Here is a 57,671-nt window from a genome sequence, read left to right on the forward strand (position 1 = left end):
TGAGCGGCTCGGGACCGCAGCAGGCCACGTAGTCGAAGGGGCGCCCCTCTGCGGCGGCCGCGGCCAGGGCCTCCTCCACGAGCGGCGTGCAGAAGCCGGCGCGCCCGTAGGTGCCGTCGTCGGTGGAGCAGGCCGGCTCGCAGCCGAGGGCGGCGCAGAAGCGCTCGCGGGCCACGAGGGCGTCGGCGGTGCCGGCGCCGAGCACGGCGGTCACCTCCACGCCGGCGGCTGCCAGCTCGCAGGCGAGCGGATGCAAAGGCGCGCTTCCCACGCCGCCGGCCACGAGCAGCGCGCGGGAGCAGCCCGCGGGGGGCTGCCAGCCGCGGCCGATGGGGCCGATCAGTTCCACGGATCCGCCGAGGGGAAGCGCCGTCATGCGCTCGGTGCCGAAGCCGAGCACCTGGTACATCATGTCCACGGTGCCCGCCTCTGCGTCGGCGGCGTAGATGCCAAGGGGGCGACGCAGGATGTGATCGTCCATGCCGGGGACGCGGACGTGGACGAACTGCCCCGGCCGCGCGCCGCCCGCGATGGCAGGGGCCTCCACGGTCATGAGCCAGATGTTGCACCCGATCTCCTCATTGACGAGGATGGGCGCCTTCTCGTTGCAAAGGGTGGTCACGTCCGTCCTTTCCCGCCCCGTGGGGCGTTCATCGGTCTTGCGTCTAGGGTAAGCACTCGCCTCCCCCGCCTGCCGTAGTCTGCGCGCAGGCTACTCGGCGACGTGCTGGGGCAGGTCCTGCAAGGCTATCACCTTGAGCCCGGCGTCGCGCACCACCTCCATGCCGGCCACCATGGCCTGGGCGCCGGCCAGCGTGGTCACGTAGGTGACGCCGTGGCGCACAGCGGCCATGCGCAGCTCGTAGCCGTCGCCGCGGGTGGCGGTGCCGAAGGGGGTGTTGATCATGAAGGAGATCTCGCCGGCGGCGATGCGATCCATGATGGAGGACGACCCCTCGTGGATCTTGCCGATCTCCTCGCACTCCACGCCCACGGCGCGCAGGGCGCGGGCGGTGCCCTCGGTGGCGGCGATGCTGAAGCCCAGACGCGCGATGTCGCGGGCGATGGGCACGAGCTCGCGCTTGTCGCGGTCGTTCACCGAGAGGAACGCCGTGCCGCCGGAGGGCAGCGCGTAGCTGATGGCCAGCTGGGTCTTGGTGTAGGCCGCCGGGAAGTTACGGGCGATGCCCATCACCTCGCCGGTGGACTTCATCTCGGGTCCCAGCACCACGTCGGCGCCGGGGAAGCGGCCGAAGGGCATGACCGCCTCCTTCACGCTGAAGTAGTCGAGGCGCCGCTCGTCGTCGGGCAGGCCCAGCTCGGCCAGCTTCTCCCCCGCCATGACGCGGGCCGCCAGCTTGGCAAGCGGCACGCCGGTGGCCTTGGAGACGAAGGGCACCGTGCGGCTCGCGCGCGGGTTGGCCTCGATGACGTAGATGACCGTGTCCTTGATGGCGAACTGGATGTTGATGAGCCCCACCACGCCCAGGCGCAGGGCCAGGCGCCGCGCGATGGAGCGCAGGCGGGCCTGGACGGCCTCGGACAGCGAGAAGGGCGGCGTGCAGCAGGCCGAGTCGCCCGAGTGGATGCCCGCCATCTCGATGTGCTCGAGGATGCCGCCGACGTAGACCTCCTCGCCGTCGCAGAGCGCGTCAAGATCGACCTCCACGGCACCTTCCAGGAAGCGGTCGAGGTAGACGGGATGGTCGGGCGAGATGCGGGCCGCCTCGCCCATGTACTTCTCCAGCTGGGCGCCGTCGTAGACGATGGCCATGCCCCGGCCGCCGAGCACGTAGCTCGGGCGCACGAGCAGCGGGAAGCCTATCTGGTCGGCCACGGCGCAGGCCTCCTCGAAGGTGGAGGCCATGCCGGCGGCCGGGTAGGTGATGCCCATCTCGTCGAGGATGGCCGAGAAGCGGTCGCGGTCCTCGGCCAGGTCGATGGCCTCCGGACTCGTGCCCAGGATGGTCACGCCTGCCGCCTCGAGGGCCCGGGCCAGCTTGAGCGGCGTCTGGCCGCCGAGGGTGACCACCACGCCGTCGGGCTGCTCGACGTCCACGATGTCCATGACGTCCTCGAAGGTGAGCGGCTCGAAGTAGAGCTTGTCGGAGGTGTCGTAGTCGGTGGAGACGGTCTCGGGGTTGCAGTTGACCATGATGGTCTCATAGCCTGCTGCCGCCAGGGCGTAGCTCGCGTGGACGCAGCAGTAGTCGAACTCGATGCCCTGGCCGATGCGGTTGGGGCCGGCGCCCAGGATCATGGCGCGGCGGCGCTCCTTCGGCGCCACTTCTGACTCCACGGCGTCGTAGGTCTTGTAGTGGTAGGCCGTGGAGGAGGGGAACTCGGCCGCGCAGGTGTCGACGGTCTTGAAGGCCGGGCGCACGCCGCACATCTTGCGGCAGGTGCGCACGGTGAGCTCGTCAGAGCCGGTGAGATGCGCGATCTGCGCGTCGGAGAGGCCGTAGCGCTTGGCCACGAGGAACGCGTCGCGGTCGAGCTCGTCCAGGCGCATGCCGGCAAGCGCGCGCTCGACGGCCACCATGTCGGCCATGCGGTGCAGGAAGAACGGGTCGATGCCCGTGGCGGCCTGCACGTCGGCCACCGAGCGGCCGCGCCGCAGGGCCTCGGCCACGAAGAGGATGCGCTCAGCGGTGGGACGTGCCACGAGGTCGTCCAGGTCCGCGTCGGTGGCCTCCCCCTCGATACCGCGGCCGTCGCCGCCCAGGCCGGCGCGGCCGTTCTCGAGCGAGCGCATGGCCTTGCCGAGCGCCTCCTCGAAGGTGCGCCCGATGGCCATGATCTCGCCGACGGCCTTCATGCGGGTGGACAGCGTGTCGTCGGTGCCCTGGAACTTCTCGAACGCGAAGCGCGGCACCTTCACCACGCAGTAGTCGATGGAAGGCTCGAAGCAGGCCGGGGTGGCCTTGGTGATGTCGTTGGTGATCTCGTCGAGGGTGTAGCCCACGGCCAGCTTGGCCGCGGCCTTGGCGATGGGGAACCCGGTGGCCTTGGACGCGAGGGCCGAGGAGCGCGACACGCGCGGGTTCATCTCGATGATGACCATGCGGCCGTTGGCGGGGTTGACGGCAAACTGCACGTTGGAGCCGCCCGTCTCCACGCCGATCTTCTCCAGGATGGCGAGCGATGCCACGCGCATGCGCTGGTACTCCACGTCCGAGAGGGTCTGGGCCGGGGCCACGGTGATGGAGTCGCCGGTGTGCACGCCCATGGGGTCGAAGTTCTCGATGGAGCAGATGATGATGCCGTTGCCCGCGGCGTCGCGCATCACCTCCATCTCGAACTCCTTCCAGCCCTCGATGGACTCCTCCACCAGCACCTCGCCGGCTGGGGAGAGCTCGAGGCCCTGGGACACGATGAGCCGCAGCTCGTCAAGGTCGTGGGCGATGCCGCCGCCGGCGCCGCCCAGAGTGAAGGAGGGTCGCAGCACCACGGGGAACCCGAGGTCGGCCACGATGGCCTCGGCGTCGGCCACCGAGTAGGCGTAGCCCGAGCGCGCCGTCTCCACGCCGAGCTCGGCCATGCACTCGTTGAAGAGCTTGCGGTCCTCGCCGCGCTCGATGGCGGCCAAATCGCAGCCGATCATCTCCACGCCGTAGCGGTCGAGCACGCCGGACTTGGCCAGGTCGACGGCGGTGTTGAGGCCGGTCTGGCCGCCGAGGGTGGGCAGCAGCGCGTCGGGGCGCTCCCGCTTGATCACCTTCTCCACGAACTCGGCGGTGATGGGCTCGACGTAGGTGGCGTCGGCCAGGCCCGGGTCGGTCATGATGGTGGCCGGGTTGGAGTTGACGAGGATGACGCGGTAGCCGTCCTCCTTGAGCACCTTGCAGGCCTGGGCGCCCGAGTAGTCGAACTCGCAGGCCTGGCCGATGACGATGGGGCCCGACCCGATGACCAGGATGGACTTGATGTCTTCACGCTTGGGCATTTAGGCCACGCTCCCTTCCGCGGCGGCGCCGTCCTCGGCGAAGCGCCAGCCGGCCAGGCGGTCCTTCGCGATGTCGATGTCCAGGTAGTCGTCCCGGCCGTCCATGAGGCGCGTGAACGCGGTGAACAGGTAGTGGGCGTCGGTGGGCCCGGGGGACGCCTCGGGGTGGTACTGCACGCTGAAGGCGGGGATGTCCAGACACGCGATGCCCTCGGCGGTGCCGTCGTTGAGGTTGACGTGGGTGAGCTGGATGCGGCCGAAGCGCTCGTTGGCGACGACGGGCGCGCACGCGGCCCGGGCCCAGAAGCGCAGGTCGTCCTCATGGCCTCTGAAGCCGGCCGAGAGCTCGGGCACAAGCTCGCCGAGCGAGGGGAACACGAGGCCGAAGCCGTGGTTCTGCGCGGTGATCTCCACGCGGCCGGTGCGCAGGTTCATAACCGGCTGGTTGCCGCCGCGATGCCCGAACTTGAGCTTCTCGATGGCGGCGCCGCAGGCCTTGGAGATCATCTGGTGGCCCAGGCAGATGCCGAAGACGGGCACGCGCCCGAGCAGCTGCTCCACCTGGCGATAGGTGCCCTCCACGGCCTCCGGGTCGCCCGGGCCGTTGGAGAGGAACACGCCGTCGGGGCTCATGGCCAGCACGTCTTCGGCCGGGGTGTCCCAGGGCACCGCGGTGACGTTGCAGCCCACGCGCACGAGGTTCTCGAGGATGGAGCGCTTGGCGCCGCAGTCGTAGGCCACCACCTTATAGCGGGGCGCGGCGGCGTCGGCCAGGGCGAAGCGCTGACTGGCGGGCAGGTCAGCGACGGTGAAGGAGGCCGGCTCGGCACGCGAGACGGTGGCGGCCAGGTTCACGCCGACGATGGACTGGCTTGCGCGGGCCTTGGCCACGAGGCTCGCCGGGTCGGCGTCGGCGGTGGAGAGCACCGCCCGCTGGGCGCCATGGTCGCGGATGTGGCGCACGAGGGCGCGCGTGTCGATGCCCTCGGCGGCCACGATGCCGTGCTGCTCGAGGAAGGCCGGCAGGCTCATCTCAGAGCGCCAGTTGGACGGCGTGGCGCACAGGTCGCGCACGATGAGGCCGCGCAGGGCGGGGTGCTCGGACTGGCAGTCGTCCAGGTTCACGCCGTAGTTGCCGATCTGCGGGTAGGTCATGGTGATGATCTGGCCGGCGTAGGAGGGGTCGGTGATCACCTCCAGGTAGCCCTCGAGCGACGTGTTGAAGCAGATCTCGCCGAAGACCTCGCCCTCAGCGCCCGCTGCGGTGCCCTCGAACACGGCCCCGTCCTCGAGCGCCAGCACGGCGCGGCCGCGCGCGGGCTTCGTCGTGGACGCCAGCAGCTTATCGGATATCTCGCTCAAGCCTCTTTCCCTTCTCTTCTGGGCGACCGGCTCCTCCCCCGCCCCGCCGCGCGCTTCGCGTTGCGCGCAGGGCTCCCTCGCGCCCGGGTTCCCCGGCCCGAGGCGTGAAAACGCCCCCGTCACGGACGAGGGCGCACTGGTGGTGGGGTTAGGTTGTGTGTCGCGCACCTTGTCGGTCTCTCTGTACCGCCTTAAAGGCTGGAAGACAGTATACGCCGCCTGGGTGCGAATGGGCGCGGGAAGCGGGGAATTCCACGGCCGGCCCCGCGAGCGGCCCCGCGCGGCACCCGCAGGACGGGCCGTGGAGGGGCTGCGCGGGGCTGCGCCCAGAGGAGAGCGGCGAAGTGAGCAGAATCGACGGTTTTGCGACGTTTCAGTCCCTCTTCGAAGGCCTTTGGCGTCGACAACGACACGAACGATCGAATATCGGTATCAAACGCGGAAGATCAGGCTATCGCGCAGCCTCCTCATGTCGCAAAACCGTCGATTCTGCTCACTTTGGGACGCCTTGTTGCGCAACGAAAGCCGGCGCTTCTCCCCTAGCATGGCCCCAGCCGGCTTGGAGGCTGGCTGAGGGAAAAGGAGGAAACCATGGGGTATCAGAAGACAATGGCGACGATGACGGCCTTCGCTCTCGTCGCTGGCCTTGCCATGACAGGCTGCGCGACGACGGACGGCGAGGGTCAGGGGGCGTCTCTCGCTGAGACGGGGGTCTCCCAGGCGGAGCCGACGCAGACGGTTGAGTTCGAGGGAGTACGGTTCTCCATCCCTGAGAGCTATCACGAGGGAGCGGCGCCTTCCGATTCCAAGGAATCAGTACTCTACATTGACGAGGAAAAGAACGACTACCTGATCCTCATGAAAGTGGAGCTTCCAAAGGAGGCGGGCACGATGCGGGGCGAGCAGATAGTGCACAGCCTCAAGTCGGCTGCTGAGGCGTTCCCCAAGTCCCTTCTCGGGGAGGAGGTGGAGAGTTACTGCGCCCACCACGACGACTCGTTTGCCATGCCCATCTTCGCTGTCGACCCCTTTGAGTACGAGGGGGATCATTACGCCATTCGATCCATTGGCGTGAACGGCAGCTTTTTCATCGTCGCCCAGGCAGTGTGCTCCGAGGACAACCCCGAGAGGCTGGATACCATGCTGAGCTCATGCGAGTACGTGGACACGCCAAGCTATGACCTCGTCCATGCCGCCACGGCCCTTGTCTGCGGCGAGGATGCGGCCCGGAGTCTTGGGGCACAAGCCAAGAGCGAGCTGCAGAGCGCCGTACGTCAGCAACAGCAGGAACTCGTCGACGAAGCGAGGGCGAAGGCCACGCCTAGCCAGAAGAGCGCCACGGACAGGGCGAAGCGCTACTTGGAGGTCAGCGCCTTCTCCAAGGAGGGCTTGATAGCGCAGCTTGAGTACGAGGGGTTCTCTCACGCAGACGCCGAGTTCGGCGCCACCTGGGTGGTCGTCAACTGGCCGGAGCAGGCCGACCGTAAGGCTAAGAGCTACCTGGAGATAAAGTCGTTCTCTCGATCGGGACTCATCGAGCAGCTTGAGTACGAGGGCTTTACCCGCGAGGAAGCTGAGCACGGCGCAGATTCCGTGGGGCTGTAAGGAGGCGGGGCCGCGTCGGGATGACGCGGCCCCTCTGTTTTTCGCGCTATCCTGGGAGGCCCTCGATGAGGACGAAGGTGGTGGACTCGCCGAGGCGCAGCTGGTCGCCAGGGGCCACCTCCACGGGGGCGGCCTGCCACTTCCGACGCTCGGCGGCGGGCGGCTCCACCGTCATCTCCTCGCCGGTGAGGCCGCTCACGAGCACCGTGCCGTTGCGCGAGCCGAGGCCCTCGACCCACCAGCGCCCCGCGTTGTCGCACCAGAGGCGCGCGTGCAGGCCCGACACGTCGGGGCCCACCTTGCTCACCGCGCCCTCGCCGAGGGCCAGGGCGCCGATCTGCGTGCCCTCCTCGCTCGGGGCAACCCAGTGGGGCTCTCCCACCACCAGGCTGCCCTCCAGGCGCAGCAGGCCGAGCCAGGGGGCGGTCGCCGCGTCGAAGGCCTCCTGGCGGGGAGCCAGCGCATCGGCGGCGGGCGGCGGCGTCATCAGACCGCTGCCGAACATGGAGAAGGCGAAGCCCTGCGTCTCCGTGGCGGCGCGGCCCACGTCAGCTGTGCACGCGGCGGTGATCATCAGCACGAGCGCCGCCTCCGCCCGCTCGGTCTCCGAGAGCGACTCCTCCTGGCGGATGCGCTCCATCAGATTGCGGTAGACGGTCGCGTCCTGGCCGGCGGCCTCCAGGGCCCGATCCATGGCGCGTCCCTCCTTGCCGAAGACCACGGCCATCACATCAGAGCGCCCCCGCGACGAGCGCCTGGCCGAGCTCAGCCGTGCGGCCAGGCGCAGGGCCCCGGCCGTGTAGTCGCAGAACAGGTGGTCGCCTAGGGATGCGACCGGCGCGTGCACCACGAAGCGGGAGAGCCACGTGCGATCCTCCACGCGGCTCTGGGGGCTGTGCCCATCGGCGAGGGGCCTCCCGGAGAGGATCATGGTGGCCAGCTCCCGATTGCTCACGCCGCCGTGGCGCTTCATGATGTCGAACAGCACCGCGACGGGGGTGCTCGCAGCAGGACTCATCGCATCTCCTCAGGAACGGGATCATCGAACTCGTAGACGGCCTCCGGCTCGGCCGGGGCGCCATCAGCGTGGGCCGCTGGCGCGCCTGCGGTCAGCGCCGATGCGTCAGCGGCAACCAGGGAGCGCGCCTCCGCGGCGGCGGGATCTGCGCCCCAGGGCAGCACGGGGCGCCGGGCGGGCCCCTCCCCCGCCTTCTTCGCCGCCGGGCGCGGCGCGCAGGGCGGGGCCAGGGCATAGTCAGCCGCGAACAGCGGCATCGGCGCCACGACGGCCATGAGCAGCGCGCCGAAGAGGGAGTCGCGCACCTCCGGCGCCGGCCAGCTGCCGAGGGCCACCAGAACCGCCGCCGCAACGCCGACAGCAAGCGATCCGGCGACGGCCCGGATGAGGCCGGCGCCCGACCAGCGCGCCCGACCGCGGGTCAGCAGCCCCGCCAGGCACGGCGCCAGGAGCACTACCGAGGTCGCGGCTCCCGGCAGCGGCCCCGACCACCAGGGGTCGCCGGCCGGCAGGCTCACCGCCATGCCGTCTGTCAGCAGTCCGGCGGACGCCGCCACAGACGCCACCAGGGCCGCGGAGACAGCGCCGATCATACCCCGGGCCACCTTGCGGCCGAGGCCGCGCCGTCTCGGCGAGCCTCCCTCGCCATCGGGGCCGCAGGGCGCGAGGGGCTCGCCACGCAGAGCGCAGCCGATGTTGCCCGCGTAGTTGCGGCAGAAGCGGTCGAGGGCGTCGCGCAGGGCGGCCGCTGACGGCCGCCGCTCCTGGTCAGGCGAGAGGGCTGCTTCCAGCAGCGGCTCCAACTGGGAGTCCACCGAGGTGAGCGCCAGGCGCACCGCGTTGCCTGAGGGCGCGCTCTCCAGGGCCGCCGACGCCTGGCCCACCGCCACGGCCACCTCCGGCTCCTGGCCGAGGATGCCGGCGATGTCCGCCGCCGCCCCATGGGCGCCGCACAAGGGCTCGAAGGCGAACTCCGTCTTGATGCGGTAGGCGGAGCGGTGCCCGCGCTCGGCGCGGCCGGCAAAGCTGAGGTCGTAGGGCGGGTGGCCCTCCAGCAGCCGGTAGAGCACGCTCGCGGCCGCGTAGACGTCCACCGCCGGCGAGTGACGCAGCGCCTCGGCGGCGGCCACGTCCTCGGTGAGCATCTCCGGCGGGGCGTAGTCGGCGGTGGCGCCACGGTGCTCGCCGAGGCGCCCGGTGACGGCGGTGCTGCCTTCGTCGAGCACCGCCGAGGAGCCGAAGTCGATGAGACGCAGCTCGAAGACGCCCTCTTCCACTTGGTCGCATAGCGAGAGGCGCGCGGTCTCCACCATCACGTTGGCGGGCGAGATGTCCCGGTGAGCCAGGCCGCACTTCAGCAGGTCCATGCGGGCGAGCAGGTCGAACAGATCGCGCCCGATGCGGGCGGCGGTGAGGGGGCTCAGGCGCCCGGCATCGTCCACGGCCAGCTGGCGGGCCGCGCGCTCGAGCGTGAGCCCCTCGATCCACTCCATGACCACCACGGGCACGCCATCCGCCAGGCCGCGGCCGTAGAGCCGAGGGAACCCGCGCAGGCCACTCAGCCGCTGGTGCGCGCGGAACTCCTCCTCGAACGTCGCGCGGAGCGCTGCCTCGGCAGCCTCGTCGGCGCCCTCGGGGAGCACCAGGAACTTGAGCGCCAGGCGCTCTCCCCGCGGGTTGGCGGCCCGCAGAACCCGTCCGACGCCGCCGCGGCGCTCGGAGGCCTCGTCGACGAACACGGTGGTGAACCGGCGCAGGTAGCCCTCCCGCGCGCCGTCAGCCAGGTACTCGACCGGCTCGAAGCCCTCGATGCGCACGAGCGACATCGCGGACGCGGGCTCGGCGGGATGGGACACGCCGACGTTGGCCGGCTGCGCCATGAGCAGGGTCGCGTCGCTCACAGGCGTATCTCCGCGGCCGTCTTGCGGTACTGGTCCCAGCTGACGGGATTGCCCGTGCTGGAGCTGTAGGGCAGGTGCGCGCTCCACGCCTGCACGTCGTTGTTGGGATCCTCGTTGCGGACGTTGGCCTCCCACGCCTGGGACAGCTGGGACATCAGGGTCTCGAGCCGGCTGTAGGCCTCGGTCATCTTCACGTAGGCGCCGTACCAGCGGGACTGCGACCAGACCTGCATGCCGTCGCTGCTGTTGCAGACCGCGCGCATGCGGTCCGACACCCGGACGAGCCGCTCGTGGATGGGGTAGATCTCCTCCGCGCAGCCCTGGGCGGCGGCCTTGCGGGCGCCGTAGTCCATCGACCGGCTGAGGCTCTCGTACTGCTTGATGCGCGACCAGACCTTGTCGGAGCAGGCCTGCAGGCCCGCCAGCTCCTCGACGAGCACCTGGTGGATCTGGGCCTCCATGGCCTCGGGAACCGGGCCGCCCTGCTCGGGGGAGAGCACGGGCTCTGGCTCAGGTTTCGGCGCCGGCGCGGGCGCGGGATCGGGAGTCGACCCAGCGGAGCCTTCGGGCGGGGTCGTGGTCGTCGGCATGTCGGCGGAGGCGCCGCCCGAGCCGCTACCGCTCGAGGACGCACCTCCGGAGGAGGGCGTTCCGGACGAGGAACCCCCGCCGGCAGAGGCGCCCCCGGAGGCCGCATTCGCGGCCGAGCCGAGCCCGCCGAGGCTGGCGAGCGGCCCTCCCGATCCGCCGGTGGGAAGGGAAAGCCCCAGGGCACCGCCTGCAGCCAAGGCGCTCGTGCCGGGAAGGGCGGCCCCTGCGTCTGAGCCGCCTGCGGCTGCGGGGGCCATGCCGCCCTCCGTCTGGGCCAGGCTCCCGTCGGCCGATGCCGTGGCCAGCTCGCCGTCGACTGTCCGCTCCGTTCTCCCGAGCGGCCCCCAGGGGACATAGCCGCCTGACGAGCGTCCCTGGCCGGCCATCATCTGCAGAAGCGGGCTCTGCGCTGCAAGGCCGGGAAGCGCCTGGGCATAGGTCAGCACGCCGGCGCCGGCAACGACGAAGGAGAAGGCAAGCACCGCCAGCAGCTTGGGAGTCAGGGAGGCGCGTGCGAAGGCGCGGCCCGCAATCGGCCACGACCGAGAAAGCCTGCTCACGAAATCACCCCATCTTCCCCTGATCGTCGCGGAAGCGCCGCGGTTTCCCTTCTCCTCCGCGCACCCGACGCGCTCGATGGGGAGAGTGTAGCACGAAGCCGCGCCGCCGCGGTGGGCGCGGAGCCGTTCGCCAGCATCGCGGCGTTGGCGGGTCGGCGAGGTCGCGAAGTCTGCGGGTCGTCGCCCCCGACTCCGTGCCCGGCGTACCCGGGGCCCACGGCTTCGCCGGCTAGGGGCTTCGCCGTCGGATGCGCTCCCCCTTCGTCCGGCGGATGCCGTAAGAAGAAAGTTTGACAGCAAATTCCGACGGTTTGTTGCGCAACAAGTCAGGGCGGCGTGCAAAACTGGCCAAAAAAGACGACCTGACGACGAATTCAGGGCGAAGGCGGGCGCGTGGCGCGGAAAGAGCCCGCGGCTGCTGAGCGTGACCTGGGGTTTTGCGTAAGGCACCGCGGGCAGGCGCTCACAGAGGGCCGACCTTCGTCGTCAAGTCGTCTTTTTTGGCCAGTTTGGGCCGACGGTCTGCGCAAGGCGACGAACAGCCGGCGAAGAAGTCGCCTCCGGCGGCGCCGGGCAAGCGTCCCGCCCGCGGCCTCAGAGCCGCGTCCAGGCGGCCCGCACGCAGGTGGACGGGCGGGGGGAGGCTCCCCCCCGCCCTACTCCCCGGCCAGGCGGTAGCTCACGAGGGAGGGGCGGCCCGTCCAGGGGTCGGGCTCGATGAGCGCGTCGAGACCGAACACGTCGCGCAGCAAGGGGGCGGTCATCACCTCGGCGGGGGTGCCGGCGGCACGCACGGTCCCGTCGCGCAGCGCGATCATCCAGTCGGCGAAGCGCGCGGCCAGGTTGAGCTCGTGGATGACGAGCGCGATGGTCTTGCCCTGCTCGCGGTTGAGGGCGCGCAAGAGCTCGAGCACCTCCAGCTGGTGGGCCATGTCCAGGTAGGTGGTGGGCTCGTCGAGCAGGATGAGCCCGGTGTCCTGGGCCAGCGCCATGGCGATCCAGGCGCGCTGGCGCTGGCCGCCGGAGAGCGCGTCGAGGGAGCGGTCGGCGAACGCGTCCAGGTGCGTGAGGTCGAGGGCCCAGTCGATGATGGCGCGGTCGTCGCGGGTGAGCCGCCCGAGCCCGCGCTGGTGCGGATAGCGCCCGTAGGCCACCAGCTCGCCCACGGTGAGGCCGCCGGGGGCCTGGGGCGACTGGGGCAGGAGCGCCATCTGGCGCGCCACCTCGACGGTGGGCAGCTCGGCGATGGCCTGCCCGTTGAGGTAGACCGCCCCGCCGCGCAGGGGGATGGTGCGCGCGAGCGCCTTGAGCAGCGTGGACTTGCCGCAGCCGTTGGGGCCGATGACGGCGGTCACGCGCCCAGCGGGCACGGCCACGTCCATCGGCTCGATGATGACGCGCTCGCCGTAGCCCACCGAGATGTCCTCGCCGCGCAGGGCCGCCTCGGCGAAGCGCTCGCAGGAGCTGTCGCAGCCCTCGCAGAGGGCGGGCTTTGCCTCGGCGCTCGCGGCCGGGGCGGGGCCCGCCGCGCGCTCAGGCGCGCTCGCCTCCGGGCGCCTGCGGCCCCCGGCCGCCCCCTCGCGCTCTGGGGACGCGCCAGACCGCGCGATGCGCTTGTCCATGGCCTTCTCCTTCCTCACGACTTCGCCAGCAGGTACAAGAAGTAGGGCGCGCCGATGACGGCGGCCACGATGCCCACCGGTATCTCGTTGGGCATGAGCAGCGTGCGCGACACGATGTCGGCGGCCAGCATGAGCACGGCCCCCACGAGCACGGTGGCGGGAATGAGCACGCGGAAGTTGGGACCCACCAGGCGGCGGGCCAGGTGCGGGCAGACGAGCCCCACGAAGGTGAGGCCGCCGCCCACCGCGCAGCACAGCCCCGAGCAGCCTACGGCCACGGCGAGCAGGCCGGCGCTTGCGCGGCGCACGTTGACGCCGAGGCCCGTGGCTGCCGCCTCGCCGAGGGCCAGCACGTTCAGGGTGCGCGCCGCGAAGAGCGCGATGGCGACGAGCGCCCCCAGGCCCACGGCCAGCATGGCCACGTTGGGCCAGGTGGCGCCCCAGATGCTGCCGGCCAGCCAGTTCTGGACGAAGGCGTAGTCGCCGTCGCCCATGCGCAGCATGAGCAAAGACGTGACGCTCGAGAGCCCCGTGGCGAGCGCCACGCCGATGAGCAGCAGCCGCTTGGGCGAGGACGCCCCGCGCACCACCGACAGCCGCCAGCCGAGGAGCGCGGTGATGAGCGACCCGGCGAAGGCGAGGGCCGGCAGCGCCACCCCCGCAGGCAGGATCCCGGCGGGCGCGAACACGATGAAGGCGGCCACGAGCAGCCCGGCGCCGGCGTTGATGCCGAGCACGCCAGGATCGGCCATGTCGTTGCGCGACACGCCCTGGAGCAGGCAGCCCGCCACGGCCAGGCCGATGCCCACGAGCATCGAGGTGAGCACCCGCGGCAGCCGCAGCTCCACGAGGGTGTAGGCGAGCGACTGCGGGGCAGTCCCCGTTATGACCTGGCCCAGCTCCTCAAGCGAGATGCTGCGGTAGCCGGCGTTCACGTCAGCCCAGAGCGCCAGGGCCGCCAAGACGGCGAGCACCGCGAGGACGAGGGCCGTGCGGACCCTTCTGCGCGCATCAGCCAAGGCCGGCCTCCTCCCTGCGGGCGCACCAGATGAAGAACGGCACGCCGATGGCGGCGAAGATGAGCCCGATGGGCACCTCGCCCGGTGCCGCGAGCGTGCGGGCGAGCACGTCGGCCACGAGCATGAAGAAGGCCCCGCCCACGATGGAGGCGGGGATGACGGCGCGGTAGTCGGCGCCCACGAAGCGACGCACCACATGGGGCACCATGAGGCCCACGAAGGCCACCGGCCCGGCGAGCGCCACGGCCGCGCCGGCCAGCACCAGCACCGCTGCCAGGCACAGCGTCCGCGAGCGAGCCACCGGCACGCCGAGCCCGAGGGCCGCCTCCTCGCCGAGTGAGAGCACCGCCACGCGCCGCGAGAGCACGCAGGCGGCGGCGAGGGCTGCCAGGATGAAGGGGGCGGTGAGCGCGAGCGACTCGGCGCGAATGCCGGCCACGCCGCCTGCCGTCCAGAACGTGAGGCTGTAGCCGATGTTGAAGAAGATGGCCACGCCCTGGGCGAGCGCCGTGAGGAACAGGCCCACGGCGCAGCCCGCCAGCACCAGGCGCACCGGATCCACGTCACGGCGCCGGAAGCTCACGGCTCCGTAGACCACGGCAAGGGCCAGGGCAGCGCCGACGAAGGAGCAGAGCGCCACGCCCGAGAAGCTCATCCCCGGCAGGAGCGCCAGGCAGAGCGCGAGCGCGAAGGCCGCGCCGGCATTGATGCCGAGGAGCCCCGAGTCGGCCAGGGGGTTACGGGTGACCCCCTGCATGACGGCGCCGGCCACCGCGAAGGCGGCCCCCACCAGCACGCAGCCTAGGGTGCGCGGGCCGCGCAGCTCCAGCACGGCCACGTGCTGCTGATCAGCCAGGTCGGGATTCACGAGCGCGCTGATCACCTGGTCGGGCGGGATGGGGGTGCTTCCCAGGAACAGGGAGAGCCCGGCGGCGAGGGCCACCGCCACGGCTCCCCCCACGAGGAACAGCGATGTGCGCAGGCGCGGCACGGACGAGCGCTCCAGGTGCCTAGGCCGCGCTGCCGCCGTGGGCGCGGAAGAAGTCGGTGAAGATCTCCAGCTGGTTGGTCAGCGTGATGGGGTCGCGATGCATGAAGGCCACCTGCTCATAGGGCATCACGCGGCCGGCCTGCACGGCGGGCAGGTTCTGCCACAGCTGCGAGTCGTCCACGTAGGCGCTGTCGGCGCCGTCGAGCACGCCGTAGCAGATGAAGTCGCCGGCGTACTGCGGCAGAGCCTCCACCGAGATGACCTCGTAGGCCTCATCGCCCTCCACCATCGGGCCCTGGATGGCCGCGGGCGCCTTGAGCCCCCACTTGTCGTAGAGGATCGAGCCGCCGCGCGCGAAGTGGCTGCCCATGACGTAGATCTCCTGGGGCCACACCTCCAGGATGGACACGGTGCGGTCGCCCACGATGCGGACCATCTCATCCTTGACCGCGTCCACCTTGTCGTTGAACTCGGCGATGTAGGCATCCGCAGCCTCCTCGCGGTTCACGAGCGAGGCGAGGTAGCGGAAGAGGTCCTCGTCGGAGCGCGTGCCGTCGGCGACGTAGACGGTGGGCGCGATCTTGGCGTACTTGTCGTAGTCAGCCTCGGTGATGGTGATGATGAGGTCGGGCTGCTTCTCGGCGATCATCTCGAGGGAGGTCTCGGCCGACACGGTGTTGAGCGGCTCGATGCCGTCGCACAGCCCCGCGAGGAAGGGGTTGTTGAGCGCGTAGGGCGAGGCGATGACCGGCTTCACGTCCACGGCCAGAAGCTCGCCGAGGTAGTAGTCGGAGACGATGACCTGGGGATCGGCGGGAATCTCCACCGGGCCCTTGTCGGTGTCGACGGTGCGGGTGGCCGACGCTTGCTTGCCGGATTCCCCGGCGTTGGAGCCAGCCGACGAGGCTGCCCCTCCCCCGCCCGAGGAGCAGCCGGCCAGGGGGACGGTGAGGGCCGCGGTCGCCATCAGCGCCGCGAATGATCGACGGGTCATCGACTTCATGGTGTTCCTTTCGCTCGGGGCATCGCACGCGGCCGGCGGCCAGGTTCTGCGCCTGCCTCGCCCACCTACGGTGCGCCGCCTATATTGTTTACCAAATATAACTTATGGTGTCACAAATTACCCGAAGTTTACTTTTCTTCACGAATCAGCCAAAACCATCGGACGAGCGCTATTGTACGGGTGCTTTCCCGGCCGTCGGGAACCTGTTAATCCCCTGGGGCGGAACCGTAGCGCGCTCGGGGGATGTTCTTGGCCATTTTTGCCGTGGTTTACGCTGACTTTGCGAACCCGGTAACGCAGCAGCGAACTCGCCGCAACGCTGACCTGGGAAAACGTCTGGCCGAATGAAGGGGAATCCAGTTTGAGGGGCTGATGGCTGCGTAAACCAGGGTGTTTTTGGCCAGAAACTCGAGATCCCCGCGTCGAGCGCAGGCCAAGGGCGGCGCAAGCCCCCCCAGAGGGTGCAAAAAAAGGCGGCCCCGCAACAGGGGCCGCCTCCTCAGGCCAGTGAATGGACGCGAGGCGCTACTCGACGATGGCGCCGTCCTCCATGGTGGCGTAGCCGGCCACGTAGGTGTCGGTGGCGCGGCCGGTGAGCTCAGCGCCGATGAAGCCGGAGTTCACCGCCTTGGAGAGGAAGTCGCCCTCCTCGACGACCCACGTAGCGGCGGGGTCGATGATCGTCAGGTCGGCCACGGAACCGGCCGCCAGCTTGACGGGCTCCTCGCGCAGGATGGCGCGCGGCGCCACGGCCATGAGCTCCACCAGGCGGTCGTAGCCGATGACGCCGGCGCCCACCAGGTGGGTGAGCACGAGCGCAAGCGAGGTCTCCAGGCCAGTCATGCCGAAGGGCGCCAGCTCGAACTCGCGGTCCTTCTCCCAGGCGGTGTGGGGCGCATGGTCGGTGACGATGGCGTCCACCGTGCCGTCGGCCACGCCGGCCACGAGCGCCGCGGCGTCCTCGGCGGTGCGCAGCGGCGGGTTCACCTTGAGCGCGGTCTGGTACTCCGGCCCGATGGCGTCCTCGGTGAGGAACATATGGTGCGGCGTCACCTCGCAGGTGACGGGCAGGCCCTCGGCCTTCGCGGCGCGCACCAGGTCAAGCCCGCGGGCGGTGGTGACGTGCTGGATGTGCAACGGGCAGCCGGTGAGACGGGCAAGCGCGATGTCGCGGGCGATCTCGATCTCCTCGCCCTCGGCCGGCCAGCCGAGCATCCCCAGGCGGGTGGAGGCCACCCCCTCGTTCACCTGGCCGTCACCCACGAGCGCGTCGTCCTGGCAGTGCACCATCACGGGCACGTCGAACTGCTTGGCGTAGTCCATGACACGGCGCATCATGCCGGCGTCCTGGATGCCGCGGCCATCGTCGGTGAAGGCCTGGGCGCCGTGGGCGCGCATGTCGCCCATGTCGGCGAGCGTGTCGCCGTCGAGGCCCTTGGAGCAGGCGCCGGCCACGATGACGCGGCACTTCCCCACCGCCGCCGCGCGGGCCTTCACGTACTCGACGCCGAGCGCGTTGTCGATGACCGGCGAGGTGTTGGGCATGGCGCAGACCGCGGTGAAGCCGCCGTGGGCGGCGGCGCGGGTGCCCGACGCGATGTCCTCCTTCTGCTCGAAGCCCGGCTCGCGCAGGTGCACGTGCATGTCCACCAGGCCCGGGACGATGACCTTGCCGGAGAGGTCGCGCTCGACGCCCTTCTCCATGACCAGCTCGTGGCCGATCTCGACGATGCGGCCGTCGCGGATGAGGATGTCGGCCACCTCGTCGAGGCCGACCTGCGGGTCGATGAGGCGGGCGCCTTTAAGCATCAAAGCCATCGTTGGAACCTCCTAGCAGAAGATAGAGAGCGGCCATGCGCACGAGCACGCCGGCGTAGACCTGGTCGAGGATGACGGAGCGCTCGGGATGGTCGGCCATGAAGCTGTCGAGCTCCACGCCGCGGTTGATGGGGCCGGGATGGCAGACGAGCGCGTCGGGCTTCATGAGACGGTCGCGCTCGCGGGTGAGGCCGAAGAGCTGGTTGTACTCGCGCAGCGACGGATAGGGCGCGCCCTCGAGGCGCTCGCGCTGGATGCGCAGCATGTAGACGACGTCCAGCTCGGGCAGGGCCTCGTCGAGGTGGTAGGTCACGTGATCCGCGCCGAGCACATCAGGACGGGCCGGCATGAGGGTGGGGGGTGCGATGACCGTCACCTCGCAGCCCATGATCTTGAGGGCCGGGATGAGCGAGCCGCACACGCGCGAGTGGCCGATGTCGCCCACCACGCCCACGTGCAGCTTGTCGAAGGAGCCCTTCTTCTCCCATATGGAGTACAGGTCGAGCAGGGCCTGGGTGGGATGCTGGTGCTTGCCGTCGCCTGCGTCGATGACCGACACGCCGGAGACGTCGGCGATCTTGCGGGGCACGCCGGCGTGCTTGTCGCGCACGACGATGCAGTCGATCTTGTAGGCGCACAGCGTCTCCACCGTGTCCACGAGGCTCTCGCCCTTCACCGTGGAGGTAGACGATCCGCCGAAGTTCAGCGAGTTGGCCGAGAGGCGCTTCTCGGCTATCTCGAACGACGAGCGCGTGCGGGTGGACGGCTCGTTGAACATGTTGACCACGGTGAAGCCCTTGAGCGTGGGCACCTGCTTGATGCGACGCTCGTTGACCTGCTTGAACTTCTCCGCCGTCTCGAGCATCAGCATGAGGTCGTCTGCGGAATACTCGGTGATGTCAATCAGATGCTTGTGGGAAAACGACATCCCTTACTCACCTCCGGTCTTCTGGATGGGCGCGGCGCCGGCGCGGTCGCCGGGGCCCATGGCCAGGATCTCGACGGCCGAGGTGCCGTCGATGTCCTTCAGGAACAGGCGCACGTTCTCGTCGGAGGACGAGGGGACGTTCTTGCCGACGTAGTCGGCGCGGATGGGCAGCTCGCGGTGGCCGCGGTCCACGAGGACCGCCAGCTGGACGGCGGCCGGGCGGCCGATGTCCATGAGGGCGTCGAGCGCGGCGCGGATGGTGCGGCCCGTGTAGAGGATGTCGTCGACGAGGATGACGGTCTTGCCGTCGATGTCGAACGGAATGTCGGTGGAGTGGACCTCGGGCGCGAAGTGCGTCATGAAGTCATCGCGGTAGAAGCTGATGTCGAGCGCACCGAGCGGGACGGCCACCCCCTCGATCTCCTCGATCCTGCTCGCCAGCATCTTGGCGAGCAGATCGCCGCGCGTGACGATGCCCACCAGGGCGATGTGCGCGGCTCCCTTGTTGGTCTCGAGGATCTGATGCGCCATGCGCGTCAGCGATCGCTCGATCTCATCGGCGTCCATGCAGATGGACTTGACGGTTCCTGCGTCGTTCATACACACTCCCTTCTCAGTCGAAAGTGCGTACAGGCGAAACCGGCCGTACCTCCGGCGCAAGCGCTGGCTCGGGCGGCGCAGGGCAAAAAAAACAAGCCCCGTCCCCTCTGGGCCAAGGCTTCCTCCGTCGTGCCCCTCTCAGGGGGCGGTGGTGCGTGCCTTGTCGGTCTCTCTGTACCGCATTTAAAGGACGCTGCCAGTATGCGCCCCTCCCGCCCGAAGCGCAACCCCCGAAGTTGTGTTTTTGCGGGAGGGGCGCGCCAACGCCCCGCCAAGGGCGCCGAAAGGGCGCGTCCCGGCCGATCATGCTGAAAGGGGGCGCCTGCCGCGTTGCAGCAGACACCCCCTTCGATGGCCCGAAGCGAGGAAGGCGCCCCCCCCTACTCCTCGATGCCGTCGTTGGTGCGGATGAGCTTGCGCTTGATCTTGCCGCCGATGGTCTTGGGGAGCTCGTCGACGTACTCGACGATGCGCGGGTACTTGTAGGGCGCCGTCGTCTTCTTCACGTGGTTCTGAAGCTCGCGGGTGAGCTCGTCGGAGGGCTCGAAGCCCCGGGCGAGCACGATGGTCGCCTTCACCACCTTGCCGCGGATGGGGTCGGGCGCGGCGGTGACGGCGCACTCCACCACGGCGGGGTGCTCGACGAGCGCGCTCTCCACCTCGAAGGGCCCGATGCGGTAACCCGAGCACTTGATCACGTCATCGTTGCGCCCGACGAAGAAGCAGTAGCCGTCCGAGTCGCGCCACGCCATGTCGTGGAGGTTGTAGTACTCCCCGCCCACCGCCTCGGCCGTCTTCTCGGCATCGCCGTAGTAGCCCACGAACAGGCCCGGCGGGTAGGCCTCCTTGAGGCCGGTCACGCAGATGGCGCCTTCCTCGCCGTCGGCCACCTCCGCGCCGTCATCGTCGAGCAGGCGCACGTTGAGCAGGGGCGAAGGCTTGCCCATGGAGCCGGGACGCGGCTCGACCCACGGGAAGGTGGCCAAAAGCACCGGCCCCTCAGTCTGGCCGAAGCCCTCGCGGATCTTCTTGCCCGTCAAGCGCTCCCAGGCCAGGGTCACCTCGGCGTTCAGGGGCTCGCCGGCGGTGGCGAAGTTCTCGACGCTCGACAGGTCGTAGGCGGCCACGTCCTCCTGGAGCATGAAGCGGTACATGGTGGGCGGCGCGCAGAAGGTGGTCAGGCGGTAGTCCTGGATCTTCTGCAGCAGCTTGGTGGGCACGAACTTGTCCATGTCGTAGGCGAAGATGGTGGCGCCGGCTATCCACTGGCCGTAGATCTTGCCCCAGCCGAACTTGGCCCACCCCGAGTCGGTCACCGACATGTGCAGCTTGTCCTCCTGGACCTGCTGCCAGTACTTGGCGGTGATGATGTGGCCGAGCGGATGCGCGAAGTTGTGCTCGACGGCCTTGGGGTTGCCGGTAGTGCCGCTCGTGAAGTACATGAGCATGATGTCCGACGACGTGACGCCCTCCTCGCCCGTCGGGCGCGCGAACTCCTCGGACTTGCCGGCGATGAGGTCGTCGAAGTCCACCCAGCCCTCGCGCGAGCCGTCCACGATGAACTTCTCGAGGAGCGAGGGGCACTCCGGCAGGGCGGCCTCCACCTGCGTGCAGACGTACTCGTCGTTCACGGCCACGATGGCCTTCACGTCGGCGCTGTTGACCCGGTAGGCCACGTCCTTCTTCGTCAGCTGCAGCGTCGCGGGGATGATGACGGCGCCCAGCTTGCAGAGGGCCACGGCGCACACCCAGTACTCCCAGCGCCGCCGCAGGATGCACATGACCACGTCACCCTTGCCGATGCCCATCCCGCGAAAGGCGTTGGCCGCCTGGTTGGAGAGGCGCATGAGGTCGCCGAAGGTGAACGTCCGCTCCTCGCCGGCGTCATTGCACCAGACGAGCGCGCGCTTCTCAGGCTCTACGCGCGCCCACTCGTCCACGACGTCGAAGCCGAAGTTGAAGTCGGCGGGGACGTCGATGCGGAAGTTCTCGGCGAAGTCCTCGTAGGAGTCGAAGTCGATGCGCGGGCAGTACCTCTTCAGCACGTGGTTCATGGTGTGGTTCCTCGGTTCTTGGCTCTGGTGTTCCCTACTCGGCGATGATGGTGATGAACTTGGCCGGCACCTCACCGCCGCAGCGCTGGCCATGGGGTATCTCGGGGTTGAAGTAGACGCTGTCCCACTGGGCAAGCTCGATGTCCTGGTCGCCGATGGTGACGACGACGGTGCCCTCGATGACGAAGTTGAACTCCTGGCCGTGGTGGGTCACGAGCTCGGCCGGCTCATCGGAGGGATCGAGCACCACGAGCAGCGGCTGCATGATCTTGTCGCGGTAGCGCCAGGCCATGTCGTCATAGCGGTAGCCCGGGAAGCGGTCGACCTCCTTGCCCTCGCCGCGGCGCACCACGTGGAAGGTGTCGAGCTTGGCAGCCGTGCCCGTGAGCAGCTCGGTCAGGTCCACGCCGAACTTGCGCGCCATGTGGTAGAGCGCCGAGATGGGCACGTCCTCGCCGGTCTCCTCCCAGGCGCGGTAGGTGCCCGGGCTCACGGCCAGCTCGGCGGCCATCTCCTCGACGCTCACGTCGCAGGCCTCGCGCAGGCCCTCCATGCGCAGGCCGATGTCGGCCAGGCTGCGCTCCCTGTCCTCTCCCATGCTAGGCCTCCATTCCCAAGTCGACGGCCTGCTTGTTCTTCTCGATGAGGGCGGCCTTGCGCGGCGGCACGCACTTCTCGATGGCCGCGTCGAGGGTCGCGCGGCTGCAGAAGCCGGTGACGGCGAAGAGCTTGCCCAGAAGCACGATGTTGGCCAGGCCCTTGAGGCCGGCCTCCTCGGCGAGCTTGGTGGCGGGGATGCCGTAGGTCTCCACGCCCTCGCGCACGCGCATATCGGCGATCATTGAGGTGTCGGCCACGATGACGCCGCCAGGGCGCACCGCGTCGACGAACTTGTCGTAGGAGGGCTGGTTGAGGGCCACGAGCACGTCAGGCGCGGTGACGAGCGGGCTGCCGATGGGCTCGTCGGACAGCGTCACCGAGCAGTTGGCGGTGCCGCCGCGCATCTCGGGCCCGTAGGAGGGCAGCCACGATACCTCGCGGTCGTCGATGAGGCCCGCGTAGGCGGCCACCTTGCCGGCGAACAGCACGCCCTGGCCGCCGAAGCCGGCCAGCACGATTCGAAGCTCTGCGCTCATCGGGCGCCTCCTTCCTCGCCGGTGGCGGGGTTGACCAGCGGACACGCGGCCGCGCGGGCAGCCGCCGCCTCGGCGGCGCTGGCGTAGCCGTCGGCCACCACGTCTTTGTACACGCCCAGCGGATAGTAGGGCAGCATGTTCTCGCGCATCCAGGCGAAGGACTCCTGCGGGGTGAGGCCCCAGTTGGTCGGGCAGGTGGAGACCACCTCGACGAGCGAGTAGCCCCGCCCGTTGATCTGGGTCTCGAAGGCCTTCTTGATGGCCTTCTTGGCCTTGCGCACGTTCTTGGGGCTGTCCACGCACACGCGCTCCAGGTACGCCACGCCGTCAAGGGAGCTCAGCAGCTCGGAGACGCGGATGGGGTAGCCTGCCGTGGCCACGTCGCGGCCGTACGGCGAGGTCTGGGTCACCTGGTTGGGCAGCGACGTGGGGGCCATCTGGCCGCCGGTCATGCCGTAGATGGCGTTGTTGATGAAGATGACCGTGATGTTCTCGCCGCGGGTGGCCGCGTGGATGGTCTCGGCCATGCCGATGGAGGCCAAGTCGCCGTCGCCCTGGTAGGCGAACACGACGTTGTCCGGATGCACGCGCTTCACGGCGGTGGCCACCGCCGGGGCGCGGCCGTGGGCGGCCTCGATCATGTCGCAGCCGAAGAAGTCGTAGGCCATGACCGAGCAGCCGACCGGGGCCACGCCCACGGCGTCGCCCTCCACGTCCAGCTCGTCCAGGCACTCGGCCACCAGGCGCTCCACGATGCCGTGGGTGCAGCCGGGGCAGTAGTTCGTCACCACGGGAAGAAGCGCGTGGGGGCGCTCGAAGACCACCGTGGCCTCAGCGTTGTCCGCCATTCCTACTCACCGATCCTCTCGTTGATCTCCAGGATGCGCGCGAGGACCTCCTCGGGCGTGGGCACCATGCCGCCGGCGCGGCCGAGGAGGTCCACGGGCGCGCGGCCCTCCACCACCAGGCGCACGTCCTCCACCATCTGACCCATGTTCATCTCCACGTCCAGGTAGGCCCGGGCCGTGCCGAGCGTGGCGGCCAGCGCATCCACCGGGAAGGGCCACAGCGTCACCGGGCGGAACAGGCCCGCCTTGACGCCCTGCTCGCGGGCGGCGTTGACGGCCGAGCGGGCCACGCGGGCCGAGGCGCCGAAGGCGACCACCACGATGTCGGCGTCGTCGCACTGATAGGTCTCGGAGCGCTGCTCGGCGGCCTTGATCTGCTCGTAGCGCTCGTAGCGCTCGAAGTTGAGGCGCTCAAGGTCCTCGGCGGTGAGGTAGAGCGAGTTGGCCACGTTGTGGGGGCGCTGGTGCTTATGGCCGGTGGTGGCCCAGGGCTTGGCCGGCAGGTCGGCCGGGTCCACCGGGTCGGGCAGCACCACGGGCTCCATCATCTGGCCGAGCAGGCCGTCGCCGAGGATCATGACCGGCGTGCGGTAGCGGTCGGCCACGTCGAAGGCGTCGAAGGCCACGTCCGCCATCTCCTGCACCGTGGAGGGCGCGTAGACGACGACGTGGAAGTCGCCGTGGCCGGTGGCGCGGGTGGCCTGCCAGTAGTCGGACTGCGAGGGCTGGATGGAGCCGAGGCCCGGGCCGCCGCGCTGGATGTTGATGATGACGCCGGGCAGGTCTGCGCCGGCCATATACGAGATGCCCTCGCCCTTGAGCGACACGCCCGGGCTCGACGAGGACGTCATGACGCGCGCGCCGGCGGCCGAGGCGCCGTAGACCATGTTGATGGCGGCCACCTCGCTCTCGGCCTGGAGGTAGGTTCCGCCCACCTTCGGCATCTGCTTGGACATGTAGGCGGCCAGCTCGGTCTGCGGGGTGATGGGGTACCCGAAGAAGAAGCGGCAGCCGGCGCGCAGCGCGCTCTCAGCCAGGGCCTCGTTGCCCTTCATCAGCACTTTCTCTGCCATGGTTCCCTACCTTTCCACCGTGATGGCCACGTCGGGGCACATGAGGGCGCACGAGCAGCAGCCCGTGCAGCGCGCCTCGTCGACGCAGCGGGCCGGATGGTAGCCCTTCGGGGTGATCCGATCCGGGTCGAGCTCGATGATGTGGACCGGGCAGGCGTCTGCGCACAGGCCGCAGCCCTTGCAGAAGCCGTCGTCCACGATGATCCTTGCCATGGGCGTCCTCTCTTCCTCCTCGCCCGCGTGCGCGGGCTCTCCTGACTGTTCGTGAAAGGCCGCGCGGGGCGGCCGGTGCTAGCTCTCGGTTTCCCAGGGGGTTCGTACCACGACCTCCACAGGATAGACGAAGGCGCCCGGGACCTGGGCGCTCAGCTCGTCAAGCTCCTGCCGAGCGAGCCGTTTGGGGGCGGTAGCGAACGCGAGGGGAAGCCCCGCGGCGCGAGCCGCCTCGCCGGCTGCCGGCAGCGCACGTGCCACCACCGCCGCGTCGGTGTCGGCCTTGAGGTGGGCGTTGGCGACGAGGGCCGTGGCTCGCAGGCGCGCCTTGGCCTCCACCTCGCCGAGGACCGCGAGCGCCTCGGCGGCGCCGGGCGTGAGGCTGCGGTAGGGGTTCACCACGTACCAGAGGGCGTGAGGCCCCGCCGCGATGGCCGCGGAGAAGCGCCCGAGGGCCGTGGCGCCCGCGTCATCCCCACCGACGTCGATGATGAGGCGGAAGGGGCGCGCCCCTGGCTCCCCCGCCCGGGCGTAGGCCTCGGCGATGGCGGCAGCCACCCCGCCGGTGAGCGAGGGCACGTCCAGGCTCGTGCCGGCCTCGGAGAACACGGGCGCCACGAGGCGCGCGCCGGCGGCCTCGAGCGCGCCGCGGTACTCACTTGAGCGGAAGTAAGGGTTCACCACGTCCAGATCGGCGAGCACCACCTCGTAGCCCGCCTGTGCGGCGTCTATCGCCAGGTTGAGCGCGAGGTTGGTCTTGCCCACGCCGTAGTGCCCGCCGATGACGGTGACCGGCGCGAGGGAGGCCAGGACGGCCGCGCGCCCGCGGGCACCGGCGTCGCCTTCCGATGCGGCGGGGGCCTGCTCCTCCCCCATCGCTACACCAGCCCCTCCGGCGTGGCATCGGCGGCCTCGTCGGCCTGGCGAATGGCCACGCGGCGGATCTTCCCGTTCACGGTGCGGGGCAGCTCGTCGACGTACTCGACGATGCGGGGGTACTTGTAGGGCGCCGTCTGGTTCTTCACCCAGCGCTGGAGCTCGCGCGTGAGCTCGTCGGAGGGGCTGAAGCCCTCGGCCAGCACCACGGTGGCCTTCACGGCCGCGCCGCGCAGCGGGTCGGGCACGCCGGTGACGGCCACCTCGCGCACGGCGTCGTGCTCGAGCATGACCGACTCGATCTCGAACGGGCCGATGCGGTAGCCGCTCGACTTGATGACGTCGTCGTTGCGGCCGACGTACCAGAAGTAGCCGTCCTCGTCGCACCAGGCGGTGTCGCCGGTGTGGTACCAGCCATCGTGCATGGCCTCGGCGGTCTTCGCGGAGTCGCGGTAGTACTCCATCATGATGCCGGCCGGATGCGGGTCGATGCGGATGCAGATCTCGCCGGTCTCGCCGGTGTTGCAGCGGGTGCCGTCCTCGCGCTGGATCTCCACGTCGTAGAGGGGCACGGGCTTGCCCATGGAGCCGGCGCGCGGGGTGGAGCCCGTAAGGTTGCCGATGGTGAGCGGCGTCTCGGTCTGGCCGAAGCCCTCGTAGATGGTAAGGCCGGTGTGCTCCTTCCAGAAGTCGAACAGATCGGGGTTGAGCGCCTCGCCGGCGGTGGTGGAGTACGCGAGGCTCGACAGGTCGAAGGCGTCTACGTCGGCGAGCATCATGAGGCGGTACATGGTGGGCGGGCAGCACAGCGACGTCACCTGGTAGCGTCCGACGAGCGAGAGGATCTCGCCCGCGTCGAAGCGGTCGAAGTCGTAGGTGAGCACCGCGGCCTCCATGAGCCACTGGCCGTAGAACTTGCCCCAGACCGCCTTGCCCCAGCCGGTGTCGGCGATGGTGAAATGCAGGCCCTCTGGGTCGACGTTGTGCCAGTGCTTGGCCGTGATGAGGTGCGCGAGCGCGTAGCGCGAGTCGTGGAGCACCATCTTGGGGTTGCCCGACGTGCCGCTCGAGAAGTACATGAGCATGGGGTCGCCCACGCGCGTCGCGCGGCGCTCGAAGGCGGCCGGCGCCTCGCGCACGCCGGTGTTGAAGTCGTGCCAACCGGCGCGCTCCACGCCCACGGCGCAGACGCCCTCGGGGCCGGAGAGCTCCGCGCCCACCGGCTCGTCGCCCGCGCGCATAAGCGCGCCGGACTCGTCGCGCGGCGTGAGGCCGGCGCCGGCGGGGTTCACCAAGACGAGCGTCTCCACGCTCGGGCACTCGCCCGCCACGGCGTCCACCACATCCGCGATGTCGCCGGCGCTCGTGCAGATGACGGCCTTGACGTCCGCCCCGTTGAGGCGGTAGGTGAGGTCGTGCTCCTTGAGCATGAAGGTGGCCGGCACCATGACAGCGCCGAGCTTCGCCAGCGCGAGCGCCGTGAACCAGAACTGGTAGTGGCGGCGCAGGATGACCATCACGTAGTCGCCCTGGCCGATGCCGAGGCCCGCCAGGAAGCTGGCCGTCTTGTCCGACCAGGTCTTCATGTCGGCGAAGGTGAAGACATGCTCCTCGCCCTCGGGGTTGCACCACACCATCGCGGTGCGCTCGGGCTCGTTCGCCGCGATGTCGTCCACCACGTCGTAGGCGAAGTTGAAGTCGTCGGGGGCCACGATGTCGAACGCGGTCAGGAGCCCTTCGGCGTCGTAGGCCTCGTTCACGTAGCGGAGGTTGATGTTTCTCATGGCTTGTCTCGTCCTTGCAGCTGAGGGGCGCGCGCTCAGGCGCCGCGCCGGGCGGAAGTTATCGGGAGGGTGCGGCGCTCGCCGGCACGCCTGGAGTCAGGCCGCGGGGCCTGGCCGGGCGCCGGGGCGCCTAGATAATCTTCTCGTCGTGGGGCTTGAGGACAACCGCGAGGAACACGCAGGGCTCGCCGCCGATGGCGATCATGCCATGGCCGCGCCCGGAGTCGTACATGAGGAAGTCGCCCGCCTCGAGCTCCTCTACGTGGTCCTCGTAGGCGAAGCGCATGCGGCCGGAGATGATGAAGTCGAGCTCCTGGCCCTTGTGGCGGGACAGGTGGATGGGCACGTCCTGCTCCTCGGGCAGGTAGGGCGCCGTGACCAGGAAGGGCTCGGCCAGCTTGTGGCGGAAGTGCGGCGCCTTGTGCAGGTACTCGAAGCCCGCGCGACGCTTGATGGACAGGCCGTCGGCCGCACGGGTGAGCGAGTAGCCCGTCAGGTGCGGGTTCTCGCCGGTGAGCAGCTCGATGACGTCGACGCCGAACTTGTCGGCGCACTTGTACAGGAAGGTGAAGGACAGATCCTCCTCGCCCGACTCCTGCGCGGCGTACTCGGCCGTCGAGCGGCCGGTGGCGTCCGCCATCTCCTGCAGGGTGAGGTCGAGGTCCTCACGCAGCGCCCGGATGCGCGCGGCCACCTCTTTGATGTTCGGCTCCATGAAGCGACCTCCTTATCCGGTCTCGTGGTTAGCGTATCGGACTATTGTAGCGAAGCGGTATCGGCCTTCGTTTCGAAAGCGTTAAATCATCGGGGGCGCGCTATAGATTCTCCCGGCCACGCGTCCCCGCCTCGGGCGATTACCCCCGTCGAAGGCGATTCCCGGGTTTCTGGCCAAAAACGCTGCGTTTTACGCAGATGGAGGGCCCCGGGGGCGGGATTGCTCGTGGGGGGATGCGGGGTTTTCCCTGGTCAGCGCCGAGCGGCTGCGAGGAGCGCGGTACGGGCGCGAAGGATTCTGCGTAAACTGCAGGGAATTTGGCCAGAAATCCGGAAATTCCGGGCGAGAGGGCAGGCTGGATGCGGAGGGAGCCGGCTTTCTGCGCTGGGGAGGCGCTGGGGCGGGAGGGTTGCCTTTCGGGCATGCGGAGCCCCTGGGGGCCGGCGGCGCTGGGCGCTCGCACGGCAGCGCACTGACGCCGAGCTTCGGCAGGGGCCCGTCCCTACGGCTCCCGGTATCCATCCGCCAGCGTCTTGGCGCCGAAGTTCGTCGGGATCTGTCTGACTTCGATGCCCACTAGGCCAGGGGCCTGACGCTGAAGCGGCTGCGCCGCCCGTATGGCCAGCCGCTCCTCATCCCCCGCGCAAGCGCAGGCCCCCGCCTTCCGCGCCACCCGCCGTCCCAGCTGCTCCCTCGGCCCCTGCGCGCGCCGAAGTTCGGATCAAGGCGCTGGCGGGCGGGCCAGGGCCGGGAGGGCGCCAGCGTTCGGCTCTGAGACGCCGGCGGGCATCGGGGGCCGGGCGGGCCCCTGCCGAAGCTCGGCGCCAGTGCGCTGCCGAGCACGCCGAAGCTCGGCGCCAAGACGCGAGCAAGCTCGCGCTGAGGCCGGGGGGCGTCAGCGTTCGGCGCCAAGAGGCTAGCGGGTGGGCCCCGGCTTCGGACGGGCGGGCCCCTGCCGAAGCTCGGCGCCGAGACGCGAGCAGGCTCGCGCCGGAGTCGTGGGCAGCCAGCATTCGCGCCGAGGCGCTGGCGGCGGGCATCGGAGCCGGGCGGGCGCCTGCCGAAGCTCAGCGCCAGTGCGCTGTCTCGCACGCCGAAGTTTGGGCCAAGGCGCGAGCAGGCGTGCCAGGGCCGGGGAGGGCGCCGGCGTTCGGCTCCGAGAAACGGGCGGGCATCGGGGGCGTGGCGCGCATCTGCTGCTGCGCGCGCCGATCGAGCCCCCGGCTCGTGGGGCCCAGGCGCAGCGGGATCGCAAGCGCGCCGGGCGCAGCCCTAGGATCGGCGGCGCAGGAGCGCGAGGAAGTGGGCGTCAGGGCCGCCCGGCTCGAGGGCCACCGAGAAGAAGGGCAGCTCCACGCCCAGGTCGGGACGGGCGAAGGGGATGATCTCGAAGCCGGCCCCCTGCTCGCTCGCGAGGAAGGCCTCCACCACGGCGGCGTTCTCCTCGGTCGTGACGGTGCAGGTGGCGTACGCGAGCACACCGCCCGGGGCCACGTGGGCCGCCGCCGAATCGAGCAGGCGCGCGCCGAGCGCCGCCTGCTCGGCGATGGTGTCAGGACGCAGGCGCCAGCGGATGTCGGCATGGCGGCGCAGGGTGCCGAGTCCCGTGCAGGGGGCGTCCACGAACACGCGGTCGAACAGGCGCTCGCCCACGAGCGCGCCCAAGTCGCAGCCGTCGCCGGTGAGCGCGTCTTCCACCTCGATGTCGAACTGGGCCGCGCGCTCGCGGAGGAGCTTCGTCTTGAAGGCGTGGGCGTCCACGGTCACATAACCCGACACCTGGTGCCCGAAGCGGCGCTGCGCGCAGGACTGGTCGAGGATGGTCTTGGTGGCGCGTCCGGCGCCTATCTCAAGGAACGACGCCGGCTCTTCCTCGCCCACCACGAGGCTGGCCACGGCCTGGGAGGTGGCATCTGAGACGAGCAGCAGCCCCTGGGAGAGCATACGGCGCACGCGCCCGTCAAGGAGCGCCAGGCCCGACGCCAGGCAGTAGCAGCCCTCCACGCGGCGGCCGGCCACTTCCACCGGCTCAGGCTGGCCATGGGCGGCCGCCAGGATGGAGACCACCTCCTCATCGGTCGCCTTGGCGGCGTTCACGGCCACGTACACCGGCGCGGGCTCGTTGGAGGCCGTCATGAGGTCATGGGCGCCCTGCGGCCCGAGATCCTTGATGAGACGCTCGGCAAGCCAGGCGGGGAATCCATGGAGCCGCGCATAGGCGCGCAGGTCGGTGCGCGGGTCGCCGAAGGGGAAGCTCTCCTTGGCGCGCACGACGCGGCGCAGCACGGCGTTGGCCAGGCCGCCGGCGCGCGGGGCGACGGACTTGACGAGCTCGACGCCCTGGTCGACCGCCGCATGGGGGCTCTTCTGGAGGAAGATGATCTCGTAGGCCGAGAGCGCCAGCGCGTCGCGCACCGCAGGGCTCGCGTCGTCAGGCGAGTCCATGCAGCCGTCGATCACGTCGTCAAGCGTGCCGCGGGTGCTCGTCACCCCGAGCACGAGACGCGTGGCGAAGGCGCGCTCCTCGCGGGCGATCTTGGAGGTGTCGATGGTCGAGGCGATGACGTCTTGGGCGAAGGCGTGGCGCTCGCGCAGCTGGTGGATGGCCTCGAGCGCGAGTCCGCGCGCCTCGGTGGCGCGCCCACGCCGCGGCGGGGCCTGGCGGCGGTCGGCATCGCGAGGCCCGCGGCGTTCGCGGTCGCCCCCGGCGCGAGGCCCGCGGTCGTCTCGCCGGGGACGGTCGCCCTCGGGGCGGAAGCCGCGGTCGTCGTCAGAGCGCGGGGGCCGGCTGTCGCGGCGGTCGTCCCGGAACCGATCGCCCTCGGGGCGGGGAGCACGCTCGTCGCGACGCGCGCGCTCGTCGGCGGCTTGCGGGCCGCGAGCAGGGGCATCCCGACGCTCGCGGCTGTCGGGCGCATGGCGGTCGCCCTCGGGGCGGGGGCCATGCGCCCGATCACGCCCGCGACCGAAGCCGGGCTTGCCCTGGGGGCGACCTCCGCGATCATCCCCAGGACGGCCCGACCGCTGGCCGTCGAAGCCGCGGGGGCCCTCGGAGCGCGAGCCGCGCCCGCGCTCACCCTGCCCGTCCTGAGAGCCGCGGCCCCGGTCGTCCCGGAACCGGCGGTCTCCCCCGCCTCGCCCTTCGTCGCGCCTCGGGCGGCGATCATCGCGCTGCCCACGGGAGCCCTGCGCCCGCTGGCCGCCACGCGCGTCTTGTCCGCCCTGGGAGCGCGGGCCCCGTCGCTCGCCCTGTTGTCCGCGGCGGTCGTCTCGGCCCTCTCGCGGGGATCGGTCGTCGCGTCGGCGCCCCTCGGGGGCGCGGCGGTCGTCATGCACAGGACCACGTTCCTTTCTCGTCCCGCAGCGCGGGGCAGCCAGCCGCGAACGCGCGGCCGTCCATGGGCTTCTTTCCATCGGGCTTGAGCCCGGTCACCTCGAGCGCGCCGTCAGCGCAGGCGAGCACGAGGCGCTTGGCCGCCACGAGGGCATCCCCCGGCGCGGCCTGCGCGGCAGGCTCCGCAGCGGGACTGCCTGCAGGCAGGGGCGCGCAGGACAGCACCGTCACGGGGCGGCCGGCGATGACGCAGCGGCTGGGATGGGCCTCGCCAGACGCGCGGACGCGCCGGGCGTTCTGCTCAACGGTCGCGTTCGGGTCGAGGTCGAGCTCGCCCTTCGCCACCTTCTCCGCGTAGGTGACGGCCGTCTCGTCCTGGGGCGTCCAGGGCAGTGCGCGGCCTGAGGCCAGCTCGTCGAGCGCCTCGACGAGCGCCTCGCCGCCCGCCTCGGCCAGCTCGGCGGTCAGCGTCGCGGCGTCCTTGCCCGCCACGGGCACGGCGCGGCAGATGCAGTAGGCGCCCGTGTCAAGGCCCTCCTCCATCTCCATGACGCACACGCCCGCCTCCTCGTCGCCGGCGAGGATGGCGCGTTCGATGGGCGCCGCGCCGCGCCAGCGCGGCAGGAGCGAGCCGTGCACGTTGAGGCAGCCGAATGGCGGCACGTCGAGGATCTCCTTGGGGAGGATGGCCCCGTAGGCGGCCACGCACACCACGTCGGGCGCAAGCGCGGCTAGCTCGGCTGCAGCCTCCGGCGTGCGCAGGGTGCGCGGCGTGAGCACGGGGATGCCCCGCGCGGCGGCCTCCTCCTTCACCGGCGAGGGCACGAGGGCCTTGCCACGACCGCGCACGGCATCGGGGCGCGTGTAGACGGCCACCACCTCGTGCGCGGCGGCCACGCGCGCAAGCACCCGGGCGGCGAAGTCCGGCGTGCCCATGAAGACGACGCGCACCCTAGCCCACCTCGACGGAGGTGTCGCCCGGGCGCGCGCCGGCAGCACGGGCCTCCTCGTAGGCGGCGAGCGCCTCGATGCGAGTCACCGGGTCGCAGCTCTCGAAGAGCGTGCGGCCCTCCAGGTGGTCGATCTCGTGCTGGAGGCAGCGGCCGAGCAGGCCGTCGCCCTCGATCTCCCACAGCTCGCCGTCCAGGTCGTAGTAGCGCACGCGCGCCCATGGCTGGCGGGAGATGGGCACGGTGACGCCCGGACAGGACAGGCAGCCCTCGCCGCCCGTCTCCGGCTCGCCGCGCAGCTCGACGATCTCCGGGTTCACGAGCACGATGGGCTCCTGCTCGCCCTCGCCGTCCCAGTCGACGTCGATGACCACGAGCCGCTGGGCCACGCCCACCTGGGGCGCCGCGATGCCGCAGCCGTTGTTCTTGTACATGGCATGCGCCATCTGCTTGGCGAGACGCTTGAGCGACTTGTCGCCCACCTCGCAGGGCTCGCAGACCTGCGAGAGAATGGGGTCGGGCGAGGTGACAATCTTAAGCATGGAGCGTGTCTGCCTTTCTGACGTGCGGGGACGCGCCCTCTGGGCGCCGTTTTCGTTGTAGGCCATTGTGCGGCTCGCCCGCCTTGGTGTCCAGCGCGGGCGCGGAAACGCCACATTCCCCCGGCTTGCGGCGTCCCGCGCGGGGCAGGACGGCCCCCGAGGCAAGGCCGCTGCCACTTTTTCGCCGGAAAATGGCACGAATCGGCGGTTTGGTACGGTCGGTTCCTCCTCATACGCGGAATTTGTTAGCCCGAGAAAACCGTGACCTGGGAAAACCCCAGCAAAGCCTTGGCCCGATGGTGGCAAGCGCCCGTTTCGCGCGCGACCAACCGTACCAAACCGCCGATTCGTGCCATCAGGTCGGGAAAACCTGGCAGCGGCGAAGGACGGGGGGCGAAGCCGGCCTCCCTGACGCGCAAAGGGGCCGGCGGGCACTCAAGCTAGCCGCGAGCCGGGATACGGGCGAAGGCGGGAGCTGAGCTGCGCGTCGGCGTGCGGCAAGGCGGCCCTAGGCCGGCGAGAGGGGCTTGTGGGCCAGGCGCCGCTGGTTGAGGTCGCCCTGCATGCCCACGACGCTCTGGAAGAGCGAGTCGTAGTCCTCGGGCGAGAACTGCGTCGGGTCAACGAGGAGGGCCTTCAGCGACGCGATGGCCTCCTCCGCGTCGCCGAGCGAGAGCTCCTCGGCCAGGTAGGCCGCCACCTCGCCCGCGTCCGCGCCCTCGGGGACGGCCGCGGCGGTGAGCGTGCCCGCGGCCCCCGGCACGGAGGCGGTGGCATTGGTGATGAGCGTGCCGGCCGTGGCGTGCGGGTCGCCCGCCAGGGTGTCGAGCAGCGACTGGGCGATGGCCCCGTGCGCCGCGCGGCGCCACTGGACCTGGGCGAGCGCGTCGGCATGCGTCAGCGCCAGGAGCGGGTGCTGCGCGAGCACCGAGAGGAACTCCCGCTCGAAGCGCAGGCGACTGCGCTCGGCCTGGGTGAGGCGCCCCCGCGCAGGGGCCGGCTCCGGCAGGGGGGCGGCGCCGGGGACGGGGGCCTCCCCCGCCGGGGCCTCGCCGTCGCGACGAGCCGGCGGCGCCAGCGCGGCCAGGGCCTCAAGCACGTCCTCCTCGCGCGCGCGGCAGCGACCCGCTATCTGCACCGCATAGTCCTTGGCCAGAAGCGACTCCTTGATGGGCGCGAGCACCGAGAGCGCATCAGCCAGGGCGCGGGTGCGCCCCTCGGCCGTGGACAGGTCGTAGCGCGCCAGGCGACGGTCGATGCCGTACTTGAGCAGCGGCTGGGCCCGCTCGATGAGCTCGCTGAGCGCCGCGGCGCCGCGGGCGGCCACGAACTCGGCCGGATCGAGGTTGTCGGGCAGCGTCACCGCGCAGAGCTCCACCTTCGAGCGGCCCGCCTCCGGCGTCATGGAGTCGTCGATGAACCCGAGCGCGCGGTCGGCGGCGCGCTGGCCCGCCTCGTCGCCGTCGAAGAGGTAGACGATGCGGTGCTGGGCGTGGCGCGAGAGCAGCCGGATATGGCGCAGGGTGAGCGCCGTGCCAAGCGTGGCCACGGCGTTGCCTATGCCGGCCTCGTGCAAGGCGATGACGTCGGTGTAGCCCTCCACCACGATGGCCGTGCCCGTGGAGGCCATGGCCGCCTTGGCGTGGTCGAGCCCGTAGAGCACCTGGGACTTGTGGAAGACGGGCGTCTCCTGGGAGTTGAGGTACTTCGGCTCGCCCTGGCCGATCACGCGCCCGCCGAAGGCGATGCACTCGCCCTGGGCGTCGTTGATGGGAAACATCACGCGGTCGTAGAAGCGGTCGCGCAGGCGCCCCTCGCGGCTGCGCGAGGCCACGTTGGCCTCCACCAGCTCATCGTCGCGGAAGCCGCGCGCCTTGAGGTGGCGCGTGAGGGCGCCCCGGCCGGGCGCGAAGCCGAGGTTCCACTCCTTGGGCACCTTGCCTCCCAGCCCGCGGCCGGCCAGGTACTCGCGGGCTTTGGCGGCCCCGGCGTCGGGGCTGCGCATGAGCTGGGTGTGGTAGAACTCGGCGGTGGCGGCGCAGATGTCCTTGATCCGCGCCTTCTTGGAAGCCGGCGCGGAGGGCCGCCCGCCCGTCTCCTGGATGTCGATGTGGGCGCGCTCGGCCAGCTTGCGCACGGCCTCGGGAAAGGAGAGGTCCTCGGTCTTCATGACGAAGGCGAACACGTCGCCGCCCTCGTTGCAGCCGAAGCAGTGCCACAGCTGCACCGACGGGTCGATCTTGAACGAGGGCGTCTTCTCCTGGTGCAGCGGACAGCAGCACCAGAAGTCGCGGCCCTTCTGCTTGACGGGCACGCGCTCGCCGATGACCGCCACGAGGTCGCTCGCCTCGCGCACGCGCTGGATGTCTTCGTCGCTGATGGAGCCCACGGTGCGCCGTGCCGCCTTCCTCTTGATGACGGGGCTGCCCGCATCACGTCGCCGGCAGCCCACCCGATTGGGCCAGTATAGCGCATGCCCGTCTGACCCCGGGCCTTAGGAGGCGGCGAATACGCGGACATATGGGCGGGAAAAGCCCCGGCGCTCTCACCGGTCAGGCGAGAGCGCCGGGGCCGCGCCTCTGCAGGGGAAATGCGCTAGCGGCTGCGGAAGGGCCGGCGCTTGCGTGCCGCAAGAACCAGCACGGCGAGCGAGCCCGCAGCGGCGCAGGAGGCCACCAGGACAATCGCGTTGTCGCCCGTCTGGGCGAGCGCGATCAGCTGCGGGATGAGGGCATCGTCGGAGCGGTCGTCACCCGATCCGTCCTCAGCGCCTGTGCCGTCGGCTCCGCCCTGCGAGCCATCGCCCCCGGCTACTCCGGCCCGCGTGCCGAGGCCCGCCTACACCTCACGGGGGTTCATGAGCTCCTCGTCGAGCCCCACGCCGCGCACGGCCTCGCTCGGCTCGATCGCGTAGTTCGGCTGGGTGATGACCGGGTCGGGCATCGCGGCGATGCGCTCGACCACCCGCGGTCCTGCGGACAGATCGTCGTACAGGCCGAAGCCGAGCGCGTGCTGCGGGCAGGCCTCGACGCAGACAGGCGCACGGCCCTGCGCGATGCGCGCAGAGCAGCCGTCGCACTTCTCGACGCGCCCGCTCGCCTCATCGAAGCGCGGCGCATGGTAGGGGCAGGCGACCGCGCAGAGCTGGCATCCGGTGCAGGCCTCGTGGTCGATGGTCACGAACCCCCGCGCGTCCTTCAACACGGCGCCGGCCGTGCAGATGCGCAGGCACACGGGATTCGCGCAGTGGCTGCACGACAGCGAGACGTAGAACGCGGTCACGTCCTGCTCCCAGGCGCCCTCCTCGTTGAGGCGCCACGCGCCCGCCGCGTACTCGTGCACAGTGCGGAACATGATGCCCGGCCCCAGGTCATGGTAGTCCTTGCAGGCGATTACGCACGTACGGCATCCCGTGCACCTCTTCTGGTCGAACGAGAACCCGAACTGGCTTTCCGGCGCATTGATGCTCATCGGCCCTCCCCCTTCCCAGGCGCCGCGTCGTCGCGCGACGCCTGGAGCTTCGCGCGGCGCGCACGCTCGTCATCGCGCAGGAGGCGCAGGCGCACAAGGCACGAGTTGTGCGCGTTTCCGCAGGACCAGGCCGTGGGGATGTCAGAGGTCAGGGTGTTGGCGCACCCGCCCCAGTCGAGCTTGTCGCCTGCCATGTCCGCATCATGCCAGGCCCCCTGCGGCAGGCTCACGACCCCTGGCATGACGCGCGGCGTGACGCGCACGCGGCACACGAGGGCCCCCCGCTCGTTCTCGAGCACGACCTGGTCTTCGGAGGCCACGCCATAGCGCTGCGCGTCGATCGGGTTAATCGACAGGCGCCGCGGCACCGCCTCCTCGATCTCGCGGACGTTGGCGAAGCTCGAGTTGGCGCTCTGGCGGCCATGGTAGCTCACCAGCTGCAGCATCCCGCGCTCGCAGGCGGCCTCGGCGCCCTCGCGCGCGGGCAAGTAGGCGGGAATCGGGCTTAGGGGCGCTGAGATGCCGGCCTGCGCGCGCTCGCGCGCGAGCGCGGCGACGCGCGTCGAGTAGATCTCGATGAGCCCCGAGGGCGTTGGGAGCGGGTTCCTTGCGGGGTCGGCGCGAAAGTCCGCGAAGGCGACCTGCGAGCAGGCGTCGGCGCGGCGCAGCACGCCGCGCGCCCCCAGTTCCTCGTGCGCCCCTGCCTCACCTGCAAGCTCGCCCTGCTCCCAGCGGCGCTCGTCAACCTCGCAAGCCGTGGATCCCTCGGCGCAGAACGCCTCCTCCACGCCTAAGCGCCGAGCCAGCTCGCGCGCCACGTCCCAGGCGCCGCGTCGCTCGAAGGCGGGGTGGTCCCACGACTCGCAGTCGATGACCGCGCAGACGCCGTCGGAGTTGCCCGAGGCCACAAGCGCCGCCTGCTCGGACTGGGCAAGGTCGGGAAGGAGGATGTCGGCATAGCGCGCCGAGTCGGTCATCGCCACGTCGACGCCGAGGATGAACTCGCACAGCCCCTCGTCGGCGAGGATGCGATGCGTGCGGTTGATGTCCGCGTGCTGGTTGGTGAGGGCGTTGCCGCCGTGGTTGATGATGAGCTTGACCGGCGCCCGCAGGCGCTCGGCACCCCGCACCCCGGCGCTCTCCGCCGTCAGGGCCTCGCCCTGCTCGACGGCGCGCGACCAGGTAAACGCCGGTATCGAGACGCCCACGGGGTTGTCGCCCACGGACTCGTCGGGGATGGCGGGGCGCCGCAGCCGCTCGCGCGTGCCGCTGTTGGTGCCCGGCAGGCCGAGGTTGCCCGTGAGCATGGCGAGCAGGCACACGGCCCGCGCCGACTGCTCGCCGTGCTCCGTCCGCTGAGGCCCCCAGCCCTGCGTGACGAACGCGCGGCGGGCGCCCGCCAGCTCGCGCGCGAACGAGACGATGCGCGCCGAGGGGCAGCCGGTGATGCGCGCGGCCCAGGCGGGGGTCTTCTCGACGCCGTCGGGGCCGTCTCCCATGACGTAGGCGCGGTATCCCTCGGATTCAGGCACGCCCGCGGGCATCGTCTCGGCGTCATAGCCGATGCAGCAGGCGTGCACGAACGCCTCATCGACGAGGCCCTCGGTGATGAGGACGTGCGCCACCCCCGCGACGAAGGCCGCGTCCGTGCCGGGGCGCACGGGCAGCCACTCGTCGACGGCCCGGCTCATGAGGTCGGTATGGCAGGGGTCGACGGACACCACCTTGAGGGGCAGTCCCAGCGCCGCGCGCGCCTCGCGCATCTGCTCGAGGCGCCAGGCGCCGCTCGCGCCGCCCATCCGGGTGAGGGAGGGGTTGGCGCCGAACACGACGAGCAAATCGGCGTTGGCCACCTCGTCGAGCGTCGAGCCGCTGTAGTACCCGTCATCACCGTAGAGCGCCTCATGCGCCGCCTGGAGCTGGGCGCAGCTGTAGTCGCCGTATATGCCCAAATGGCCGCCATAGCAGTTCATCAGGCGCTCGAAGGGAGACCCCGACGCCGTCCAGCGAGCCGTGGCGTAGGGAACGAGCACCGCCTCGTTGCCCCAGCGCGCGACCACCCCGCGGATGCGCTCGGCCACCTCGTCGAGCGCCTCGTCCCAGCTTATCGGCTCGAAGCGCCCGAGGCCGCGTGGGCCGACGCGGCGCAGGGGGGCGTTCAGGCGCTCGGGGCTGTCGAGCCAGTAGCGCAGCGCCCGGCCGCGCAGGCAGGGACGCATCTGATCGCCCTCCTCGACCGCGCCGTCGCCTTCCGCCCATTGGATGCGGCCGTCGGCCACCTGCAGGCTCAGCACGCAGCGTGACCCGCAGTTGACCGAGCAGGTCTGGCGCGCCGGCGTCGTCGCAGGCCAATCGCCGGGCGCCCCCGCATGGCGCGTCATGAGGGGGATCCTGAGCAGGCGAGCAGCTCGTCCTCGGCGATGAGGAGGCGCTTGAGCATCTGGAGGACCTGACGCTCGCCGAGGCGGCTCCCGCAGAGCGACACCAGGCTCGCGTAGATGTCCTCGCTCGCATCCTGCACGCACAGGACGCCCTTCGCCGTCAGCTGGAAGAGCACCCCGCGCGCATCGTGCTCGTCGGGCACGCGTACGAGCAGCCCCTGCTCCTCAAGCCGCACCGAGGCGGTGGAGACATAGGAGCGGCCCGTCCTCAGGAAGGCCACGACGTCTCGCGCGCGCAGCGTCTTGACCCCGAGACGGCGCTTGGGATAGAGCTCGAGGAGGAAGCGGAAGTCAGTGAGCGACAGCCCCGTCGCGTTCTTGGCCGCTGCGGCGGCCACCGCCGATATGATGGAGAACGAGGAGAGGTAGCAGCGCGGATCGAGCCTCTCGCCCACCGCGCAGGCGCCGCCCTCCGGGAGGCAGAAGCCGCCTGGAAGGGACAGCGGCGCGCGCAGGATGACGGCGAGCACGTCGCGCTCCTGGTCGGAAAGCGGCTCAAGGCAGCGCGACACGTAGTCGCCCACAAGGGCGAAGAGCCCCTCGGCGCAGGCGCGCCCGCTCGCGGTGAGGCAAAGCGCCCCGTCGGCACGCGCCTCGACGAGCACGCGCTCTGTGAGCGCCTCGGCGGCCGCGCGCACGTCGTCAGGCTTCATGACGAGCGCGTGGGCCACCTGGCAGACGCCGAGCGGGGAGACGCCGGGAAGCGAGAGCTGGAGCAGGACGCGCACGTGGGGCAGCGGCAGGTCCTTGGGCAGCGTCCGCGTCAAGCCGCGGGAGGCCTTCGAGACCACGGCGCACCACAGCGTGACGATGTGAGCTTTCGAGGAATCCAACCGACCTTCCCTTCCGCGGGTCGGCGGCGCCCATCGGGCGCCGCCGTAGCATGCGGCCATTATAAGACAGGAAGGCGGGCAGGCGGGGCGCAACCCCTCGCCGCGTCAGCTGCGCGGGCGCTCCAAGAGCGCCACCAGGGCGAGCGCGACGTCAGCGAGCAGGGCGTAGTAGCCCGCCTGCGCGTCATGCACGCCCGAGCAGAAGCGCCGCGCCCAGGGCGAGAGGACGTCCTCGGCGAACGCGGCGGCGGCGTCGAGCAGGGCCGGGTCGTCGTCTCCGCGGCGGACGAGCTCGCTGCAGTAGAGCAGCTCGATGCCCACGTGGTCGGCGTACTGGTTGTTGTCCCCCGCCACGGAAAGCCCGATCTCCCTCAGGCGCTCCTGCATGCGGAAGGCCGGCTCCCCGAATCCGGACATCACCCCCTCGCCCACATGGAAGGTCTCCCACGGCGCCACCGCCGGCTCGGGCGGACCGACGAAGAGCCGGGCGTACTCCACCGACACCGCGCGCACGCGCTCGTCACGCGGGCGGCCCTCCCCTCCCTGCGCCCACTCGGCGCAGGCGGCGAGGGCGGAGGCGAGCGCCTCGTTCCCGAAGGCGGGGAAGGCCGCCCAGAAGGCCGGGTCGAGTCCCGCATCCGACGTCTGGCCCATCGGCTTGAGGAACGAGTTCCCCACGAAGGCCAGCGCCTCGGCAAGCTCGCGGCCGGATCCTCGCATGCGCTCCATGAAGGCCTCCTAGCGCTTCTCACCGTCCGGCCGCACGAGCAGGCCGACGAGCACCATGAAGCCGAGGATCACGAGCGAGATGACGCCGATCACCACGAGCACCTCGATCGGCGTAGGGGCGTAGGAGCTCAGCACGGCGAACGAGGCGGTGCCCGTCGCGTCCGCGGCCGCGCTTGAGCCCGAGATGATGCCGGGCGCGCCCATCACGTTGAGCGTGATGAAGGCCGTGAACAGCAGCCAGACGCGCTTGCAGAACACGCCGACGATGATGAGGACGCAGGCCAGGTTCAGCATCACGGGGTTAGAGCGGTTGCGCGCGAACACGAGGATGCAGAAGGGCACCACGAGTCCGCCGATGATCTCGAACCAGAAGAAGGGGGCAGTCGCACCGGCCATGAGCTCGCCCAGGATGACCGTCGCCCCCTCGGCGCCGGGATAGGCCATGGTCAGAAGCTCGCAGAAGATGAAGAACGCATCGACGGCGACGCAGGTGCACAGAAGCCCGGCCAGCGATGCCAGAAGCTCGCGCGAGGTGTCGTAGATGCCGGCCCTCTTGAGGATGCCGAGCACCACGAGGAGCAGCGCGAGGCCCGAGTCCATGGCCGAGGCTACGAAGATCGGGGCGAGGATGGCCGAGTACCATCCCTCCTTGGCCATCTCGAGGCCGAAGATCCAGGCGGTCACCGAGTGGACGAGGATGGCGCAAGGAAGCGCGAAGCGTGACACGATGGAGACGGCGTGCTGGTTCTTCTTCGTCATGAACACGAGGTAGAGCACGTTGATGATGAGGTAGCAGGTGATGACGCAGACGTCCCACAGAAGCGGCGAGGTGGGGTTGGGGCCGGTGAGGATGCGCCATACCCGCTGGATGCCGCCCAGGTCGATGAGGACGAACATGCCCGCCGCGCAGATGCACACCGTGGAGAGGATGATGGCGGGCAGCGCCACCGCCTTGAAGCGCGCGATGTGGAATACCGACGCCGAGGAGGCCACGATCAGGCCGCCGGCGGACAGGCCGACGAAGAACATGAAGTTGGTGATGTAGAGGCCCCAGGAGGTCCCGTTGTTCATCCCCGTCACCGTGAGGCCGAGCGCGAGCTGGTAGACCCAGCACCCCACGCCCACGGCCACCAGGATGGCCAGGACGGCCGTCAGGGCCTTGTTTCTCTTGAGCAGTTCCATGGAAGCCCTCCTAGTCGAAGTAGTGAACGGACGGACGCGTGCCCTGCTCCTCCAGGAGCGTCCACGCCTTGCGGTTCAGGATGGTCTGGGAGATCTCGCTGTCGGGATCGTCGAGGTCGCCGAAGATGCGGGCGTGGGCCGGGCAGCACACGACGCACATGGGCTCCTCGCCCAGATCGGTGCGCTCCTTGCACAGCGTGCACTTCTCCGCGACGCCCTTGTGCCGCTCGGGAACCGCCGCGTCGCCATAGCTCGCGCCGGTGACGCGGACGGGCTCCCGCCAGTTGAAGTTGCGGGCGTTGTAGGGGCAGGCGGCCATGCACATGCGGCAGCCGATGCACTTGTCGTAGTCGATCTCCACGCGGCCCTTATCGTCGCGATAGGTGGCGCCGGTGGGGCACACGCGCTGGCACGCGGCGTTCTGGCAGTGCTGGCAGGCGACGGGCAGGTACGTGCGCGTGACGTTGGGGTAGGTGCCCTCGGCGCCGTCCACCACGTCGCAGTTCTGGGTCAGCACGCGGTTCCACAGCATGCCCTCGGGAACGTTGTTCTGCATCTTGCACGACAGCGCGCAGGTATGGCAGCCGACGCAGCGGTCGAGGTTGATGGCGATGGCGAGTCTGGTCATGTCGTCCTCCTTAGGCCTTCTCGATCTCAACGAGCGTGTCCGAGAACGGGATGACCGGCCCGCACATGAGGTCGTAGCCGCGCTTTATCATCGTGTTGTTCGTGACGCTCTGCAGGTTGCCCTCGACGGTGTAGTCGGCGGTGGCCGCCTCATAGATCCTCACCGAGCCGGGGCGGATGGCGCTGTTGGCCGCGGCATGCACCTTGAAGCTGCCGCGATCGTTGTAGACGCGCACGACATCGCCCGTCGCCAGGCCGCGGCTCTCCATGTCGGCGGGGTTCAGCATGACGAGCGGCTCGTACATGAGCTGGAGCCAGTCGGAGTCGTAGAACTGGTTGTGGATGCGGAAGCGGGTGCGGGTGTTGGTGAGCTGGAGGGGAAACTGCGCGCGCAGCGCCTCGTCGGCGATCTCCTCGCAGGGCTCCCACTGGGGCAGCTCCTGGCCGAAGGGCACCATGGCGTCGTAGTACACCTCCATGCGGCCCGAGACGGTGGGGAACACCTTGTCGGGCACGACCTCGCGGATGACCTCGCGGTCGGGCACGGGCCAGACAGCGCCATTGTCGGCGATGTCCTCGACCGTGAGCGAGGACACCCACTCCTCCTCGGAGGTGGCGAGGATGGCCTCGCAGCGCTCGACGGAGCTTGCCGGGATGCCGCCCTCGATGCCGAGGCGCTGGGCGAGCTCGCGCTGGATCCACAGGTCGGTGCGGGCTTCGAAGAGCGGGTCGATGATCTTCTCCTGGATGACGATCTGGCTGTAGCCGGCCTTCACGTTGCCGAAGGGCTCGTCGTACTCGAAGCGCGAGGTGCACGGGAGAATGTAGTCAGACCACTTCGCGCCCTCGGTGAAGTAGGGATCCATGGTCACGATGAAGTCCAGGGTGTCGGCCCACGCGCAGGTCTCGTTCATGTTGGCCAGGTGCTGGGCCACGATGTCGCCGCAGAAGATGGCGGCGTGGCAGTTGTTCTCCTTGAACGGCATGTCGTAGATGCTCACCTCAGAGGCGGCCGTCTTCCAGTCCTCGGGGAGCTCCCACGCGCCGAGCGGCGCCGCATAGCTGTTGTAGGACTGCCCCACGTACACGCCGATGCCCGCGCCCGGCTTGGCGACGTTGCCCGTGACGGCCGCCAGGACGGCGGCGGCATGGCCGGCGATGTCGGCGTTGGTCATCTTGTCGTTGCCGCCCCACCCGAGCGCGAGCGATGAGGGGCCCTCGGCGTACTCCTCGGCGAGCGCCGCGATGCGCTCGGCCGGGATGCCCGTCACCTCGGCGGCCCATTCCAGGGTGTAGGGGCGCTGCGTGTCCTGCAGCAGGTCCCAGGCCGTCACGGCGCGCCGTCCGTTGACCTCCACCGTGCCCGAGAGCGCCGGGCTCGCGCACTGCGTGTGGGCGGCGGCCGCGCCCGTCGCGGGATCGATCACGAAGAAGGGGTTCTGCTCGCCCGTCTCGGGCTCCTCGGCGTCGGCGGCCTCCTCGTGGTCGCGGATGAGCAGCCCGCTTTCGGCGTCGACGAGGAAGGGAAGGCTCGTGTGCTGCGCCATGAACTCGGCGTCGACGAGGTTTTCGTCGATGATATGCGTCGTCATGCCCAGGAAGAGCGCCGCATCGGTGCCCGGCTCGATGGGAATCCACTCGTCGGACTTGCTCGCCGTGGTGGAGTAGTGCGGGTCGACCGTCACCATGTGGGCGCCGGCCTCCTTCGCGTCGAAGAACGTGAAGCAGTTCGGCAGGCTCGACTCGCAGTAGTTCGAGCCGACGGTCAGCACGAGCTTCGAGCGCTGCCAGTCGCGTGCCTCGGGGGCGCACATGGCGTAGCCCGAGCCGAATCCCATGGCGGGGTCGAGGCCGTTGCCGGTACCCACGTCGATGCCGTCGAAGCCGCCCGTTTGCGCGCCGAGCATGGGCGCGAGGAAGCCGAAGTCGGCCTCAGCGGTCGCCACCACCATGATGGAGTCGCGCCCGTAGGCCGCCTGCGTCTCCTTGATGTGGGCAGCGATCTCGTCGAGCGCCTGATCCCAGCTGATGGGCTCGAACTGGCCGGAGCCTCGCTCGCCGGCACGCTTGAGCGGGGACTGCACGCGGCCCTTGCCGTAGACGTGCGCCACCTCGGAGATGCCCTTGAGGCAGATCGTGCGGAAGTCGAGGTTGCCGACCCCGTTGGGCTCCACCTTGACCATGCGCCCGTCGCGCACGGTGCAGGCCAGCGAGCACATGCCGCCGCAGTGGCTCTGATGGTAGGTGCGCGCCACGTGCTCGGCGGGTGCGGCGCCGGCCGGCGCCAGCCAGCCGCTCGTCGTCGTCATGCCTGCCACGCCGGCCAGGCCCAGAGACGCAGCCGCGGCGCCGCTCGCCTTCAGGAACCCGCGACGGCTCACCGTGGCCGACGAAGTTGAAGATTCGGTCATCTCTCCTCCTTGCTCTCACCTTCTCGAGGTTTCCGAACTAGGCGAAAGTATAGGAAGCGCGACGGGTAATTTCCAGGAAACAACTTCTCCCTGATAGGCTTCTGATCAGGAGATATTCAATTTTTTCCGAGAACTTCAGTGAACAAAGGCCACCCGTGGGCGAAAGCGGCAGACCTGCCGCCGGAAGCGGTGACCTCCCCTATTTCCTCTTGGGGTAGTCCAGGCGGCGGGCCAGGACGAAGAGCACGGCGGCCGCCGCGAGCAAAAGCGCGATGGTGGCGCCTCGCCCGACGGAGAGGTCCTGGTAGCCGATGGCCAGGACGAGCACGCCGAAGACGCCCATGAGCGCGCAGAGGGCGGCAAGCCAGCGCAGGTAGCGGGGGCTATTCCCCATCGTCACCACGTTCCTTCCTCGTCTCACGCACCACGTCGACGGCGTGGGCGTGCCGGATGCGATCGGCGGGGGGACGCCACGCGGGGTCATCGAGTGCCCGAAAGGCGCGGGCGGCCGCCGAGCGGTCTGACACCCGGATGGCGTTGACGTGCCCGTCCTCGAACTCGCGCGCCCAGGCGCTCTTCGGCGGCATCCATGCCACCGCGAGCGCCTCGAGCGCGGTGCCCGCCACCAGGGTGAGCCCGTTGATGGCAGCCACGTCCCCCGGCATGGCGCCGAGCCCGACCGCCGTGGCCGCCACCCCGCCTATGAGGTAGCCGGCCAAGGCGTAGCCGAGGGCCCGCCAGGGGCCCGCGTCGGCGTAGGTGAGCCCCAGGCCCACGGCCACGGCGGCGACGAGCTCGAGGGAGGGCAAGAGCACGCCGCCCAGGGGCAAGAGTCCCGCCAGCCCCACGGCCAGGGACAGCGCCAGCACGATGAGCAGCGGGGCGCCCAACCGGGCCAGCCGCGCGGCGAAGCCCAGGGCCGCCGGCGCATCCAGGCAGCGGGTGCGCACGAGGCGCCCGTGGGGAGCGCGCAGCGACCCGCGCGGGGCCGGGCGGCCAAGACCGGCCAGCTCCCCCACCTTGACGAAGGCGAGCCCCAGCGCCGCGGCCACGACGATGAGGCCGGCTATCACCATGTTGACGGTCACGGGCACCTCCCACGCTCCTTCTGAATTTTCCGTAGCTAATCTTAGCGCGCCGCCCGCACGAGCGAGGGAAAGTACGCCGATTGTTACAATAGGCGCAAACCTGCCGAGCGCGAAAGCGAGCCGCCATGAGCCTGTCACCCGAGCACGCGTCCATCCCCTACCGCGCCCTCGACCCCGCCGTCGAGGCGGCCATACGCGCCGACCGGGCGGCCGGGCGAGCCCACCCCCTGCGCTTCGACGACGCGCGCGTCACGCGGCGCGAGACCAATCCCCACGACGAGGCCACCCTCACCCGCCCCGCCTTCGCGCGCGACATCGAGAAGATCCTCAACATCCCCGCCTACAACCGCTACGCGGACAAGACGCAGGTGTTCTCGTTCGTCCAGAACGACGACATCTCGCGCCGCGGGCTCCACGTGCAGCTCGTGAGCCGCATCGCGCGGGGCATCGGCAGCCTGCTCGGGCTCAACTGCGAGCTCATCGAGGCCATCGCGCTCGGGCATGACGTGGGCCACACGCCCTTCGGACATGCCGGCGAGCGCTTCCTCTCGCGCTGCTACCATGCGCGCACGGGGCGCTACTTCAACCACAACGTGCAGTCGGTGCGCGTGCTCGACGCGCTCTACCGCCGCAACGTGTCGCTCCAGACCCTCGACGGCGTGCTCTGCCACAACGGGGAGTTCGCCCAGCAGGAGCTGCGCCTGGGAGACGTGGCGGACTTCGCGCGTCTTGATGAGCTGGTGGAGGCGTGCAACGCCGACGAGCGGGCCATCGGCGAGCTGCGTCCCTCCACGCTTGAGGGCTGCGTCGTGCGCGTGAGCGACATGATCGCCTACCTGGGCAAGGACCGTCAGGACGCGCTTGCCATGGGCGTGCTCGACTCCCTCGACGTCTTCGAGAGCGACTACATTGGCGCGGACAACGCGCGCATCATCAACAACCTCACCGTGGACATCGTCAACAACAGCTACGGCACCGACCGCATCGCGCTGTCGCCGGAGGCCTTCGCCGACCTCAAGCGTGCCAAGCGCCAGAACTACGAGGAGATCTACCTCAAGGAGGGCATGGTCGACGACGCGGAGAACGTAGCGGAGGAGATGTTCGCGGAGCTCTACGACCGGCTGCTCGACGACGTGCGCGCCGGCGACGAGTCCTCGCCGGTGTTTCGCCACCACATCGCGCGCCTGAGCGCGCTCTCGCGCACCCTCGACCCGGCGGCCTACCTGGCCGAGGGCCCCGACCAGGTGGTGGTCGACTACCTGGCGTCCATGACCGACAGCTACTTCATGGCCCTCTATGACCACCTCTTCCCCACCTCGGGCAAGGCCATCATGCCGCGCGACTACTGCTTCGACCTGGCGTAGCGCCCGGGCGGGGCAGCAGGGCCCGCGGCGCCGTCCGGGCGCAGGGGAACCCGGCGCGACGCCTTCCTAGAGCAGCCCCTCGGGCTCGAACCCCTCGTCTACCTGGTGGCAGGCGGGATCGTCGGCGGCGGTGGTGGCCAGCTGGTCGCAGCGCTCGTTCTCCGGATGGCCGGCATGCCCCTTCACCCACACGAAGCGCACGTCATGGGGCTCCTTGGCCGCCAGGAGGCGCTTCCACAGGTCCGTGTTCTTGACGGGCTCCTTCTTCGCGTTCTTCCAGCCGCGCTTGAGCCAGCCGTCCACCCAGCGCTGGTTGAACGCGTTCACCACGTACTGGGAGTCGGAGTAGAGCGTCACCGCGCAGGGACGTTTGAGCGCCTCGAGCGCCGTGATGGCGCCGAGCAGCTCCATGCGGTTGTTGGTGGTGCGCGAAAAGCCGCCCGACAGCTCCAGCTCGCGAACCTCGCCGCTTGCCAGGCGGCAGCGCAGCACCGCGCCGTAGCCGCCGGGGCCGGGGTTGCCGCGGGCGGCGCCGTCGGTGTAGATGTCCACGTTCATGGGGCCTCCTTCAGGCGGTCGGTTCAGTCGGGCGGGGGGGCGCGGCAACGAGCCGGGCTAAGCCTAGCAGCCGGGCGGCGGCAGCTCGCGCTCGACGCGCTCGCCCAAGTCGATCAGCTCCTGGCGGCTGTGCACGCCGCACTTGGCGTAGATGCGCCGCATGTGGGTGTCCACCGTGTTCTTCGAGATGAACAGCTCGGCGGCCATGCGCTCGCTCGTGCGCCCGCGCAGGGCGAGCGGCAGAAGCTCCGCCTCGCGCTTGGAGAGCCCGGCGTCGGCCGCGATGGCGCGGCACGCCTCCTCGAAGCGGTCGGTGCGCTCCACCGCCACCGAGAGCGCGCGCAGGTCGCGGTCGGTGAACAGGAACAGGTAGGCGTAGAGCACGGCGATGCCCGCCAGCGCCACCACGGCGAAGGACGCCACGCGCCCCAGCGGCAGGGCGCCGAGGGCGACGCCCGTCCCCAGGCCCGCTATCTCGCCGGCGAACAGCGCCGCGAAGCCCCGGGCGAACGAGAGGGCCGCGTCATGGCCCGAGATGCGCCCCATGGCCAGGAACAGCGAGATGAGCACGGCGAACATGCCCAGGTAACCGGCGAGCACCACCGATTCCCCGGGGACGGAGAAGCTCCCGAGCAGGGGCACGAAGAGAAAGCCGCTCATCATGAGGAGCACGGCCAGGCGGTAGGCGCCGTCAAGCGGCCCGGCGTCCGCGCCGCCGGCGGTGGGCAGCACGGCGCGCACGCCCGCGAGCGGGGTGCCGCCGTAGAGCTGGAGCGCGGCCAGGCAGTAGAGCACGAACAGGAACAGCGTGAGGCCGAGGGCCGTCACGTCATCGCCCGCGCGCGACGCGAAGGCCTCCACCGCGCCGGCGGCCACGCCGTAGAGTGCCGTGCCGCCGAGGATGCGCCCGGAGAGCTGCGCGGCCTCCTCGGCGACGCGGCGCGCGGGCTCGGAGGCGGGAGGCTCCTCCCCCGCCGGCGCGAGGACGCGCAGGGCGGCGCCGCTGCCGAGCGGCAGGGCGAAGAGCACGAGGTAGAGCCCCTCGATGGGCAGGGCGGCGAAGATGAGGCACACCACGGCGCCGAGGGCCGAGCCGATGAACACCTCGGGGACGGACCGCTCGATGGGAACGGCGCCGAGGGCCCGGCCCCACGCACCGAGGAGAAGCGCCGTGGGCACGCCCAGGCACAGGCCCTCGAGCCCCACGAGGACCGGCCAGGGGGCGACCCCCGCCCAGCCGAGCGCGGCCAGCGCGACGCCCGCGACGGCGAGCGGCGCCGCCCGAAGCCCGATGAGCGCGTCGCTCGCCCGGGAGAGGGCCCGGCGGCACCGTCCGGCACCCGCCAGCACGAAGGCGGCGATCATGCACACGAGCACGGCCACGAGCCCCGCCCGCCCGGCGGCTGCGGGCGCCGGGCCGAGCGGCAGGCCCAGGTAGAGCAGCGCGAAGAGGAAGCCCTGGTTGCACGCGAAGCCCAGGATCGACGCGCGAGCCTGGCGCACGCGTCCCTCAGACGTGGTCACGGGGCACCCCCCTCCCAGAGAAAGCGCCGCGAGCCTGAAGGGGGCTGCGGCGCGGCGATCAGCTGCACGCTCGGCGGCCGAGAGGCATCCGAGCAGGGCCATTGTACTAAATGAGCGAAGGCGCCGGCCCCTCGCGGGCGGCGCCTTCGGCGAATCTCTATGGAAGCGGGTGCGGCGCCTTCGCGCGCAGGACTAGTCCTCCTCGACGGTGACGACCTTCTTCACCACGCGCTTCTTCTTGGGAGCATCCTCCACCGCGCCCTCGGCGATCTTGGCGGTGGGCTTGGCGGGGGCGTCCTCCACGACCTCCTCGACCACCTCAGCGTCCTCGTCCTTGCCCGCGCCCATGCCGTCGCGCAGGCTCTTGACGGACTTGCCGAGCGCGCTGCCGAGCTTGGGAAGGTTCTTGGGGCCGAAGATGAGCAGGACGACGACGAGGATGATGACGAGCTCGGGAACGCCAAGGCCGAGGATCTTCATAGCGGGTACTCCTTCTTTTCGGTGAATGCGGCGCCGGGGGCTCTGCCGGCCGGTGCCGTGTTTATCGACGCCGCCCACTATGCCCCAGCCTCCTGCGGCGCGCTATCACGCAGAACGGTGATTCTGTCACGCCTAACCCGGTTTTTCCTGTCACGCAAAGGCGTGACAGAGCGCATCTTTCCTGGTCAGAGGCGCATGTGCGTGCAGAGGCGCAAAAAAGGGGCGCTCGGCACCAGCCGAGACGCCCCCTTTGGCGGATAGCCCGTCCCAGAGCCTAGAGCATGGCCTGGATGGCGATGAACAGCGGCGAGAAGGTGAGCGCCACGATGGTCATCAGGTTGATGAGAATGTTCATGGACGGACCGGAGGTGTCCTTGAACGGGTCGCCCACGGTATCGCCCACGACAGCAGCCTTGTGGGCCTCCGAGCCCTTGCCGCCGTGGTGGCCCTGCTCGATGTACTTCTTCGCGTTGTCCCAAGCGCCGCCGGCGTTGGACATGAAGATGGCCATGAGCATGCCGGTAGCCACGGCGCCGGCGAGGAAGCCGCCGAGCATGGCCGGGTTGAAGCAGCCGATGGCCACGGGGACGATGATGGCCAGGACGCCCGGCGTCATCATCTCCTTGAGGGCCGAGGAGGTGGAGATGGCCACGCACTTGTCGTACTCGGGCTCGGCCTCGTACTCCATGATGCCCTTGATCTCGCGGAACTGGCGACGCACCTCCTCCACCATGGCGTGGGCCGCGCGGGACACCGCGCCCATGGTGAGGGCGGCGAACATGAACGGCATCATGGCGCCGATGAAGATGCCGGCCACGATCATCGGATCGGTCAGCGTCAGCTCGAAGTTGGGGATGGAGTGGTGCATCGTGGCCTGGAAGGACACGAACAGCGAGATGGCGGACAGGCCCGCGGACGCGATGGCGAAGCCCTTCGCGATGGCCGCGGTGGTGTTGCCCACCGCGTCGAGCGCATCGGTGCGGTCGCGCACCTCCTCGGGCAGGCCGGCCATCTCGGCGATGCCGCCGGCATTGTCGGCCACAGGACCGTAGGCGTCGACGCCGATGGTGATGGCGGTGTTGGAGAGCATGCCGGTGGCGGCCAGGCCGACGCCGAACAGGCCCACGGCGATGCCGCCCTCGAGCGAGGCGTTCGGGAATGCCATGTTGCCGAACGTGAACGCGCCGATGATGGCGAGAGCGACCAGCACGATGGGGGCGATGGTGGAGAGCATGCCGGTGCCGATGCCCTCGATGATGACCGTCGCGGCGCCGGTCTCGGCGGCCTCGGCGATCTTGTGGACGGGCTTGTGGTGGTCAGAGCAGAAGTACTCGGTGATCTTGCCGATGGCGAGGCCCGCCACCAGGCCGCAGATGACGGAGCCGAACAGGAAGATGGGCTGCGCCTCGGCGGACTGCGACTGCCAGACGGAGAACAGCACGAAGATCACGATGATCTCGATGGCGGCGGCCAGGTAGGTGCCGCGGTTGAGGGCCTTGTGCAGGTCCGCGCCCTCCTTGGTGCGGACGGCGAACAGGCCGATGATGGAGGTGATGATGCCGCAGGCCGCGATGACCACGGGGGTCACGATGGCCCACACGAAGTCGCCGGTGCCGAAGTAGCCGCCAAGCGCGCCGAAGGTGACGGCAAGGATAGTGGGGGCCAGGATGGAGCCGGTGTAGGACTCGAACAGGTCGGCGCCCATGCCGGCCACGTCGCCCACGTTGTCGCCCACGTTGTCGGCGATGGTGGCGGGGTTGCGGGGGTCGTCCTCGGGGATGCCGGCCTCGACCTTGCCCACGAGGTCCGCGCCCACGTCAGCGGCTTTGGTGTAGATGCCGCCGCCCACGCGGGCGAACAGGGCCACGGCAGAGGCGCCGGTGGCGAAGCCCTCGACCATGCCGATGTTCTCGTGCATGAGCACCGGGTCGAGCACGTTCACGCCGAACACGAGGAAGATGAGCCACAGCGACAGGCCCATGAGGGCGAACGACGCCACGCACAGGCCCATGGTGAGGCCCGACTTGAAGCTCACGTTGAGGGCCTTGGCCACGGACTCCTCGGCCGCGTAGGCGGTGCGGGTGTTGGCGCGGGTGGCCACGTGCATGCCGACGTAGCCCGCCGCGGCGGACATGACGCCGCCGGTGACGAAGGCGAGCGCGGTGATGGGGCTGAGCGCGATGGCCATCACGACGGCCACGACCACCATGAAGATGATGAGCAGCTTGTACTCGCTCATGAGGAACGCCTTGGCGCCCTGCTGGATCTTGATGGAGATGTTGTTCATCTTGTCCGGGCCGGGGTTCTGTCGGAGAACCCAGTTGCCCAGATAGGCTGCCACCAGCACGCCGATGAGGGCGCAGATGGGGGCAAGCCAGGCTACTTGTGTAGTCACGGACCTTCCTCCTTGGGTAAGTGCTGTTGTCTCGGGTACGACGATACGGTCTTCGGGCCTGGCATTCTCGGCCGGAAAACCGTAACTACGGCATTTTAGGCGACTTGGAGGAATTGTGAAGGGGGCGCGCCCGCCTTTTCCGGGCTAACGCGCCCCCAGCCCAGCAGACGGCGCCGGCGACGGCGCGCCTAGAGGTTGTCCCGCACCCACTGGATGTTGGCGGTGATGGTGGCCACGAGCTCGTCGGCGTCGGCGAACACGCGCATGGGACGCAGCCACTCGACGAACTCCACGGTCATGGGCTGGCCGTAGACGTCCTGGTCGAAGTCGAGCAGGTGGGCCTCGACGGTGGCCGTGGAGGCGTCGGCGAAGGTGGCGGCCACGCCCACGTTGACGGCGGCGCGGTAGCGCTGGCCGCCGACCACGGCCCAGCAGGCGTACACCCCGTCGCCCACGGCCCGCAGCCCATCGGGCACGCGGAGGTTGGCCGTGCGGATGCCGAACGCCCGGCCCTCGCCGCGGCCAGGCTCTACCGTGCCGGCAAGCGCGTAGGGCCGCCCGAGCAGCTCGGCGGCCTCGGCCACGCGACCCGCGCCCAGAAGCCCCCGGATGCGGGTGGCCGTCACCGGCGCGCCGTCATCGGCCAGAAGCTCGTGGCCCACCGCGCGCATGCCGCGGGGCGCGCCCCAGGCAGCCAGGTCGGCCACGGTGCCCGCTCCCCGCGCGCCGAAGCGGAAGTCGGCGCCCACGTGCAGCTCGGCGGGGACGGCCGGCCCCAGGAACCGGTCGAGGAACGCCTCGGGGGCGAGCGCGGCGAACTCAGGCGTGAAGGGCAGGATCACCACGGCGTCAACGGGCAGGGCGGCCAGCGCCTCGATGCGCGCCTCGTTGGCCATGAGCTTGCGCAGCTCATCGGGGCGGAACAGCTCGTCGGGATCCACGTCGAAGGTGATGACCGCCGAGACGCCCCCGCGCGAGCGGGCCGCGTCGGCAGCCGCGCCTATGATGAAGCGGTGCCCCTCATGCACGCCGTCGAACACGCCGAAGGCGCACGAGGCGCCCGTCAGGGCCGCGCGCGCGGCCGCCCCCGATCCCTTCCTATATATCTGAGCCACGGATCACTCCCGTCGAGAAGACGCACCGCGGCCGGTAGCGGCCGCGCTCCTGCTCATAGGCGTAGACGGCGGCCAGGCGGTTGGCAGACACGAGCGAGATGAGCTCGCCGTCGCGCGGCGGCTCGCAGCTCTCGCGCACCCCCGCCGTGCAGGCGCAGAACTCGGCATCGGCCGCGCACGAGCGCCGCTCGCAGAGCGCGAGCGCATCGGCCGGCAGCGGGTTGCCGTTGGCGAGCAAGGCTGCGGCCGGGCCCTCAGCATAGGCGAAGCGCAGGCCGAGCAGGCGCACGGGGTCGAGCGCGGCGCGCGGGCCCACCTCCTCGAGCGCCTCGAGCGTCACGCACTCGTCGAGCGCAAGCCGGCCGGCCGCCAGGCGGCGCAGGGCGCCCACGTGGGCCGGGCAGTCCACCGCCACGCCGATGTCGCGCGCGAGCGAGCGGACGTAGGTGCCCTTCGACACGTGGAACACGATGTCCCACGAGGGAGGCGCCATGCCGTCGGCCCCGTTTACAGCCAGAAGCTGCGCGTCGTAGACCTCGATGTCGCGCGGCTCCAGGTTGATGATGCGCCCCTTGCGCGCCTCGTCGCACGCCTTGCGCCCGCCCACCTTGATGGCCGAGTACACCGGCGGCAGCTGCTTGTGGCGCCCCACGAGGGAGGCGACGAAGACCGAGGCGAAGAAGGGGTCGAGCAGCTCATCGGGCACCGGTGCGGTGCGCGTGACCTCGCCGTCCGCGTCGTCGGTGTCGGTGGCGGCGCCGAAGACGACGCGCACCTCGTAGCGCTTGTCGTGCCCCGCCAGGTAGGCGTCGAGGCGGGTGGCGGGCCCCACGCACACGGCGAGCACGCCCGAGGCGAGCGGGTCAAGGGTGCCGGCGTGCCCCACGCGCCGCTCGCCGAACACGCGGCGGCAGCGGTTCACCACGTCATGCGAGGTCATGCCCGCGGGCTTGTCCACCCCCACGACGAGCGACAGGCCCGACTCGCCGCGCCTCACAAGACCTCCCCATCGGCGGCGGCCAGCGCCGCCAGGCGCCCGCGCAGCAGCGCGACGGCGTCATCGAGGGGGCCGTCCAAGGTGAAGCCGGCGGCAGCACGGTGCCCGCCGCCTCCCAGCTCGCAGGCAAGCGCGGCCACGTCGGCATCGCCCTTGGCGCGCAGGCTGCCGCGCACCTGGCCGTCCTGCTCGCGCAGCATGCAGGCGATCGCGACGCCCTCGATGGCGCGCAGCACGTCGATGAGCGGCTCAGCGTCCGGCCGGGAGGCGCCGCAGGCGGCGAAGTCGGCCGCCGAGAGCCAGCTCAGGGCCGTGCGGCCATCGGCGGAGAGCTCCAGGTGCGCGATGGCCACGGCCTCCAGCAGCACCGACGCGAGCCGGCGGTTCTGGTACACCTCGCGCGCGATGGCGCCCGGCGCAGCCCCGGCGGCCACCATCTGGGCCGCCGCCTCGAAGGCCGCGGCATCGGCGTTCTGGTACTGGAAGCGCCCCGTATCGGTCATGAGACCGGTGTAGGCGCAGGTGGCGATGGCCTTGTCGTAGTCGACGCCGAGATGGCCTACGAGCCGCCAGACGAGCAGGGCCGTGGCCGCGGCATCCGGGTCGGTGTAGCTCAGGTGGCTCATGGCCTTGGGCACGGCGTGATGGTCCACGGTGATGGTGAGCGGCGCGACGCGGCGCACGGCGTCGGCGGCGCCCAGGCGCTCGGGCGTGGGCACGTCCACCGCCACGAAGCACTCCACGTAGTCCCCAAACGACGAGGCGGGCACGAGGCGATCGGCCCCGGGCAAAAAGGCGAGCGTGCCCTCGAGCGGCTCGTCGGTCGCCAGCAGGCAGAAGACGCGCTTGCCGAGCGCGCGCAGGGCGCAGGCGAGCGCGAGCTGAGATCCCACGCAGTCGCCATCGGGGCTCACATGCCCGCAGATGGCCACCGAGGAGCATCCCATGAGGGCCTCGGCGATGCCCTCGAGGGTGGTGTTGGTCTGAGGGGTGACGGTCACGGCGCTAGATCTCCTCGCCCTCGTCCGCCGCCGTCTCGGCCGTCGCGCGACGCGCCTTCTCCTCGGCGAGGTACTTGCCCACGGTCTCCGCGGCATCCACCGACCCGTCGCGGTAGAAGCGCAGCTCAGGCGCTACGCGCCAGGACAGCTTCCTGGCCATGAGCGAGCGGATGCGCCCGCGGGCGCCCTCGAGGGCAGCGGCCGCGTCCGCATAGCGCTCGGGCTCGCAGGTGTAGTAGACGTTGCAGGCGCTGCGATCGTAGCTCACCTCGCAGCCGGTGACGGTGACCAGGGTAAGACGCGGGTCGGACACCTCGAACAGCAGGATAGACGCGATGACCTCGCGCGCCTGCTCGTTGACCTTGCGGTTGGACGCTCCCTGCTTCATCGGGGCTCTCCTTCCTCTTGCTGACGCCTCAAGTATAGGCGCGGGCGCCGCCCCCGAGGGAGCGGCGCCCAATTGACCGTCGAATCGTCACCGAGGCGACTACTCGGTGCGCTCGACCTCCTTGACCTGGTAGCCCTCGATGGTGTCGCCCACCTTGAGGTCCTGGAACTTCTCGATGCCGATGCCGCACTCATAGCCCTGCTTCACGGACTTCACGTCATCCTTGAAGCGGCGCAGCGACGCCATGGAGCCCTCGAAGATGACCGTGCCGTCGCGGACGATGCGCACCTTGTCGTCTCGGTTGATCTCGCCCTCGACGATGTAGCAGCCGGCGATGGTGCCCACCTTCGGCACCTTGAAGGTCTCGCGAACCTCGGCGATGCCGGTGTCCACCTCCACGATATCGGGCGAGAGCAGGCCCACGCGGGCTGCGTTGATGTCCTCGATGGCCTGGTAGATGACGCGGTACAGGCGGATGTCCACCTTCTCCTTCTCGGCCTGGGCCCGCGACTTGCCGGTGGGGCGCACGTTGAAGCCGATGATGATGGCGTCGGAGGCGGCGGCCAGGGTGACGTCGGTCTCGGTGATGCCGCCCACGGCCGAGTGCACGATGTTGATGCGCACCTCGGACTGGTCCATCTTGCTGAAGGCGTCGCGCAGGGCCTCGATGGAGCCCTGGACGTCGGCCTTGACGATGAGGTTGAGGTCGGTCTGCTTGCCGGCCTCGATGCGGTTGAACAGATCGTCGAGGCTCATGTGGCTCTTGGTCTCCTGCTCGGCCAGGCGGGCGCGCAGCGCGCGCTCCTCGGCGAGCTTGCGTGCGTCGCGCTCGTCCTCGAACACGCGGAACTCGTCGCCGGCGGTGGGCACGGAGTTGAGGCCGAGGATCTCCACCGGGTCGGCGGGGCGCGCCTCGTCGACGTGGGCGCCGAGCGGGTTCACGAGCGCGCGGACGCGGCCGTAGGACGTGCCGGCCACCACCACATCGCCGGTGCGCAGGGTGCCGCGCTGGACGAGCACCGTGGCCACCGGGCCGCGGCCCTTGTCGAGGTTGGCCTCGATGACGAAGCCGGAGGCGTCGGCGTCGGGGTTGGCCTTGAGCTCGAGCACGTCGGCCTGGAGCAGGATGGTCTCGAGCAGGTCGTCGATGTGGAGCTTCTGCTTGGCCGACACCTCGACGAACATGTTGGTGCCGCCCCACTCCTCGGGGATGACCTGGTACTCGGTGAGCTCCTGGCGCACGCGGTCGGGGTTGGCGCCGGGCTTGTCGATCTTGTTGACGGCCACCACGATGGGCACGTTGGCCGCCTTGGCGTGGTTGATGGCCTCCACCGTCTGCGGCATGACGCCGTCGTCGGCGGCCACTACGAGCACGATGACGTCGGTGACCTGGGCGCCGCGGGCGCGCATGGCGGTGAACGCCTCGTGGCCCGGGGTGTCGATGAAGGTGATCTGGCGGCCGTCGATGTTCACGACCGACGCGCCGATGTGCTGGGTGATGCCGCCGGCCTCGGAGGCCACCACGCCGGTATGGCGGATGGCGTCGAGCAGCGAGGTCTTGCCGTGGTCGACGTGACCCATAACGGTGACCACCGGCGGGCGCGGCTTGAGGTCGGCCTCGGAGTCGTTGTACACCACGGCGTACTCCTCCTCCGGCGAGACGACGCGCACCTTGCGGCCCATGTCGTCGGCGATGAGCTCGACCATGTCGTCGGCCATGGACTGGGTGAGGGTGAGCACCTGGCCTAGCAGGAACAGGCGCTTGATGACGTCGTTGGGCTGCACGCCCAGAAGCTCGGCGAACTTGGCCACCGTCGCGCCCTGGGGGATCTCCACCACCGAATCGTCCAGGACCAGCGACGGGTCGAGGCCGCGCTCGATGGCCTCGATCTCGGCGCGCTCGCGGGCCTCGGCCTCGCGCTTCTCCTTGCGCTTCTTGCGACGGCCCTCGCCCTCCTGGGTGGTGGCGGCGGCCACCGCGGCACGGGCCTCGGCGAGCACCTTGTCGCGCTGGAGCTTCTCGGCCTGCACGGCCATCTGGGCGTAGCGGTCCTCGCCGCCCGCCGCGGCCTGCGCCTCGAGCTCGGGAACGATCTGCACGGCGCCCTTCTTGCCCTTCTTGCCGCGGGCGCCGTCCTTCTTGGCGCCGCGGGCGGCGGGAGCAGCGGCCTTCTGGGCCTCGATGCGCTGCTTCTCAGCCTCGATCTGCGAGAGCAGCGAGTCAAAGGAGGTCTTCTTGGCCCCGAGCACCGGCGCGGGCTTGGGAGCGGCCTTGGCCTTCTCGCCGCCCTTGCGGGAGTGGCTCTCGCGCAGGGCGCGCTCGACGGCCTGCTTCTTGGCCACCTCGGCGGCCGCCTTCTCGGCGCGGGCGCGGGCGCGGGCCTCGGCCTTCTCGCGCTCGACCCGCTCCTTCTCGGACTCGATCTGGCGCTCGAGGCTCTCGAAGGCCGACGTGACGGGGGCCTTCTTGGGCTGCGCGGGCGCCTCGCCCTCCTCGGCGTCATGGGCGCCCTCGGCGCGGCGGGCGCGGGCGGCCTCGCGCTCGGCGAGCTCCTTCTCCACGGCGGCGCGGCGGGCG

Annotated in this window: 46 protein-coding genes (2 of these 46 only partly in view); 2 read left to right on the top strand and 44 right to left on the bottom strand. The window is 70.4% G+C overall.

The features are described from left to right. From AC6I0Y_RS05525 to carA, 3 genes are all read right to left on the bottom strand, one after another. Window positions 1–622, bottom strand: the 5' portion of a protein-coding gene (locus AC6I0Y_RS05525; RefSeq protein ID WP_497730009.1) for a dihydroorotate dehydrogenase electron transfer subunit. 176 nt of this gene lie to the left of the window's left edge; 622 of the gene's 798 nt are visible here — the first part of the coding sequence; the start codon lies at window positions 620–622; the stop codon falls past the left edge of the window. 90 nt (window positions 623–712) lie between these two features. Further along, window positions 713–3,946, bottom strand: a complete 3,234-nt coding sequence (gene carB, locus AC6I0Y_RS05530) for a carbamoyl-phosphate synthase large subunit (RefSeq protein ID WP_160707426.1) — start codon at window positions 3,944–3,946, stop codon at window positions 713–715. Then, entirely contained in the window at window positions 3,947–5,308 is a 1,362-nt protein-coding gene (carA, locus tag AC6I0Y_RS05535) for a glutamine-hydrolyzing carbamoyl-phosphate synthase small subunit (RefSeq protein WP_497730011.1), read from the bottom strand. It abuts the gene before it with no gap. A gap of 591 nt (window positions 5,309–5,899) precedes the next feature. Between carA and AC6I0Y_RS05540 the strand changes: the two genes are divergently transcribed. Beyond that, window positions 5,900–6,913: an Ltp family lipoprotein gene (locus AC6I0Y_RS05540; protein WP_160707430.1), complete on the top strand. Its 1,014-nt coding sequence runs from the start codon at window positions 5,900–5,902 to the stop codon at window positions 6,911–6,913. A gap of 46 nt (window positions 6,914–6,959) precedes the next feature. On the opposite strand, the gene AC6I0Y_RS05545 is transcribed toward AC6I0Y_RS05540, so the two are convergent. The 32 genes from AC6I0Y_RS05545 to AC6I0Y_RS05700 form a co-directional block, all read right to left on the bottom strand. After that, a complete protein-coding gene (locus AC6I0Y_RS05545) occupies window positions 6,960–7,931 on the bottom strand; it encodes an FHA domain-containing protein (protein ID WP_497730013.1) in 972 nt (323 codons plus the stop codon). Continuing rightward, entirely contained in the window at window positions 7,928–9,832 is a 1,905-nt protein-coding gene (locus AC6I0Y_RS05550; protein WP_497730015.1) for a protein kinase domain-containing protein, read from the bottom strand. The genes AC6I0Y_RS05545 and AC6I0Y_RS05550 overlap by 4 nt, the downstream gene beginning before the upstream one ends. Continuing rightward, window positions 9,829–10,983, bottom strand: a complete 1,155-nt coding sequence (locus tag AC6I0Y_RS05555) for a hypothetical protein (RefSeq protein ID WP_497730016.1) — start codon at window positions 10,981–10,983, stop codon at window positions 9,829–9,831. Before AC6I0Y_RS05555 ends, AC6I0Y_RS05550 begins: the two co-directional genes overlap by 4 nt. A 656-nt stretch (window positions 10,984–11,639) precedes the next feature. Further along, window positions 11,640–12,605, bottom strand: a complete 966-nt coding sequence (locus AC6I0Y_RS05560; protein WP_497730017.1) for an ABC transporter ATP-binding protein — start codon at window positions 12,603–12,605, stop codon at window positions 11,640–11,642. 14 nt (window positions 12,606–12,619) lie between these two features. After that, on the bottom strand, window positions 12,620–13,624 hold the full coding sequence (locus AC6I0Y_RS05565) for a FecCD family ABC transporter permease (protein ID WP_160707438.1): 1,005 nt from the start codon (window positions 13,622–13,624) through the stop codon (window positions 12,620–12,622). After that, a complete protein-coding gene (locus tag AC6I0Y_RS05570) occupies window positions 13,617–14,615 on the bottom strand; it encodes a FecCD family ABC transporter permease (protein ID WP_497730019.1) in 999 nt (332 codons plus the stop codon). The genes AC6I0Y_RS05565 and AC6I0Y_RS05570 overlap by 8 nt, the downstream gene beginning before the upstream one ends. A gap of 19 nt (window positions 14,616–14,634) precedes the next feature. After that, window positions 14,635–15,618 (bottom strand): ABC transporter substrate-binding protein, encoded by a 984-nt coding sequence (locus AC6I0Y_RS05575; RefSeq protein WP_497730021.1) that lies wholly within the window; start codon window positions 15,616–15,618, stop codon window positions 14,635–14,637. Window positions 15,619–16,143: 525 nt separating this feature from the next. After that, on the bottom strand, window positions 16,144–17,436 hold the full coding sequence (locus AC6I0Y_RS05580) for a dihydroorotase (protein ID WP_497730023.1): 1,293 nt from the start codon (window positions 17,434–17,436) through the stop codon (window positions 16,144–16,146). Beyond that, the gene (locus tag AC6I0Y_RS05585) at window positions 17,420–18,364 is read right to left on the bottom strand and encodes an aspartate carbamoyltransferase catalytic subunit (protein WP_160707444.1); all 945 of its coding nucleotides are present in this window, start codon (window positions 18,362–18,364) and stop codon (window positions 17,420–17,422) included. The genes AC6I0Y_RS05580 and AC6I0Y_RS05585 overlap by 17 nt, the downstream gene beginning before the upstream one ends. A gap of 3 nt (window positions 18,365–18,367) precedes the next feature. Continuing rightward, entirely contained in the window at window positions 18,368–18,964 is a 597-nt protein-coding gene (gene pyrR, locus AC6I0Y_RS05590; protein ID WP_160707446.1) for a bifunctional pyr operon transcriptional regulator/uracil phosphoribosyltransferase PyrR, read from the bottom strand. Between the two features lie 380 nt (window positions 18,965–19,344). Beyond that, the gene (locus AC6I0Y_RS05595; protein ID WP_497730024.1) at window positions 19,345–21,018 is read right to left on the bottom strand and encodes an AMP-binding protein; all 1,674 of its coding nucleotides are present in this window, start codon (window positions 21,016–21,018) and stop codon (window positions 19,345–19,347) included. Window positions 21,019–21,052: 34 nt separating this feature from the next. Further along, entirely contained in the window at window positions 21,053–21,616 is a 564-nt protein-coding gene (locus tag AC6I0Y_RS05600) for a helix-turn-helix domain-containing protein (protein WP_160707450.1), read from the bottom strand. A gap of 1 nt (window position 21,617) precedes the next feature. Further along, window positions 21,618–22,154 (bottom strand): 2-oxoacid:ferredoxin oxidoreductase subunit gamma family protein, encoded by a 537-nt coding sequence (locus AC6I0Y_RS05605; protein ID WP_160707452.1) that lies wholly within the window; start codon window positions 22,152–22,154, stop codon window positions 21,618–21,620. Then, window positions 22,151–23,002: a thiamine pyrophosphate-dependent enzyme gene (locus AC6I0Y_RS05610; protein WP_160707454.1), complete on the bottom strand. Its 852-nt coding sequence runs from the start codon at window positions 23,000–23,002 to the stop codon at window positions 22,151–22,153. Before AC6I0Y_RS05610 ends, AC6I0Y_RS05605 begins: the two co-directional genes overlap by 4 nt. A 2-nt stretch (window positions 23,003–23,004) precedes the next feature. Continuing rightward, window positions 23,005–24,075 carry a 3-methyl-2-oxobutanoate dehydrogenase subunit VorB gene (locus tag AC6I0Y_RS05615; protein WP_497730027.1) on the bottom strand — a complete coding sequence of 357 codons (1,071 nt, stop codon included), beginning with the start codon at window positions 24,073–24,075 and terminating at the stop codon, window positions 23,005–23,007. Window positions 24,076–24,081: 6 nt separating this feature from the next. Next, a complete protein-coding gene (locus AC6I0Y_RS05620) occupies window positions 24,082–24,288 on the bottom strand; it encodes a 4Fe-4S binding protein (protein WP_160707458.1) in 207 nt (68 codons plus the stop codon). 78 nt (window positions 24,289–24,366) lie between these two features. Beyond that, window positions 24,367–25,164: a nucleotide-binding protein gene (locus AC6I0Y_RS05625; protein WP_497730029.1), complete on the bottom strand. Its 798-nt coding sequence runs from the start codon at window positions 25,162–25,164 to the stop codon at window positions 24,367–24,369. 2 nt (window positions 25,165–25,166) lie between these two features. Next, window positions 25,167–26,948, bottom strand: coding sequence for an AMP-binding protein (locus AC6I0Y_RS05630; protein ID WP_497730031.1), 1,782 nt, complete (start codon window positions 26,946–26,948; stop codon window positions 25,167–25,169). 130 nt (window positions 26,949–27,078) lie between these two features. Next, complete coding sequence (locus AC6I0Y_RS05635; RefSeq protein WP_160707464.1) at window positions 27,079–27,663, bottom strand: helix-turn-helix domain-containing protein; 585 nt, start codon at window positions 27,661–27,663, stop codon at window positions 27,079–27,081. A 1,272-nt stretch (window positions 27,664–28,935) separates the two neighbouring features. Further along, window positions 28,936–30,999 (bottom strand): RsmB/NOP family class I SAM-dependent RNA methyltransferase, encoded by a 2,064-nt coding sequence (locus AC6I0Y_RS05640; protein ID WP_497730033.1) that lies wholly within the window; start codon window positions 30,997–30,999, stop codon window positions 28,936–28,938. Further along, on the bottom strand, window positions 30,992–31,948 hold the full coding sequence (gene fmt / locus AC6I0Y_RS05645) for a methionyl-tRNA formyltransferase (protein WP_160707468.1): 957 nt from the start codon (window positions 31,946–31,948) through the stop codon (window positions 30,992–30,994). Before fmt ends, AC6I0Y_RS05640 begins: the two co-directional genes overlap by 8 nt. 1 nt (window position 31,949) lies before the next feature. Next, window positions 31,950–32,489 carry a peptide deformylase gene (gene def / locus AC6I0Y_RS05650; protein WP_160707470.1) on the bottom strand — a complete coding sequence of 180 codons (540 nt, stop codon included), beginning with the start codon at window positions 32,487–32,489 and terminating at the stop codon, window positions 31,950–31,952. A gap of 508 nt (window positions 32,490–32,997) precedes the next feature. Continuing rightward, window positions 32,998–34,878, bottom strand: coding sequence for a DNA primase (gene dnaG / locus AC6I0Y_RS05655; RefSeq protein ID WP_497730035.1), 1,881 nt, complete (start codon window positions 34,876–34,878; stop codon window positions 32,998–33,000). Window positions 34,879–35,327: 449 nt separating this feature from the next. Then, window positions 35,328–35,960: a 4Fe-4S dicluster domain-containing protein gene (locus AC6I0Y_RS05660; protein WP_160707474.1), complete on the bottom strand. Its 633-nt coding sequence runs from the start codon at window positions 35,958–35,960 to the stop codon at window positions 35,328–35,330. Continuing rightward, window positions 35,957–38,341 carry a DMSO/selenate family reductase complex A subunit gene (locus AC6I0Y_RS05665; protein ID WP_160707476.1) on the bottom strand — a complete coding sequence of 795 codons (2,385 nt, stop codon included), beginning with the start codon at window positions 38,339–38,341 and terminating at the stop codon, window positions 35,957–35,959. Before AC6I0Y_RS05665 ends, AC6I0Y_RS05660 begins: the two co-directional genes overlap by 4 nt. Continuing rightward, window positions 38,338–39,234 (bottom strand): MarR family transcriptional regulator, encoded by an 897-nt coding sequence (locus AC6I0Y_RS05670; RefSeq protein ID WP_497730036.1) that lies wholly within the window; start codon window positions 39,232–39,234, stop codon window positions 38,338–38,340. Before AC6I0Y_RS05670 ends, AC6I0Y_RS05665 begins: the two co-directional genes overlap by 4 nt. A gap of 105 nt (window positions 39,235–39,339) precedes the next feature. Beyond that, window positions 39,340–39,963, bottom strand: a complete 624-nt coding sequence (locus AC6I0Y_RS05675) for a TorD/DmsD family molecular chaperone (RefSeq protein WP_236643244.1) — start codon at window positions 39,961–39,963, stop codon at window positions 39,340–39,342. A gap of 9 nt (window positions 39,964–39,972) precedes the next feature. After that, window positions 39,973–41,145 (bottom strand): NrfD/PsrC family molybdoenzyme membrane anchor subunit, encoded by a 1,173-nt coding sequence (gene nrfD, locus AC6I0Y_RS05680; RefSeq protein WP_160707480.1) that lies wholly within the window; start codon window positions 41,143–41,145, stop codon window positions 39,973–39,975. 10 nt (window positions 41,146–41,155) lie between these two features. Then, window positions 41,156–41,773, bottom strand: coding sequence for a 4Fe-4S dicluster domain-containing protein (locus AC6I0Y_RS05685; protein WP_160707482.1), 618 nt, complete (start codon window positions 41,771–41,773; stop codon window positions 41,156–41,158). 10 nt (window positions 41,774–41,783) lie between these two features. Continuing rightward, window positions 41,784–44,183, bottom strand: a complete 2,400-nt coding sequence (locus tag AC6I0Y_RS05690) for a molybdopterin-containing oxidoreductase family protein (protein ID WP_160707484.1) — start codon at window positions 44,181–44,183, stop codon at window positions 41,784–41,786. A gap of 199 nt (window positions 44,184–44,382) precedes the next feature. After that, entirely contained in the window at window positions 44,383–44,577 is a 195-nt protein-coding gene (locus AC6I0Y_RS05695; RefSeq protein ID WP_160707486.1) for a preprotein translocase subunit SecE, read from the bottom strand. Then, entirely contained in the window at window positions 44,567–45,277 is a 711-nt protein-coding gene (locus AC6I0Y_RS05700) for a hypothetical protein (RefSeq protein ID WP_497730041.1), read from the bottom strand. Before AC6I0Y_RS05700 ends, AC6I0Y_RS05695 begins: the two co-directional genes overlap by 11 nt. Before the next feature lie 119 nt (window positions 45,278–45,396). Here AC6I0Y_RS05700 and AC6I0Y_RS05705 point away from each other — a divergent pair, with 119 nt between their 5' ends. Continuing rightward, window positions 45,397–46,635, top strand: coding sequence for a deoxyguanosinetriphosphate triphosphohydrolase family protein (locus tag AC6I0Y_RS05705; protein ID WP_497730043.1), 1,239 nt, complete (start codon window positions 45,397–45,399; stop codon window positions 46,633–46,635). Window positions 46,636–46,701: 66 nt separating this feature from the next. Here the strand turns inward: AC6I0Y_RS05705 and rnhA are convergent, their stop codons facing one another. The 9 genes from rnhA to infB all read right to left on the bottom strand — a co-directional run. Beyond that, entirely contained in the window at window positions 46,702–47,193 is a 492-nt protein-coding gene (rnhA, locus tag AC6I0Y_RS05710) for a ribonuclease HI (protein ID WP_160707492.1), read from the bottom strand. A 63-nt stretch (window positions 47,194–47,256) separates the two neighbouring features. Then, window positions 47,257–48,717 carry a helix-turn-helix transcriptional regulator gene (locus tag AC6I0Y_RS05715; protein WP_497730045.1) on the bottom strand — a complete coding sequence of 487 codons (1,461 nt, stop codon included), beginning with the start codon at window positions 48,715–48,717 and terminating at the stop codon, window positions 47,257–47,259. A gap of 192 nt (window positions 48,718–48,909) precedes the next feature. Beyond that, window positions 48,910–49,197, bottom strand: coding sequence for a twin-arginine translocase TatA/TatE family subunit (gene tatA / locus AC6I0Y_RS05720; RefSeq protein ID WP_160707496.1), 288 nt, complete (start codon window positions 49,195–49,197; stop codon window positions 48,910–48,912). A gap of 274 nt (window positions 49,198–49,471) precedes the next feature. Then, window positions 49,472–51,592: a sodium-translocating pyrophosphatase gene (locus AC6I0Y_RS05725; protein WP_497730047.1), complete on the bottom strand. Its 2,121-nt coding sequence runs from the start codon at window positions 51,590–51,592 to the stop codon at window positions 49,472–49,474. A gap of 188 nt (window positions 51,593–51,780) precedes the next feature. Next, complete coding sequence (gene ribF / locus AC6I0Y_RS05730) at window positions 51,781–52,707, bottom strand: bifunctional riboflavin kinase/FMN adenylyltransferase (RefSeq protein ID WP_497730049.1); 927 nt, start codon at window positions 52,705–52,707, stop codon at window positions 51,781–51,783. Further along, window positions 52,691–53,704 carry a tRNA pseudouridine(55) synthase TruB gene (truB, locus tag AC6I0Y_RS05735; RefSeq protein WP_497730050.1) on the bottom strand — a complete coding sequence of 338 codons (1,014 nt, stop codon included), beginning with the start codon at window positions 53,702–53,704 and terminating at the stop codon, window positions 52,691–52,693. The genes ribF and truB overlap by 17 nt, the downstream gene beginning before the upstream one ends. Further along, a complete protein-coding gene (locus AC6I0Y_RS05740; RefSeq protein ID WP_497730052.1) occupies window positions 53,701–54,705 on the bottom strand; it encodes a DHH family phosphoesterase in 1,005 nt (334 codons plus the stop codon). Before AC6I0Y_RS05740 ends, truB begins: the two co-directional genes overlap by 4 nt. 4 nt (window positions 54,706–54,709) lie before the next feature. After that, window positions 54,710–55,093, bottom strand: coding sequence for a 30S ribosome-binding factor RbfA (gene rbfA / locus AC6I0Y_RS05745; protein WP_160707504.1), 384 nt, complete (start codon window positions 55,091–55,093; stop codon window positions 54,710–54,712). A 99-nt stretch (window positions 55,094–55,192) separates the two neighbouring features. After that, window positions 55,193–57,671, bottom strand: partial view of a translation initiation factor IF-2 gene (gene infB, locus AC6I0Y_RS05750; RefSeq protein ID WP_497730055.1) — the 3' portion only. 254 nt of this gene lie beyond the right edge of the window; only the last 2,479 of its 2,733 coding nucleotides appear in the window; the start codon falls outside the window, past its right edge; the stop codon is at window positions 55,193–55,195.

Source organism: Adlercreutzia sp. St.1H8 (assembly GCF_059728655.1).

Bases quoted from the DNA above. Each gene is read 5' to 3' on its own strand.
- carB (WP_160707426.1), bottom strand. From the start codon at position 3,946: ATGCCCAAGCGTGAAGACATCAAGTCCATCCTGGTCATCGGGTCGGGC.
- AC6I0Y_RS05540 (WP_160707430.1), top strand. From the start codon at position 5,900: ATGGGGTATCAGAAGACAATGGCGACGATGACGGCCTTCGCTCTCGTC.
- AC6I0Y_RS05545 (WP_497730013.1), bottom strand. From the start codon at position 7,931: ATGAGTCCTGCTGCGAGCACCCCCGTCGCGGTGCTGTTCGACATCATG.
- AC6I0Y_RS05560 (WP_497730017.1), bottom strand. From the start codon at position 12,605: ATGGACAAGCGCATCGCGCGGTCTGGCGCGTCCCCAGAGCGCGAGGGG.
- AC6I0Y_RS05575 (WP_497730021.1), bottom strand. From the start codon at position 15,618: ATGAAGTCGATGACCCGTCGATCATTCGCGGCGCTGATGGCGACCGCG.
- AC6I0Y_RS05580 (WP_497730023.1), bottom strand. From the start codon at position 17,436: ATGGCTTTGATGCTTAAAGGCGCCCGCCTCATCGACCCGCAGGTCGGC.
- AC6I0Y_RS05585 (WP_160707444.1), bottom strand. From the start codon at position 18,364: ATGTCGTTTTCCCACAAGCATCTGATTGACATCACCGAGTATTCCGCA.
- pyrR (WP_160707446.1), bottom strand. From the start codon at position 18,964: ATGAACGACGCAGGAACCGTCAAGTCCATCTGCATGGACGCCGATGAG.
- AC6I0Y_RS05595 (WP_497730024.1), bottom strand. From the start codon at position 21,018: ATGAACCACGTGCTGAAGAGGTACTGCCCGCGCATCGACTTCGACTCC.
- AC6I0Y_RS05600 (WP_160707450.1), bottom strand. From the start codon at position 21,616: ATGGGAGAGGACAGGGAGCGCAGCCTGGCCGACATCGGCCTGCGCATG.
- AC6I0Y_RS05605 (WP_160707452.1), bottom strand. From the start codon at position 22,154: ATGAGCGCAGAGCTTCGAATCGTGCTGGCCGGCTTCGGCGGCCAGGGC.
- AC6I0Y_RS05610 (WP_160707454.1), bottom strand. From the start codon at position 23,002: ATGGCGGACAACGCTGAGGCCACGGTGGTCTTCGAGCGCCCCCACGCG.
- AC6I0Y_RS05615 (WP_497730027.1), bottom strand. From the start codon at position 24,075: ATGGCAGAGAAAGTGCTGATGAAGGGCAACGAGGCCCTGGCTGAGAGC.
- AC6I0Y_RS05620 (WP_160707458.1), bottom strand. From the start codon at position 24,288: ATGGCAAGGATCATCGTGGACGACGGCTTCTGCAAGGGCTGCGGCCTG.
- AC6I0Y_RS05625 (WP_497730029.1), bottom strand. From the start codon at position 25,164: ATGGGGGAGGAGCAGGCCCCCGCCGCATCGGAAGGCGACGCCGGTGCC.
- AC6I0Y_RS05630 (WP_497730031.1), bottom strand. From the start codon at position 26,948: ATGAGAAACATCAACCTCCGCTACGTGAACGAGGCCTACGACGCCGAA.
- AC6I0Y_RS05635 (WP_160707464.1), bottom strand. From the start codon at position 27,663: ATGGAGCCGAACATCAAAGAGGTGGCCGCGCGCATCCGGGCGCTGCGT.
- def (WP_160707470.1), bottom strand. From the start codon at position 32,489: ATGCTTAAGATTGTCACCTCGCCCGACCCCATTCTCTCGCAGGTCTGC.
- AC6I0Y_RS05660 (WP_160707474.1), bottom strand. From the start codon at position 35,960: ATGAGCATCAATGCGCCGGAAAGCCAGTTCGGGTTCTCGTTCGACCAG.
- AC6I0Y_RS05665 (WP_160707476.1), bottom strand. From the start codon at position 38,341: ATGACGCGCCATGCGGGGGCGCCCGGCGATTGGCCTGCGACGACGCCG.
- AC6I0Y_RS05675 (WP_236643244.1), bottom strand. From the start codon at position 39,963: ATGGAGCGCATGCGAGGATCCGGCCGCGAGCTTGCCGAGGCGCTGGCC.
- nrfD (WP_160707480.1), bottom strand. From the start codon at position 41,145: ATGGAACTGCTCAAGAGAAACAAGGCCCTGACGGCCGTCCTGGCCATC.
- AC6I0Y_RS05685 (WP_160707482.1), bottom strand. From the start codon at position 41,773: ATGACCAGACTCGCCATCGCCATCAACCTCGACCGCTGCGTCGGCTGC.
- AC6I0Y_RS05690 (WP_160707484.1), bottom strand. From the start codon at position 44,183: ATGACCGAATCTTCAACTTCGTCGGCCACGGTGAGCCGTCGCGGGTTC.
- AC6I0Y_RS05695 (WP_160707486.1), bottom strand. From the start codon at position 44,577: ATGGGGAATAGCCCCCGCTACCTGCGCTGGCTTGCCGCCCTCTGCGCG.
- AC6I0Y_RS05705 (WP_497730043.1), top strand. From the start codon at position 45,397: ATGAGCCTGTCACCCGAGCACGCGTCCATCCCCTACCGCGCCCTCGAC.
- rnhA (WP_160707492.1), bottom strand. From the start codon at position 47,193: ATGAACGTGGACATCTACACCGACGGCGCCGCCCGCGGCAACCCCGGC.
- tatA (WP_160707496.1), bottom strand. From the start codon at position 49,197: ATGAAGATCCTCGGCCTTGGCGTTCCCGAGCTCGTCATCATCCTCGTC.
- rbfA (WP_160707504.1), bottom strand. From the start codon at position 55,093: ATGAAGCAGGGAGCGTCCAACCGCAAGGTCAACGAGCAGGCGCGCGAG.